Annotated in this window: 48 protein-coding genes, 2 tRNA genes and 2 pseudogenes (1 of these 52 running past the window's edge); 32 read left to right on the forward strand and 20 right to left on the reverse strand. The window is 66.0% G+C overall.

The window, feature by feature from the left end; genetic code table 11:
* Nucleotides 1-233: 233 nt before the first annotated feature.
* From IB278_RS16990 to IB278_RS17015, 7 genes and pseudogenes are all read right to left on the reverse strand, one after another.
* On the reverse strand, nucleotides 234-485 hold the full coding sequence (locus tag IB278_RS16990) for a hypothetical protein (protein ID WP_192324438.1): 252 nt from the start codon (nucleotides 483-485) through the stop codon (nucleotides 234-236).
* Between the two features lie 65 nt (nucleotides 486-550).
* Complete coding sequence (locus tag IB278_RS16995; RefSeq protein ID WP_192324440.1) at nucleotides 551-913, reverse strand: hypothetical protein; 363 nt, start codon at nucleotides 911-913, stop codon at nucleotides 551-553.
* Between the two features lie 168 nt (nucleotides 914-1,081).
* The gene (locus IB278_RS17000) at nucleotides 1,082-1,612 is read right to left on the reverse strand and encodes a hypothetical protein (RefSeq protein WP_192324442.1); all 531 of its coding nucleotides are present in this window, start codon (nucleotides 1,610-1,612) and stop codon (nucleotides 1,082-1,084) included.
* An 87-nt stretch (nucleotides 1,613-1,699) separates the two neighbouring features.
* A complete protein-coding gene (locus tag IB278_RS17005; protein WP_192324444.1) occupies nucleotides 1,700-2,035 on the reverse strand; it encodes an SMI1/KNR4 family protein in 336 nt (111 codons plus the stop codon).
* Between the two features lie 86 nt (nucleotides 2,036-2,121).
* Nucleotides 2,122-2,460, reverse strand: a pseudogene (locus tag IB278_RS17010) (SMI1/KNR4 family protein); the annotation flags it as partial.
* Between the two features lie 15 nt (nucleotides 2,461-2,475).
* The gene (locus IB278_RS34075) at nucleotides 2,476-2,607 is read right to left on the reverse strand and encodes a hypothetical protein (RefSeq protein ID WP_263864256.1); all 132 of its coding nucleotides are present in this window, start codon (nucleotides 2,605-2,607) and stop codon (nucleotides 2,476-2,478) included.
* Between the two features lie 108 nt (nucleotides 2,608-2,715).
* On the reverse strand, nucleotides 2,716-3,480 hold the full coding sequence (locus IB278_RS17015) for a hypothetical protein (protein WP_192324446.1): 765 nt from the start codon (nucleotides 3,478-3,480) through the stop codon (nucleotides 2,716-2,718).
* Between the two features lie 266 nt (nucleotides 3,481-3,746).
* On the opposite strand from IB278_RS17015, the pseudogene IB278_RS17020 reads away from it, so the two are divergent.
* A pseudogene (locus IB278_RS17020) lies at nucleotides 3,747-4,025 on the forward strand (integrase core domain-containing protein); the annotation flags it as partial.
* 28 nt (nucleotides 4,026-4,053) lie between these two features.
* A complete protein-coding gene (locus IB278_RS17025; protein WP_192324713.1) occupies nucleotides 4,054-4,629 on the forward strand; it encodes a hypothetical protein in 576 nt (191 codons plus the stop codon).
* Here IB278_RS17025 and IB278_RS17030 read toward each other — a convergent pair.
* The gene (locus IB278_RS17030; protein ID WP_192324448.1) at nucleotides 4,572-4,937 is read right to left on the reverse strand and encodes a helix-turn-helix domain-containing protein; all 366 of its coding nucleotides are present in this window, start codon (nucleotides 4,935-4,937) and stop codon (nucleotides 4,572-4,574) included. The two genes, IB278_RS17025 and IB278_RS17030, sit on opposite strands and share 58 nt — an antisense overlap.
* A gap of 199 nt (nucleotides 4,938-5,136) precedes the next feature.
* On the opposite strand from IB278_RS17030, the gene IB278_RS17035 reads away from it, so the two are divergent.
* From IB278_RS17035 to IB278_RS33860, 11 genes are all read left to right on the forward strand, one after another.
* Nucleotides 5,137-5,673, forward strand: a complete 537-nt coding sequence (locus IB278_RS17035) for a helix-turn-helix domain-containing protein (protein ID WP_192324698.1) — start codon at nucleotides 5,137-5,139, stop codon at nucleotides 5,671-5,673.
* Nucleotides 5,674-6,203: 530 nt separating this feature from the next.
* Nucleotides 6,204-6,782, forward strand: a complete 579-nt coding sequence (locus IB278_RS33855) for a hypothetical protein (protein ID WP_225612979.1) — start codon at nucleotides 6,204-6,206, stop codon at nucleotides 6,780-6,782.
* A 55-nt stretch (nucleotides 6,783-6,837) separates the two neighbouring features.
* Nucleotides 6,838-7,881 (forward strand): relaxase/mobilization nuclease domain-containing protein, encoded by a 1,044-nt coding sequence (locus IB278_RS17045; RefSeq protein ID WP_192324450.1) that lies wholly within the window; start codon nucleotides 6,838-6,840, stop codon nucleotides 7,879-7,881.
* A 236-nt stretch (nucleotides 7,882-8,117) separates the two neighbouring features.
* Nucleotides 8,118-8,384, forward strand: coding sequence for a helix-turn-helix transcriptional regulator (locus IB278_RS17050; RefSeq protein WP_192324452.1), 267 nt, complete (start codon nucleotides 8,118-8,120; stop codon nucleotides 8,382-8,384).
* A gap of 912 nt (nucleotides 8,385-9,296) precedes the next feature.
* Nucleotides 9,297-17,951, forward strand: coding sequence for a filamentous hemagglutinin N-terminal domain-containing protein (locus IB278_RS17055; RefSeq protein ID WP_192324454.1), 8,655 nt, complete (start codon nucleotides 9,297-9,299; stop codon nucleotides 17,949-17,951).
* An 8-nt stretch (nucleotides 17,952-17,959) separates the two neighbouring features.
* On the forward strand, nucleotides 17,960-18,247 hold the full coding sequence (locus IB278_RS17060; protein ID WP_192324456.1) for a barstar family protein: 288 nt from the start codon (nucleotides 17,960-17,962) through the stop codon (nucleotides 18,245-18,247).
* A gap of 16 nt (nucleotides 18,248-18,263) precedes the next feature.
* Nucleotides 18,264-18,503, forward strand: coding sequence for a hypothetical protein (locus IB278_RS17065; RefSeq protein ID WP_192324458.1), 240 nt, complete (start codon nucleotides 18,264-18,266; stop codon nucleotides 18,501-18,503).
* 2 nt (nucleotides 18,504-18,505) lie between these two features.
* Nucleotides 18,506-18,832 (forward strand): hypothetical protein, encoded by a 327-nt coding sequence (locus IB278_RS17070; RefSeq protein ID WP_192324460.1) that lies wholly within the window; start codon nucleotides 18,506-18,508, stop codon nucleotides 18,830-18,832.
* 305 nt (nucleotides 18,833-19,137) lie between these two features.
* The gene (locus IB278_RS17075) at nucleotides 19,138-20,841 is read left to right on the forward strand and encodes a ShlB/FhaC/HecB family hemolysin secretion/activation protein (protein ID WP_192324703.1); all 1,704 of its coding nucleotides are present in this window, start codon (nucleotides 19,138-19,140) and stop codon (nucleotides 20,839-20,841) included.
* Between the two features lie 44 nt (nucleotides 20,842-20,885).
* Nucleotides 20,886-21,539 carry a CC0125/CC1285 family lipoprotein gene (locus IB278_RS17080; protein ID WP_192324462.1) on the forward strand — a complete coding sequence of 218 codons (654 nt, stop codon included), beginning with the start codon at nucleotides 20,886-20,888 and terminating at the stop codon, nucleotides 21,537-21,539.
* A gap of 114 nt (nucleotides 21,540-21,653) precedes the next feature.
* The gene (locus tag IB278_RS33860) at nucleotides 21,654-21,893 is read left to right on the forward strand and encodes a hypothetical protein (RefSeq protein ID WP_225612980.1); all 240 of its coding nucleotides are present in this window, start codon (nucleotides 21,654-21,656) and stop codon (nucleotides 21,891-21,893) included.
* Between the two features lie 123 nt (nucleotides 21,894-22,016).
* Here the strand turns inward: IB278_RS33860 and IB278_RS17090 are convergent, their stop codons facing one another.
* From IB278_RS17090 to IB278_RS17115, 6 genes are all read right to left on the reverse strand, one after another.
* Entirely contained in the window at nucleotides 22,017-23,255 is a 1,239-nt protein-coding gene (locus IB278_RS17090) for a tyrosine-type recombinase/integrase (protein ID WP_192324464.1), read from the reverse strand.
* A gap of 181 nt (nucleotides 23,256-23,436) precedes the next feature.
* Nucleotides 23,437-23,513 (reverse strand) — tRNA-Arg (locus tag IB278_RS17095).
* Between the two features lie 68 nt (nucleotides 23,514-23,581).
* On the reverse strand, nucleotides 23,582-23,830 hold the full coding sequence (locus tag IB278_RS17100; protein ID WP_192324466.1) for a hypothetical protein: 249 nt from the start codon (nucleotides 23,828-23,830) through the stop codon (nucleotides 23,582-23,584).
* A 141-nt stretch (nucleotides 23,831-23,971) separates the two neighbouring features.
* Nucleotides 23,972-24,048 (reverse strand) — tRNA-Pro (locus IB278_RS17105).
* A gap of 35 nt (nucleotides 24,049-24,083) precedes the next feature.
* Nucleotides 24,084-24,788, reverse strand: coding sequence for a glutathione binding-like protein (locus IB278_RS17110; RefSeq protein ID WP_145743554.1), 705 nt, complete (start codon nucleotides 24,786-24,788; stop codon nucleotides 24,084-24,086).
* Between the two features lie 101 nt (nucleotides 24,789-24,889).
* The gene (locus tag IB278_RS17115) at nucleotides 24,890-26,569 is read right to left on the reverse strand and encodes an FAD-dependent oxidoreductase (protein ID WP_186454173.1); all 1,680 of its coding nucleotides are present in this window, start codon (nucleotides 26,567-26,569) and stop codon (nucleotides 24,890-24,892) included.
* A 144-nt stretch (nucleotides 26,570-26,713) separates the two neighbouring features.
* Here IB278_RS17115 and IB278_RS17120 point away from each other — a divergent pair, with 144 nt between their 5' ends.
* The 5 genes from IB278_RS17120 (at nucleotide 26,714) to IB278_RS17140 (ending at nucleotide 32,319) form a co-directional block, all read left to right on the forward strand.
* Nucleotides 26,714-27,574 carry a GNAT family N-acetyltransferase gene (locus IB278_RS17120; RefSeq protein WP_192324468.1) on the forward strand — a complete coding sequence of 287 codons (861 nt, stop codon included), beginning with the start codon at nucleotides 26,714-26,716 and terminating at the stop codon, nucleotides 27,572-27,574.
* Entirely contained in the window at nucleotides 27,571-29,889 is a 2,319-nt protein-coding gene (ppk1, locus tag IB278_RS17125) for a polyphosphate kinase 1 (RefSeq protein WP_145743560.1), read from the forward strand. Before IB278_RS17120 ends, ppk1 begins: the two co-directional genes overlap by 4 nt.
* 19 nt (nucleotides 29,890-29,908) lie before the next feature.
* On the forward strand, nucleotides 29,909-30,370 hold the full coding sequence (locus IB278_RS17130) for a SixA phosphatase family protein (RefSeq protein WP_018906136.1): 462 nt from the start codon (nucleotides 29,909-29,911) through the stop codon (nucleotides 30,368-30,370).
* 145 nt (nucleotides 30,371-30,515) lie between these two features.
* Complete coding sequence (locus IB278_RS17135) at nucleotides 30,516-31,298, forward strand: hypothetical protein (protein WP_145743562.1); 783 nt, start codon at nucleotides 30,516-30,518, stop codon at nucleotides 31,296-31,298.
* Nucleotides 31,299-31,464: 166 nt separating this feature from the next.
* On the forward strand, nucleotides 31,465-32,319 hold the full coding sequence (locus IB278_RS17140; protein ID WP_192324470.1) for a hypothetical protein: 855 nt from the start codon (nucleotides 31,465-31,467) through the stop codon (nucleotides 32,317-32,319).
* 6 nt (nucleotides 32,320-32,325) lie between these two features.
* On the opposite strand, the gene IB278_RS17145 is transcribed toward IB278_RS17140, so the two are convergent.
* Complete coding sequence (locus IB278_RS17145) at nucleotides 32,326-33,846, reverse strand: Ppx/GppA phosphatase family protein (protein ID WP_145743566.1); 1,521 nt, start codon at nucleotides 33,844-33,846, stop codon at nucleotides 32,326-32,328.
* Between the two features lie 255 nt (nucleotides 33,847-34,101).
* Here IB278_RS17145 and pstS point away from each other — a divergent pair, with 255 nt between their 5' ends.
* From pstS to phoR, 7 genes are read left to right on the forward strand one after another with little or no spacing between them, the layout of a single operon-like run.
* On the forward strand, nucleotides 34,102-35,139 hold the full coding sequence (gene pstS, locus IB278_RS17150; protein ID WP_192324472.1) for a phosphate ABC transporter substrate-binding protein PstS: 1,038 nt from the start codon (nucleotides 34,102-34,104) through the stop codon (nucleotides 35,137-35,139).
* A 31-nt stretch (nucleotides 35,140-35,170) separates the two neighbouring features.
* Nucleotides 35,171-36,250 carry a phosphate ABC transporter permease subunit PstC gene (pstC, locus tag IB278_RS17155; protein ID WP_192324474.1) on the forward strand — a complete coding sequence of 360 codons (1,080 nt, stop codon included), beginning with the start codon at nucleotides 35,171-35,173 and terminating at the stop codon, nucleotides 36,248-36,250.
* Nucleotides 36,247-37,131 (forward strand): phosphate ABC transporter permease PstA, encoded by an 885-nt coding sequence (pstA, locus tag IB278_RS17160; protein ID WP_192324476.1) that lies wholly within the window; start codon nucleotides 36,247-36,249, stop codon nucleotides 37,129-37,131. The genes pstC and pstA overlap by 4 nt, the downstream gene beginning before the upstream one ends.
* Before the next feature lie 20 nt (nucleotides 37,132-37,151).
* Complete coding sequence (pstB, locus tag IB278_RS17165) at nucleotides 37,152-37,931, forward strand: phosphate ABC transporter ATP-binding protein PstB (protein WP_021007056.1); 780 nt, start codon at nucleotides 37,152-37,154, stop codon at nucleotides 37,929-37,931.
* 16 nt (nucleotides 37,932-37,947) lie between these two features.
* Nucleotides 37,948-38,649 (forward strand): phosphate signaling complex protein PhoU, encoded by a 702-nt coding sequence (gene phoU, locus IB278_RS17170; protein WP_012747426.1) that lies wholly within the window; start codon nucleotides 37,948-37,950, stop codon nucleotides 38,647-38,649.
* Nucleotides 38,650-38,678: 29 nt separating this feature from the next.
* Entirely contained in the window at nucleotides 38,679-39,371 is a 693-nt protein-coding gene (gene phoB / locus IB278_RS17175; protein ID WP_012747427.1) for a phosphate regulon transcriptional regulator PhoB, read from the forward strand.
* Nucleotides 39,372-39,415: 44 nt separating this feature from the next.
* Nucleotides 39,416-40,753 carry a phosphate regulon sensor histidine kinase PhoR gene (gene phoR / locus IB278_RS17180; protein WP_025569352.1) on the forward strand — a complete coding sequence of 446 codons (1,338 nt, stop codon included), beginning with the start codon at nucleotides 39,416-39,418 and terminating at the stop codon, nucleotides 40,751-40,753.
* Here the strand turns inward: phoR and IB278_RS17185 are convergent.
* From IB278_RS17185 to IB278_RS17195, 3 genes are all read right to left on the reverse strand, one after another.
* Nucleotides 40,742-42,085 (reverse strand): MATE family efflux transporter, encoded by a 1,344-nt coding sequence (locus IB278_RS17185; protein WP_192324478.1) that lies wholly within the window; start codon nucleotides 42,083-42,085, stop codon nucleotides 40,742-40,744. The two genes, phoR and IB278_RS17185, sit on opposite strands and share 12 nt — an antisense overlap.
* 3 nt (nucleotides 42,086-42,088) lie before the next feature.
* The gene (locus IB278_RS17190; RefSeq protein ID WP_025569354.1) at nucleotides 42,089-43,816 is read right to left on the reverse strand and encodes a hypothetical protein; all 1,728 of its coding nucleotides are present in this window, start codon (nucleotides 43,814-43,816) and stop codon (nucleotides 42,089-42,091) included.
* An 84-nt stretch (nucleotides 43,817-43,900) separates the two neighbouring features.
* A complete protein-coding gene (locus IB278_RS17195) occupies nucleotides 43,901-44,170 on the reverse strand; it encodes a type B 50S ribosomal protein L31 (protein ID WP_007836661.1) in 270 nt (89 codons plus the stop codon).
* A 158-nt stretch (nucleotides 44,171-44,328) separates the two neighbouring features.
* Between IB278_RS17195 and IB278_RS17200 the strand changes: the two genes are divergently transcribed.
* The gene (locus IB278_RS17200) at nucleotides 44,329-45,402 is read left to right on the forward strand and encodes an oxidoreductase (protein WP_192324480.1); all 1,074 of its coding nucleotides are present in this window, start codon (nucleotides 44,329-44,331) and stop codon (nucleotides 45,400-45,402) included.
* 54 nt (nucleotides 45,403-45,456) lie between these two features.
* Here IB278_RS17200 and rho read toward each other — a convergent pair whose 3' ends face one another.
* Together rho and trxA are read right to left on the reverse strand one after the other, a co-directional pair.
* A complete protein-coding gene (gene rho / locus IB278_RS17205) occupies nucleotides 45,457-46,722 on the reverse strand; it encodes a transcription termination factor Rho (RefSeq protein ID WP_021007063.1) in 1,266 nt (421 codons plus the stop codon).
* Nucleotides 46,723-46,904: 182 nt separating this feature from the next.
* Nucleotides 46,905-47,237 (reverse strand): thioredoxin TrxA, encoded by a 333-nt coding sequence (trxA, locus tag IB278_RS17210; RefSeq protein ID WP_012747433.1) that lies wholly within the window; start codon nucleotides 47,235-47,237, stop codon nucleotides 46,905-46,907.
* 158 nt (nucleotides 47,238-47,395) lie between these two features.
* Here trxA and IB278_RS17215 point away from each other — a divergent pair, with 158 nt between their 5' ends.
* From IB278_RS17215 to IB278_RS17240, 6 genes are all read left to right on the forward strand, one after another.
* On the forward strand, nucleotides 47,396-49,990 hold the full coding sequence (locus tag IB278_RS17215; RefSeq protein ID WP_192324482.1) for a PD-(D/E)XK nuclease family protein: 2,595 nt from the start codon (nucleotides 47,396-47,398) through the stop codon (nucleotides 49,988-49,990).
* A complete protein-coding gene (locus IB278_RS17220; RefSeq protein ID WP_192324484.1) occupies nucleotides 49,987-53,250 on the forward strand; it encodes a UvrD-helicase domain-containing protein in 3,264 nt (1,087 codons plus the stop codon). The genes IB278_RS17215 and IB278_RS17220 overlap by 4 nt, the downstream gene beginning before the upstream one ends.
* Nucleotides 53,247-54,485: a TIGR03862 family flavoprotein gene (locus tag IB278_RS17225; protein WP_145743582.1), complete on the forward strand. Its 1,239-nt coding sequence runs from the start codon at nucleotides 53,247-53,249 to the stop codon at nucleotides 54,483-54,485. Before IB278_RS17220 ends, IB278_RS17225 begins: the two co-directional genes overlap by 4 nt.
* Before the next feature lie 81 nt (nucleotides 54,486-54,566).
* Complete coding sequence (locus IB278_RS17230; protein ID WP_192324486.1) at nucleotides 54,567-56,480, forward strand: galactose oxidase-like domain-containing protein; 1,914 nt, start codon at nucleotides 54,567-54,569, stop codon at nucleotides 56,478-56,480.
* 6 nt (nucleotides 56,481-56,486) lie between these two features.
* Nucleotides 56,487-56,960, forward strand: a complete 474-nt coding sequence (locus IB278_RS17235; RefSeq protein ID WP_261380292.1) for a hypothetical protein — start codon at nucleotides 56,487-56,489, stop codon at nucleotides 56,958-56,960.
* Nucleotides 56,957-57,170 carry the start of an SCO family protein gene (locus tag IB278_RS17240; protein ID WP_145743586.1) on the forward strand. 386 nt of this gene lie beyond the right edge of the window, so 214 of the gene's 600 nt are visible here — the first part of the coding sequence; it begins with the start codon at nucleotides 56,957-56,959; the stop codon falls past the right edge of the window. The genes IB278_RS17235 and IB278_RS17240 overlap by 4 nt, the downstream gene beginning before the upstream one ends.

Genomic DNA, 57,170 nt, shown 5'->3' on the forward strand with positions numbered 1-57,170 from the left:
GCCCAATAAACATCCTCAAGGTTCTCGTGTGTTCGGTCGAAGTCGTAGACGACTTGCATGTCCCGCACCTCCAACACTTCGACAACCTCGTCGTCTTTCAACTGACGCCCAAGCAGCGACTCGAAATCCATAGCACTTCCCTTGCTAGAAACAGGAAACCTTGCTCGTTAACCTAGGGCCCCACGGGACCGGATTTGACCGCGCGGTGAAGGACCGGTTCTGGCCGACAAGAGTCAAGTGTCCCCTGTAGCATCACGCAAATCGGCTAAGAGTTCCTCAAATATGTCTTCGGTCACACCCCGAACTTCTTCGGGCAGAAGATGCATGCTCATGGCATCGAGATGCGCAATGAGGGCCTCAGAAATTCCTTCCTGAAGCTTGCGCTCTGACCACGCCCGATAGCTTGGCAAGCTCACAAGTGGAAAATCCTTCGCGCGAGCTTGGAAGTCGAGGGCGCGCCTCGCAATATCAGCGTCTGTGGTCATGCCCAAATCTCTCTGTGGTGTGGCTTGTTGCCGAACGTCGGGTTTTGGCCGAGGCCGTGCCCCGCCTACGAGGCCGGACTGAAGTCTTCGCCAATCGTAGCCAGGGTCGCGCCGTCCTCGTCATAGACGTCGAAACGAGCGCGAAACCCCGCCTCATGCAAGACGTTGTACAGCTCCCTTGTGAACTGGCATGTGGATTCAGCCTCTCCGGCCACCGATCCATTGAAGAGAAACTCGCTATCGAGGCTCTTGTACGCATGGAATGACGAACCGGGGGTGTCCATGCGAATGCTCTGCGCTCCGTCGAACTCGGAGATCTTTAGCCGAACCTCAGCGCCACGAATGCGCTGCAAGGCCGCGGCGAACTCCTTCATGCGGCCGCCGCAATCGATGAGCCCATACACATTGTTGGATTCAGGAATCTCCATGCCGAGAAACTTTCCGAGCGTCCGCTTACGGGTGAATCTGTGGTCGTTGACGACCGTCTGGTCTTAGCCGATTGTTGCCGGACCCGAGGTCAGTGCGCACGCGCTTCGAATGCAGTGGTCAACCGCTTCCTTGTGGCCGCCGACAGCCGACGGTAGCCCTTGGCCGTTTTAGTGCCGCGGAGCGGCCTGCGCCGCGGCTATCCGCGCCTTCGCGAGCTCGAAGCTGTCGCCTTCCCAGACATCTACGCGGCTGCCGTCTGCCACAAATTGCTGGTGAAAGTCCCTGGCAAAGCTCCACGGGTGGTAGAGCCAGCCTTCTGCGCTTGCCTCCGCGCTCTTACCAAACCAGAGGTCAAGAATCGCAATGTCGATGGTCACGGACAACTGAAGCGCCTTCCTGGTCCCTGTCCGCCAGTCACCTCTAGTGTCGGCAAAGAAGACCGGATGCTTGACTACGAGTGCGTCGATTGATTCCTGAGTCGCAGCCGGGAGCTGACCAATCACGTCGAGAACAAGGAACTCGAAAAACAGGTCCATCCAACGCTTTTCGCGGTGGTAGGGTGCCATGGTCGCATACAGGGCGTCCAGCGAGAGCGGGAGGCTCGGTTCTGACGGATTTGCTGGAGCAACGGTGTCGGTCTGCTGGGAAGGTGCAGCAGCAGGGCGAAACAGGTTTAGGCCGCGCTTGAACATAAGCAATGGTGATACTCCGGGCGCGTAGCGCCGCGAATCCTGAGTTGAGTTCGAAGGACTGCTGTTGGCCGACTGCCGCCGGTGGGGCAAGCGTCAGGTGCCGAGGGCAGCCTCACGCTGGAAGCCTCGGGCAAGCCCGGGAAAGTCATCAGCTACTTTGATGGCAACGTCTGGTGCCATTCCAATCATAGGCAGCATGAAGACGGCGCCGGCCTCGTCAAAGGCGTAGATATCACCACCACCGTTCCCGGCGAACGCCACGAAGCCCGGAGCGTATGCGCCAACTTCCATTTCAACGTTGGCCGTAGTCACCTCGTCCTCGCCCCAAAGGATGATGTACTGCTCCTCGTCACCCATGACGACGAAGCCCTCGAACACGCCGTTCGCGTTGATGAATGCTCGGTAGGCAGTAGGCAGGTGACTGGTCATCGTGGGTGTCTGGTCTTGGCCGACTGTAGCCGGTTGGGAGGGCGCTTCGGCGCCGCTCCAAGGTCGCCGAGTCCGGCGCATCGCGGTCACTCGGCGGCCACGGACGAGAGTGCTGCGCAGAAGTCGTCGAACGAATCCGCTACATGCTCGTATGACGGCTCGTCTTCTACGGACCGCTCGTTGCTCCAGAGGACGACCGGCGACTCGCCCGAGCCGCAGTCGAAGCAAAGCGCATCGTTGTTTGCCAGCACGGCAAACGGCAGAAGCGTCCCGAGACGATTTTCCAGAGCGGACCAGAAGACATTGGCGTTTAAGAATCCGAGCTGATGGTCCTTAAGGTCATGACCGGCCGTGTAGTGGAGGAAGCGTTCTATCGGTGGAGCAAGCTGACCATTGCGCGTGTGAAAGTATCTCGTTGAGGGCCTGCCACCGTTGAACTCCTAGACGACCTGCAGGTAGGCAGGGTCGAACTCGAAGGAAGGAGAATCGGCGCGAACCATTTCCCTCATCTCATCGAGCTCGCGCTTCGAGGTGGGGCAGACCAGGGATGCGTCGAAGAACTGAAGTGGCATCGGTACTTTTGGGGAGAGGGGCGAACGACTGCAAATCGGCAAATTGTGGTGCTCGCCGAATGACGGGTCTTGGCCGATTGCGTAGGTTGCTGGGATGCTCACTGAACGCTAGCGTTCGCTGAACATGAACGCCTTCTTGGCCTCATCGTCGACGAATACATAGGCCGTACCGCCTCCGAAATTCGCCCACTCGAAGAACCATTCACCGGTCTCCCGCACCAAAACTTGCGATGGCCTTCCGGGAAGGTCCACCTGACCTCTTGACCATGCGCCGTAGTGGCGTCTCTCGTTCGGCGGTGCCTCTGCCCTCATGTGGTCCTGACCGAACTCCCCGCCCCAGTAGTGCAGATGCTCTGCCCCTGTTTCGACGGGGGATGGAGGAGGTCCCTCGGGCGCCACCGTTCCGACCAACTGAACCAAGAATCGACCAGGTGGTTCCGAACCTTCTTGGTGATTCGGCCCATACGAAGGCAGGGCGCCCAGGTAAGAGTCCCACGGCGAGGGCTCAGTAGCATCCCACCCAACAATGATGGCTTCGGGCTCCACTTCTGCGCCCTCCGGCGATGGCGCGCTGACGTCGGTCTGCTCATCCCTATTCAGGATCACCGCCGCGTTCGCGCCAGAAAGATAGTCCCAATCCCCGCACAAAGCCCCGTCCGGACATTGGAATAGGTAGAGCGCGCGCCCCTCCTGACCCATATTGAGAACATCCGAGTGGTGAAATTGGCCTATGAAGTTTTGCGGACGACCGCATACGAAACATGTGGGCCAACGCTCGGCAGGGAAACCGAAAGCCAGTCCGCCGAGCTTGTCCTCGCGGCCATTTCGGACTTTGTAGAACAGGCCGAGCTGGAATTTGGGCTTGAGATTCATAGGCCAGGTTTCCCCTCGCGACATGATGATTTAAAAGCCAGATGAAGGGCCTCGCCGCCCTCGCCCGAAAGCAGCTTCTGCACGATTGTTGAGGGACCCTCCGTTAGTACGCACGCGCTCACAAGGAATACAGATTGCGACCGTTGTGCGGCAGCGACGAAGTTCCGGTATTGGCCGAACTGTGCCATAGCTGTGTGAGTACGCCGCGCTGCTATTCGCCGTCGAGTCGCAAGAGCTTCTCGTCGAACCAGATGTCTTCGTAGGCCCACGGCATCCGTCACATCCTGATCGAGCCGGGACGGCCCATGCAGAACGGCTACATCGAGAGCTTCAACGGCAAGTTCAGGGACGAGTGCCTGAACGAACAGTGGTTCGAGACGCTGCAGCAGGCCCGATCGGCCATCACGCTCTGGCGCCAGGACTACAACGAGGTCAGGCCGCACAGCAGTTGCCAGCGAATGCCTCCGTCGAAGTTCGCCGAGCTGCATCGCCAGCGCGCTGGCGATGCAGCTCGATCCAGCTCAACAACCACCGAGATCAATTAATCTTGCAACCCGGACTTCCTCGTTATGAATGGCACGGCAGAAGGGGCAGGTCAGTCACCTGCTCCTACTTCGCGATGCTGGCTTCGTCCAGGGCGTTCACTTCGACTCCCTCGGTGGGCCTGGCATTGCATCTCCCGAGTTGACTTGGGATGCACGAGCCTCTGGACATCCTTCGATCCAGGACGGTCTGGACCAAGGTCAAGTCGATGTGGGATCAGTTCGCGGGTGCCCGGAATCTGTCCTGCCCGTCCTAGCAGGGGCGCTCGGCCAACCGGCCGACGGCTGCCGAGAAAGTCTCATCCATGCGCATCTGCTATGCAATCCCGCCGATAACCTGGTCCAGCGCCACCTTGCCCGGGGCCTTAACGGCATCGAACGACAACTCCAGCCCCTTGTCCTTGGCCACGAGAGCTATCGGCTGGTCTATGAGGTGCGGGCCAACGCCCACCGCAATGCGCGTGCGATTAAAGCCAGGCATACCTCAAAGGATGGTTTTGATACGCGTCGCCCCCAAATCGATCGCCAACTTGCCCATCGAGAGAACCGTCAACGCAGCTGCGAACGCCTGCTGCCGATGGCGAGTTTTGACTCGTGGGAGGCCTGATTCACTCGACGCTTTCTGCTTTGCTCACCCATGGATGGCTCAACGACATACGTATTGCCTTGCAATAGATCCGGGACTGTCGTTCTTAACGCGAATGCCAGTGTGCCAAGAGTCCACAGCGATGGATTCGCTAGTCCTCGCTCGATGAGCGATATGTAGGTCCGATCAAGTTCGCAGTCGAAGGCGAGTTCGGTCTGAGATCTATCTGCTTTTATCCGAAGTTCTTTGAGACGTTTGCCGAGTGCGATCGAAATGGGCTCTCTGTGCGTTGGAGCCTGCAGGTTCGATCTCTTGGCGGCAATGGGCATACATGCTGACGATCTTTCTTTGCAGCCCTAGAATCGACGGCATATACACTGCATAGAAAAACCGGTCATGGCTATCTATCAAGCGTCACCGTTGCCAACCGCGCGACCAGTACGAATCCCCACGTCCGCATTGCCCGCAAAGGCGCGCCGATCGACGCATGCGGCGCGCAGCCCGTCGGCGACGCGCATTGGGGCGCAGGTGAGGGCGCTGCGCATGGCCGCCGAGGTGTCTGGCGGCGAACTGGCCAAGACCTCGGGGATTTCTGCCTCGATGCTCTCGCGCATCGAGCGCGGTCTGGTCTCGCCTTCGGTGGAGACCTTGGAGCGCCTCGCGCAGGGGCTGCATGTGCCGACCTCCCGCTTCTTCAGTGATCAGGCGCGGCGCACGGACTTTTGCCATGTGCGTGCAGGACAGGGTGTCTTGGTCGATCGCATCGGCGCCGTGGCGGACTACCGCTACGAGCTGCTGGGTCACCTGCTGTCGGGCAACCTGTTCGTCGAGCCGTACCTGGTCACGCTGCTGCCCGGCGCCGATCCCTACGTGACCTTCCAGCACCCGGGTCTCAAGTTCCTGTACTTCCTGTCCGGGGAGGTCAGCTACCGTTACGGCGGCAGGACTGCGGAGGTGAGGGCGGGGGACTCGCTGCTGTTCGATGCGACCGCACTGCATGGGATCGAGGCCATTCGGACCCAGCCGGTCTCTTACCTGTCGGTGGTGTTCACGCTGCGAGAGTAGGCTGGCCGCGGCAGCCCTGCCGCGCTACGCGGGCAACGCGAATACCCATTCGATGGTTCCCCCCGAATTCGCTGCGTGTCGAATTCACCCTTCCGTCTGGTTCTGTTTCTCGGTGTTCGGCATGCCGAACACCGAGAAAGTCTCGAACGGTAGCAACAGCTGAGGTCTTCCGCTTGATGGAGCCGTGAGGAAATTTATGCAGCGGCCGGGCGGGCTTGCTCCGCGAGCGGAACAAATTTTCGGTTTCGGTAGCCTGGACGCAGCGGACGCAGCGGACGCAGGACGACGTCGAAACTTCGAAGGCAACGTCTTTGTGCGGCTACGAGGGCGGGATCGTTCCGTCTACCTCCGCAATGTTCGGCATGCCGAACATCGATGGACGGCTCCGAACTGCCGATCGACCGCAACGCGCCGGGAGCGGTGAAACGGCGAGGGGAGTTCGACGCTGGAATTCCGAGGGCAAAGTCCTTGTGCGGCCATGAGGGCAGGATAGACTGCCGTCAGACATTGTTAACAGCCATGGCGTTGCAATGACCCAGTCCTCTCGACCTAGCCGCGTGATTGGAACCCGGGTGTCGCCCGAGACGAGGGCGCGCTTCGTCGCGCTGGCCGCGCGGCATCACCTCAGTGCGTCGAGCCTGCTTGCGAAGATGGTCGACGAGGTCCTCAAGACCAACGGCGACATCTCGCTGGGCTCTGGCGCACAGCGACCCCTGTGCGAATCCGAAAACGACTCTGGCGTGGTGGATCGCATCACGCTGCGGCTTCGCAGGGGCGATCGCGCACTGGCGGCCGGACGAGCCCGTGTCCGTGGAATGAAGACAGCCAGCTACCTCGCCCTGCTGATCCACAACCATGTGCGTGACGCGGCCGTGCTGCCGCCGAACGAACTGGACCAGATCAAAGCGACCAGCGCCCAACTGGCCGCGCTGGGGCGGCAGCTCCGAATGTTCGGCATGCCGAACACTCTGTCTCAGCCTGCATCGGACCTGAGTGAAACGATCGCGCGGGTCCGGCGGGAAGTCGACGAGGCCCGCGAAGCCACGGCCGCCATCGTGCGCCGCAACCTGGTCAGCTGGGAGACCGGCGCCGGGAGTGCCCGTGCCTGAACAGACGGGGCGCTTGGGCCGAAGCGGCCGCGGCGCGGCCGATGCGCCGCGCGACATGACGCTCGACATCGTGAGCTACGGCCGGCGGGGACCGGGCGGCACGCTGCGCTTCGGCGCCGACCAGATCGCCCAGATCCAGCGCACGGTGGGGCGCACGCCCGAGGTGATGGTGAAAGTCTCCGGCGGCGGACGGGACATCGGCGGCGTCGAGGCCCATCTGCGCTACATCGGCCGGCACGGCAAGCTGCAGCTGGAAACCGACGAGGGACTGGCGCCGCAGGGCCGGGGTGCCGCCAAGGAGATCACGGCCGACTGGCAGCTGGCGCTTTGCAGAAGCCAGTACAAGCCGAAACCCGCGCCGGGGCAGAAAGACACGCGTGCGAAGCTGGTGCACAACATCGTCTTGTCCATGCCTGCCGGCACGCCACCGGACAAGATACGGGCTGCCGCCCGCGTCTTTGCGCGCGAGAACTTCGCGCTGCAATATCGCTACGCCATGGTGCTGCATACGGACCAGCCGCACCCGCATGTGCACCTGGTCGTCAAGTGCGAGCACGAGTTCGAGCCTGGCAAGCGCCTCTACATCCGAAAGGACACGCTGCGCCAGTGGCGCGAGCAGTTCGCCGCACTGATGCGGGAGCAAGGTGTGGCGGCCAATGCCACACCGCGCCAGGTGCGAGGGCAGACCCGCAAGCCGTACAGGGATGCGATTCATCACCGGCTGCGCGCGCTTCGGGCATTCGGGCAACTGCCGCCGAGCGACCGGTCCAGGCATCGACCGCCAAAGACCTCGACCTTCATGCGCGCCAAGCTGGCGAGCCTGCTCCAGGTCCTCCGCTCGGGGCCGGGCGCGTTGGATGCTGGCCAGGAGGCGATGCGGAGCACCCGGCGGGAGGTGGTGGTGGACTGGCGCGCAACGGCGGATGCACTTCGAAGACAGGGGGAAGGTGATCTGGCCGCACAGGCGGAGCGCTTCGTCGCGCGCATGCCAGGTGTACAGACCGATGCGCAGAGGATCGCCGATCGCTGGCGAGGGACCGAGAAGCGCCGTGCGCCGGAGCACGCGCCCACCGGGCCGCCTCCGCCGCGTGTCCGGTGATCGGCCGTCCCGCACCCCTGTCAGAAGTGACAGTTGACCGCCCGCGGGCTTGATTGCACGCTCGCCGAACTCCCTGCCTGAAACCCCACCCGCGGGACGGGAGGGCAGGGGACTTCTGGTGACGTGTGGCGGGCTGGTGCTGCTGCGCTGCCCTCTCTGTCCGAGTTCTCCAAGGAAGGCATTCCTCTTCCAACGCAAGCCGCCTTGAAGGCCGGGCTCCATTTCGAGGATTTGTCATGCATATCGAACACCATGCCAACCGCGGCGATGTTGACTTTCAGTCGGCGGCCGGCCCTGCGTTCTTTCGCATGGCCGATGTGATCCGGATCACCGCGCTGAGTCGTACCACCGTGTATCGACGGATCGCCGACGGCAAGTTCCCGCCTCCCGTGCACCTGGGAGGACGCGCCTGCGGATGGCCGCGCGCAGCGATTCAGCGGTGGATCGATGATCCGGACGGCTACTCGAACTTGCCCGTCGCGCACCTGCGCCGAATGAACTGAGTGGAGCGGGGCGTTCCGGGGCCTTCGGGCGGGGTCCGGATGCCTTGCTTTCTCGCCCTGTTGGATTCCCCGACTCCGGCGCCTTCAACAGAGACGCGGCAGGTTGGACTTCAGGGTTGCGTTCGTCGAGATGAGCGTCACAGGACGGCGGTCCGGGATGAAGAGGGGCAACGTCGCTGCGCCCCGCTGGACGGGAGCGCTTCGCCCCGGAAAAACCAGGGGAGCTGACACACGCGGGCCATCCCTTGCGCGCGTCGGCGCTCGCGGCCGCCGCGGATGGCCGCCAGAGGTGCGGCAGCAGCAGGTCGATGTCACCTGATCGTTGCCGACGGGGCCGCGCCGGCTCGTCGGAGTCACGCAGCTGCCACCCAGCGCTTCAGGCTGCAGTCGATGGCCTGGCCATGGCGCGCACCGTCCGGTCGCTCACGAGGGGCACCGGCGCGAACGCGAGCATCTCGGCAGGTGAAGCGCCCGGGGTGCACGGCGGCCGTCCGATCGCGTCGTGCCATCCATCCGGAATGACTTGACTCACGGCTGCCGATGGCAGCTTGCCTCGGCTCGTACGGGCCGTGCGGCTGCTGGGTCGGACAGGCGCTGGTGAATGTCGGTTCCCGAGAACGGCGCCTCCCGCCGCCGGACGGCTGTGCCGGTGGATGGTGTTTTTCCCGAGGCGCCAGGGAATGCGCGTGCCGTTGGCGCCGCTCGTCGAGTTCGGTCCGTTGCACTCATCCAACGCCGGGCACTCAAAAGTAATGCTCACGAATTACACGCGGCGGTGGTGATTCTTAAGTCTGCAGGATTCGTGAACAAGTACCGCACGAACCAGAGGGCCCCCTCCCATAATCGGCCCGCCGAAGCATCCTGTCACAAATAACGATGCCCGGCAGCCAATCCTAGAGGGAGCACCAGAACATGAATCGCCATTTGCACCGCATCGTTTTCAATGCCAAACGTGGGCTGCGCATGGTGGTTCAGGAGACCGCGAAGAGCACCGGCAAGGGATCGTCGAAGGCGACCGCCGTTGCAAGCGGCGCGTTCGCCGGTGCGGCGGCCTTTGCGCCGATGCTCGTGGGAGCCGCCCTTGCAGGCATGCTGATGGCCCCGTCTGCGCATGCCCAGATCGTCGGGGCGCCCAATGTTCCCGGCAACCTGCGCCCCACGGTGCTCGTTGCGCCGAACGGGGTCCCGTTGATCAACGTGCAGACCCCGAGTGCGGCGGGTGTGTCCCGCAACGTCTACAACCAGTTCAACGTGGCCCCGAACGGGGCCATCTTCAACAACAGCCGCGTCAATGCAGCCACACAGCTCGGCGGCATCGTTCAAAGCAATCCCTACCTCGCGGGCGGGCCGGCACGCATCATCCTGAACGAAGTCAACGGCGGGAATCCCAGCCAGCTTCGCGGGTACATGGAAGTGGCGGGACAGCGCGCGGAGATCATCATTGCCAACCCCGCCGGCATCAGCGTCGACGGTGCCGGCTTCATCAACGCCAGCCGTGCCACGCTCACGACCGGGACGCCACAGCTCAATGCGTTCGGTGGCCTCGACAGCTTCCTCGTGCGGGGCGGCACCATCACGATCAACGGTGCAGGCCTGGATGCGAGCAAGACGGATTACGCCGCGATTCTTGCGCGTGCCGTGGAAGCCAATGCAGGCATCTGGGCCAGCGAACTGAAGGTGGTGACCGGCGCGAACACGGTCAGCGCCGACCACGGCCAGGTCACGCCGACGACAGGCACCGGTGCGGCCCCCACCTTTGCCTTGGACGTGGCCGCCCTCGGCGGCATGTATGCCGGAAAAATCGTGCTGGTGGGCACCGAAGCCGGCCTCGGCGTGCGCAATGCCGGCACCATCCAGGCTGCACCGGGCACCAGTGCGTTGGCAGGCGCGGGCCAGCTCGTGGTCACCAGCGCCGGACGCCTGGAGAACATCGGCACGATCCAGGGCACGGCCGATGTGAACCTCGCGGCCGCGAGTCTGGGCAACAGCGGCCGCATCAGCAGCGGCGGCAATCTGAAGATCGCTTCGCAGGGCGACCTGGCGAATTCGCTCGACGGCAAGGGCGGCACGCTCGAAGGCGCGCGGCAGGAACTCGCCAGCACGGCCGGCAACATCGACAACCGCGGCGGCACCCTCCGCCAGACCAGCAGCACGGGGCTGACGATCTCGGCACCGGTGCTGAGCAACACGGCCGGCGGTGTGGTCGGGCCGGAGCCGGCCCCGGACACCCCGTCGCAGCCCGGTGGTGGCACGGGTCCGAGCACAGGTGGCGGTACCGATGGCGGCATCACCCCCCCGAGCGCGCCCACCACAGGTGGAACGGCGGGAACCGGCGGCACCGTCACCCCCGCGCCGTATGTGGCGCCATCGCCCGGGACCGTCACGGCAGCGGGCGTGATTCTCAATGACGGCGGCCGCATCTATGCAGGCGGCCCCATCGACCTGCAAAGCGCCAACATCAATAACAAGGGCGGCACCCTGAGCGTCGCCAGCATGACGGTCAACCAGCCGACCTTCAACAATCAAGGGGGCACGCTGAATGTCAGCAATGGCTTTACGGCCACCGTCGGCCAGTTCGACAATTCGGGCGGCCGGCTGAATGCCGGCTCGCTGAACATCGCCACCAGCGGCGACCTGCTCAACGTCGACGGCGTACTGACGAGCGCGACCGACGCCCACCTCGTGGTCGGCGGCAAGGCGGACAACACGCGTGGATCGATTTCGGGTGCGAACGCGCTGACCGCGAGCGTGGGCGGAGCCACCCTCAACAGCGGCGGCACCCTGGCTTCCAACCAGGCGCTGACGCTGAGCAGCGGCTCGCTGGAGAACACCAGCGGCAGCATCCAGTCGGCCCAGGCCGGCGTGCAGCTCGCAGTGACCAACCAGATGGTGAACGGCAGCGGCGGCAGCATCAACGCGGCCACGGATCTGGGTATCCAGGCCGGCGCATTGAGCAACAGCGGCAGCCTGCGCGGCGCGAACGATATCCATGTCGGGATCGGCGGCGCGATGGTAAATGACGGCAGCGTCACCGCCGGCCGCCACACCACGATCACGGCCGGCAGCCTGCAAGGCGGCAGCACCGGGGTGCAGGGCGCGGGCATCCAGAGCGACGGCACGCTCGGCGGGGCGGGCAACCTGGACGTGACGAGCACCGGCGCATTGGTCGCCCACGGCACCAACCTGGCGGCCGGCAATGCCGCGCTGCAAGGCGCAAGCGTCGATCTGTCGGGCAGCCAGACCAGCGCGGCCAACATCGCGGTCACGGCGACTCAGGGCAACGTGACTACCGACAAGGCCGTGATCACGACACCAGGCACCTTGAATGTCAAGGCCGCCGGGGTGGTGTCCAACGTCGAAGGAACGCTGGCCGGCAATGGCGACACCACGATCGACGCCTCCAGCCTGGACAATTCCGCAGGCACCCTCGCTTCGGTGACCGGCGATCTGCGCGTCACGACCAGCGGCACCACCGTCAACACGGCAGGCCGCATGCTGGCGTCCGGCGCGGTCGCGCTTGCGAACAGTGGCCTCACCAACACCGACGGGACGGCCAGCGGCGCCAGCCTCTCCATCGACACGCGTGGTGGCACTCTCGACAGCACGCGCGGCACGTTGAGCGCTAGCGGCACGATAGGCCTGAACACGGGCGCGCTGGTGAACGACGCTGGCCTGATCCAGTCCGGCGGCGCGATGGCCATCGACACGAACGGCCAGGCACTGACGAACACCAATGCGGAAGGCTACAGCACGGGGCAGGGTGGGATCGTCAGCGCGGATACGCTGACGCTGAACACGGGCGCGGTGAACAACGCGGCAGGCTTCATCGGCGCGGCCAAAGCATTGGTCGCCACGACCCAATTCTTCACCAACACCGATGCAGGCCTGGTGCTCGGCCAGGCCGCGGTGGCGATCAACACCCAGGGCGCAGGCTACGACAACAGCCACGGTCAAACCCTTGCCATGGGCGACCTGGGCGTCAACGCCGGCAGCGTTACGAATGTCGGTGGCCTGATCCGCTCGACCGCCACGACCACCCTGAATGCGGGCGGCATCGACAACCGCCTCACCTCCGGCGCCGAACAAGGCATCGAGGGCCAGAACGTCGCCATCGCCGCCACGACCGTCGAGAACACCGCGGGTGCGATTCGGGCGGATGTGAACACCACCCTCACGAGCAGCGGTCGCATCGACAACGGCACCGGCGGTCTGATCTACGCCGGCGACACGCTGGCCATCGTCGACCCCAATGCGGCCAATCCCGGCGCCAAGACCCTGAGCGCGGCCAACGGCGGCACCTTGCTCGCCGGCAAGGAACTCGTGGTCGATGCGGCTTCGCTCGCCAACGCCGGCCGGCTGCTCTCCCAGCAGGACATGCGCCTGGCCCTGACGCAGGACGCCGTATTCGCCGCAGGCAGCGAGACCATCGCCAACCGCGACCTGAGCATCGCCACCAGCGGCAACATCAGCAACAGCGGCCGGATCGCCGCCGGCAACGCCCTGTCGCTTTCGGCAGCCAACATCGACAACGCCGCCACCGGTGACATCCAGGGCACCATCACGCGGCTCAGTGCCACCGGCACGGTGACCAACCGCGGCGTGATCGATGGCAGTTTGACGCGCATCGATGCCGGTACCCTCAACAACATCGGCACCGGCCGCATCTACGGTGACCAGATCTCCATCGGCGTCGGCACACTCAACAACCTGGCCGAAACCCTCAACGGCACCACCAGCGCCGCGACCATTGCCGCGCGTCGCCGCCTGGACATCGGTGCGGACATCGTCAACAACCGCGACGGGTCGTTGATCTTCAGCGACGGCGACCTCTTCATCGGTGGCCGCCTCGATGCGGCAGGCTACGCCACCGGCTCGGCCGGTACCGTCAACAACCATGCTGCGACCATCGAGGCCACCCGCAACGTCGACATCAAGACGGGCGTGCTCAACAACACCAATGGCGGCGTGAGCTGGACGATGGAGCCGGGATCGAGCCAGCACATCGTCGAATATTCGCTCCCCGGCAGCAGCGTGCGCTATGCAGCGAGCGAGGTGCTCTTCAGCATCGGCGGCTTCCAACAGTTCCCGGACACTGGCTGGAACGGCTGGGCCGCCGTTCCAGCCACCGACCCGCAAGGGCCCGGCAGCAACGCCAACATGCGTCTGCTGATCCCGTCGCCCGACTATCCGCTGGAGCAGTTCCGCGCGTACTACATGCGAAGCCCGGCCAGCAGCCACGATCGGACCATCCAGGAATGCACTGTCGGGGAGGACAGCACCTGCACTGCAGTGACCGTCCCCGGCGCCTGGTACCCGCGCACCGATCCGATCTGGGCGACCTTCGGCGTCGCGCCGCCGGCCGAGGACCTGCCCGCTGACTTCGTCGGCTGGCGCTATCCGGACATCACGGTGGGGCAGACAGGCATCACAAGCTGGGACACCAGCGAGCCTCCGCACGAGGTGTTCACGCCTTTCGACCACCCGGTCACGCAGGCCGAATACGACCGGTGGCAGGCCTATCGCGCGGCACACAAGAAGCTGGACGAGGCCACGCTGAAATTTATCTACACCATGACGGGGCACACGTCGCTCACCAATCCCGACGACTACAAGCCCACGCGCATGTCGTCGATCTACGACGCGTACGACTACACCGTGACCTCGTCCACGCCGGTGCTGCAAAGCTCCAAGCCGGCCAAGATACTCGCGGGCGGCACGATGAACATCAACGTGGCCAGCGGCGTCAACGACATGAGCCAGATCCTCGCCGGTGGCGCGCTGACGGTCACTGGCGGGACCATCGTCAACAAGGGCCTGACGGTCGATGCGCCCACCGTGCAGACCGGCATCGCCATTCACAGCTACATCAACGAGCACGACTCCGGGAGCGACGAGCGGGTCTACCAGTTGGCTCCGTACAACCTCACGACCAACGACAGCGTCACGCTCGCGGCGGCACGCCAGCAAGGCAATGTGGCCGTCACCGGGAGTGGCACGGGTACCGGCATCCTGGCGCCGGGCCAGACCAGCACCGGCGCTCAAGGCACTGGCGGTGTCTCGGCGGGGGCACGCGTCAACCCCATCATTCAGGTTCCAACGGCCACGGGGCCCAATGGAACCGGCGCCGCCTCCGGGACCGCGCCCACCGTCGTTCGCACCAGCGTGCCCAACGCCACGGTACCGACCGCCAGCCTGTTCACCACGCATCCTGGCTCGTCCAGCCGCTACCTGATCGAGACGGACCCGCGCTTTGCCAACTACCGCACCTGGCTGTCCAGCGACTACCTGCTGAGCAACCTCGGGCTGGATCCCAATAACACCCTGAAGCGCCTGGGTGACGGGTTCTACGAGCAACGGCTGGTCCGCGAACAGGTGGCCCAGTTGACGGGCTTCCGCTACCTCGACGGCTTCGAGAGCGACGAGGCGCAGTACACGGCGCTGATGAACGCCGGGGCGACCTTTGCCAAGCAATACGGGTTGCGTCCGGGAATCGCCCTGACAGACGCCCAGATGGCCCAGCTCACCAGCGACATCGTCTGGCTGGTCGAGCAGACCGTCACCTTGCCGGACGGCAGCACCCAACGCGTGTTGGTGCCGCAGGTCTATGTGCGTGTGAAGGAAGGCGACATCGACGGCTCGGGCGCGCTGCTGTCGGGCCGCAGCGTGAACATGCAGTTCACAGGAGACATCACGAACGACGCCGGCACGATTGCCGGACGCAACGCCGTGGTTCTTACGGGCCAGAACATCAACAATCTGGGCGGCCGCATCACCGGCGACGACGTTAGCCTCACGGCCAGGAACGACCTGAACGTCATCGGCGGCATCGTCGACGCCCGCAGCCGCCTGGCCGCGGTGGCCGGACGCGACATCAATGTGGTGACAACCACCCGCGACTCGAGAAACACCGCCGGCGCACTCGCGCGCTCGGACGCCTCGAGCGGCGTCGCCCTGTCCGCTGTCACGCTCGATCGGGTCGCCGGCCTGTACGTGACCAACCCGGGAGGCAGCCTGGTGGCTGTGGCCGGGCGCGACATGAACCTGGTCGGCGCAGAAGTCCGAAGCGCGGGCGATGCCACCCTCGCAGCGGGACGCGACGTCAACCTCGATACGGTCACCACCGGCCGTAGTGAGGACATCCGCTGGAGCAGCAGGAACACGCGCAAGGAAGAGCGCAGCCAGGAAACCGGCACCACCGTCAGCGGTGCGGGCAATGTGAGCATCTCGGCCGGAGGCAACATCACCGGGCGGGCCGCCACCTTGAGCGCGGGCCAGACCCTCAGCCTCGACGCGGGCGACAAGCTCACTCTGTACGCGGGCGAGAACCAGGCGTCGGCCGAAACCACCCATTCCACCCGGAAAGGCATGAGCCACTACAGCCTGGATGCCGACAGCCAGCAAACCACCTTGGCGCGCACCACGCTCGCGGGCAAGGACGTGCAGCTGCGAAGCGGTGGCGACATGACGCTCGGCGCCATCCAGGCCAATGCCGAGAACCTCGATATCCAGTCCGGCGGCAAGCTCAATCTGCTCACACAGAGTACCACCAGTGCCGCCAGCCGCACGGAAAACGGCGGCGATGGCGCGTGGGTTTCGGCCAAGGGCAGCGGTCGCACTGACGAGACCAGCCGGTACAACCTGTTCAATGTGCAGAACCTGCGCATCCAGGCCGCTGGCGGCGTGACGGCGCAAGTGGGCCAGAACGACAGTCTGGCAGCGCTGGGCCAGCAGCCGGGCATGGCCTGGGTGAATCAGCTCACGTCCGACCCCGCCTTCGCGAACAGCGTCGAATGGCAGCGCGTGCAGGAGGAGCACAAGAAGTGGGCCTACAGCCAGACCAGCATGGGGCCTGTGGCCGCCCTTGTCGTCAGCGTGGTGGTCGGTATGGTAGCCGGGCCTGTGGCCGCCCAGGCAGGAACCGCCGCGGGCGGCGCCGCGGCAGGGGCAGGCATGGGCACGACCGTCTCCGCCGGTGTGGGCAGCGCGGTTCAAGCCGGCGTCACCGCCCTGGCCAGCCGGGCCGCGGTGAGCTTCGTCAACAACAACGGTGACATCGGCAAAGTGCTTGAGGAACTGGGCAGCAGTGAAGGCGTGAAGAACATCGCCACGGCCATGGTGACCGCGGGCGTACTTCAGGGGCTGAGCGAAGTGCTGCCGGACCGCCTTGCCCATGCGACGAACGGCTCGGCGCTGTTCACCGACCAATTGCAGCGTCAGTTGATCGACGGGGCGGCCAGCGCGGTGGTGCGCAGTGCGATCAATGGCACCAGCTTGGAAGACGAGCTGCGCTCGGGGTTGACGGATGCGCTTCTGAACACGATCGCTGCGCAGAGCGCCGATGGCATTGGGAAATTGACGTACGACGGGGACATCAACGCCTTCACGCAGAACGTCCTGCACGCCATCGCAGGGTGCGCAGTCGGTGCCGTGCGTGCAGACAGTTCGAGCGGCTGCGGCGCAGGAGCCCTGGGCGCCGTCATCGGCGAACTCACGGCCGGCGCATTCGGCCGGGACGAGTACGGCAATGTGATGCCCGGAGCGGTGGAGATGACGCAAGTGCTTGCCGCGATCGGGGGCGCGGTGGCCGGACTCGATGCCGAGGGCATCTACATCGCCGCGGCCTCCAGTGCGAATGCCGCCACCAACAACGCTTTGAGCTTGCGCGGTTCGGACAAGTTGAAGGGCGACCTTCGCGCGTGCTCAGAGGGGACGGGCAAGAGTTGCAATGTCGACAAGTTGCGGGACGAAATGACGGGCGACAGCGACAGGCAATCTGCGCGTATCAAGAGTGCCTGCGATGGCTCGGGAAGTCTTGCAAACTGCACTGCGCTTGCCAACAGCGCGAACCAGACATTGAACAACCTCGTTGAGGCGTATTTCTATGCCGATACGCCGGAGAAGAGGGCGCTGGTGGACGACCTGCTTAGCCGGCAAGTGACGGATATGACCCAGATGTACGAAGCGCTGGCGACGCAACAGTCCACAGCCGGCTTTGCTGATCTGTTGAAAACTGCAATCACTGGAGCGCTACCAATCGTGGGGACGGGCGTCGGCGCCACGATTGGCACAAGGTTGGGAGCAACCGGAAACGGGTCCAAGGCGCCAAGTGGGACTGCAAGTGCCCCTAACAATACTAATGGGGAAAAGGGGGGAATTTCCGCACAAGGAACAGCAAACGCAACTACTTATGCTGGATTGAAGTTGGATCTAAAGACGACCCAGGCCGCAAACGAGGTAGTCGAAAGTCTCCAGACTACTGGGAAACTGCCGCCGAACTATGTCGATAAAACGCAAGCAGCTCAACAAGGATGGCAACCGGGCAAGGCATTGAACAACTCAGTTCCTGGTGGACAATTGGGTGGTGACGTTTTCAACAATGTTCCGCCAGTCAACGGACTACCGCAGGCTGCAAACAGGACTTGGCAGGAAGTGGATATTGGACTGAGCAACACCATGTCCAGAAGCAATCAACCTGGTACACGGTTGCTTTATTCCAATGATGGTCTTCTGTACATAACAACTGACCACTACAAAACGGTTGCGCCAATCGGTACTTGGAAAAAATAGGGGTGAACATGGAAATACTCATTGATGGTGACTCCATTGAAGCAGCGAGTGATTTTCACCGCGCATTTTCGTCTGCGCTTGGAATAGAAAGTTTTTATGGTGGAAATCTTCATGCGTTATGGGATGTCTTAAGCGCGAGCGTTGAAAGACCTGTGACGCTGATTTGGAAGCGGTCTGGCAAGTCAAAACAAGCGTTGGGGGCTGACTTTGATGCAATTGTTGATGTGCTCCGGCGAGTTGAATTGCAGGATGAGAAATTCGGATGGGCGGATAGGTTTTCTTTTGTTCTTGAATAGTTGGGGCAAATGGGGAATGACCACAATTGATGCGGCGGTACCCGCCGGCTCCCCGATCATCACCCGTTTCATGAACGGCGTGACAGCTGATCTTCAACTAACCTTTGATCGAATTGCTGCCGGCGCAACTGGTAGCCCAACTACTCCTGCTGCACTTCAAGATTGGTTATCCAAATATCCAATTCTAGGCCTTAAAAAGATAATCGCTATCGATAAAACGGGTGCTCTTACTGAGTTCAATTTCGTTCAGGAATAAAGATGGCGATCGATTTGTTTTGTTACTGCTCGCTAGACGCCGACATGGTTCGCGAAGAGCTTGCGTTGCTGGTGGAAGGAAATCCAAACGTGTTCCCGAGCAAATTTTTAATCTCTGTCGTCACTGATTTGACAAACGCCAAGAACCACTACGACCTAGTGGAGATTGAAATTGCCCGGGAGAATGGCCTCGCTGCGCTGAGTTCATTCATAGTTGGCCTTAATGACAAGAAGGCTGTCGATTTGTTGTCGGCGGTTAAAAAAATGATAAAAAAATCACTGGGAGAGGAGAGGGTTCTGATTTTTCTAAATAACGAAGAAAGGCGATAGGTTAAATTTCGCCGCGGAATATTGTCATCGGCCAAGAGAACCGAGTTGCGCTTTTCCAAAATCAGAGCGAGCTTTGTCGCTCGCTTCTCGATTAGGTCCTTGCCTCTTGGCAGCGGCATGGTTTGTGCAGGCTTTTGTATTTTTCCTGAGTGTGTAGATCTGGGCCATTAATGTCCGCTAGGCGAAAGTCCGAGAGAGCGCCTAGTACCGAATACCGTCTCTTTCAAATGAGAGAAGTCGGTAGAACCGTCGCCAAAAAAACAAAGAGGGATTCTGGCTTGAAACGCAACTTGCTCGCGGCCGCCATGGCCGCCGGTCCGCTGCTGGCATTTGGTCAGCAATCGCCCACCACGCCCCAACCCTTCGTCGAACAACAACGCCAGCAGGAACGCGAACGCGCCCTGCGCGAGCAGAACGAGCGCACGGTCGACCAGCGCCTGCAGGCGGCACCGCCTGCACCAGTAGCACGCATCCCCGAATCCGAAGCCCCATGCTTCCGCATCGACCGCGTGCTCCTGGTCGGCGAGCAATCCGAGGCATTCCAGTGGGCGGTCTCTGATCTTTCAGGTCCTGAAGGCAACAATTCACCCCTCGGCCGGTGCCTGGGCACCGCCGGCGTGAACGTGGTGCTCGCCCGCGCCCAGCAGGCGGCCATCGCGCGCGGCTTCGTCACCACCCGCGTGCTGGCCGCGCCGCAGGACCTGTCCACCGGCACCCTGACCCTCTCGCTGGTGCCCGGCCGCATCGCGGCCATCCGCCTGACGCCGGATTCTTCCTCCACGCTGTTCGGCAGTTCCGCCTTGCTGGCTACCGCCATTCCCGCGCGGGTCGGCGACCTGCTGAACCTGCGCGACATCGAGCAGGGCCTGGAGAACCTCAAGCGCGCGCCCACGGCCGAGGCTGACATCCAGATCGAGCCCTCGACCGCACCCGATGCCAAGCCCGGCGACAGCGACTTGGTGGTCAAGTACGTCCAAGCCAAGAAATGGCGCGTCACCCTGAGCCTGGACGACAGCGGCACCGAGGCCACGGGCCGCTACCAGGCCGGCGCCACGGTGTCGGTGGACAACCCCTTCGGGCTGAACGACCTGTTCTACGTCAGCGCCAACCACAACCTCAACGGCCATGTGTTCAGCGACCCGGCCAAGGGCACCGAAGGCCAGACGGTGCACTACTCGCTGCCGTATGGCTACTGGATGCTGGGCTTCACGGCCTCCAACAGCCAGTACCACCAGCGCGTGGCCGGGCTGAACCAGGACTATGTGTATGCCGGCAAGACGAACAGCGCCGAGGTCAAGCTCTCGCGCCTGATCTACCGCGACCAGCGCCGCAAGACCACGCTGGCGCTGAAGGGCTTCCGGCGCGAATCGCGCAGCTTTGTAGACGACACCGAGGTCGAGGTGCAGCACCGGGTGGTGGGCGGCTGGGAGCTGGGCCTGAACCACAAGGAATTCATCGGCGAAGCGACGCTGGAGGGCACGCTCGCCTACAAGCACGGCACGGGCGGCTTCGGCGCCATCGCGGCGCCGGAGGAGGCGTTCGGCGAGGGCACCTCGCGCATGCGGCTGTACACGGCGGACATCAGCCTGAACGCGCCGTTCAAGCTCGGCGAGCAGAAGCTGCGCTATTCGGGCCTGATCCGCGCGCAGTGGAACCGCACGCCGCTCACGCCGCAGGACCGCTTCGCCATCGGCGGGCGCTACACAGTGCGCGGCTTCGATGGCGAGACCAGCCTGATGGGCGAGCGCGGCTGGCTGATCCGCAACGACATCGGCTGGGCCATGGGGCAGAGCGGGGCGGAGCTGTATGTCGGCGCCGACTACGGGCATGTCGGCGGGCGCTCGACCGCGGACCTGCTGGGCCGCAGCCTGGCGGGCGCGGTCATCGGGGTGCGGGGGCAGTGGAGCAAGCTGAGCTATGACTTCTTCATGGGGGCGCCGATCCGCAAGCCGGAGGGGTATCGGACCGCACGGGTCACGCTGGGGCTCAACCTGAATGCGAGTTTCTGACCAGCACACCCCCATCAGCAATTCGCTTTCCAGGGAGGATATTCATGTCGATCAAGACAATCGCAACGCTGATCGCAGCGACCGCGCTGACGGCCTGCGTGGGCCCGACGCCGTACCGAGCGGCGGGTGCCGAAGGCAACAACTTCGGTTATTCAAGCAGCAAGCTTTCCGATCAACTCTATCGCGTGCGCTTCGTGGGATCAAAAGCGACACCGCAGCGCTGGGTCGAAGCATTCATGCTCTACCGTAGCGCACAAGTCGCGAAGGAAGCCGGCGCACCTGCGTTCAAGATCGTCGAGGGCAACGTCGACACTACCGTGCTCACGGGCGACGACGTTTTTGGGCAAGGGAGACCACTCGCGGATGTGGGGGTAAGCCAGATGGGTCAAGAGCCGCAGATCGATGGCGACCGCATTGTCAGCGCCCGTGTGCCTTTCATGCAGCGAACCGCAGGTGCCATGCCTGTCTTTCGGGCTCCTCCCGCGCCGAGAATCAGCCAACCGCCGTTGTTCATCTACACGCCTGTTCCGTCTTCGCCGATCGTGCGAGGCGCGACGATCCTGATCGAGCTGCGCCCCGATTTCCAGAGCATGGACGAGCGGACCTTCGTCGCCGATGACGTGATCGCCCGAATCGGACCGCGCGTCAAGCTGGCGCAGCCATCTCCGGACAGGCCCCGTCCCGCTACAACCATTTGATCCAAGGCTTGCGCGATCAACGTTCGAGTCCACATCCCGCGCAAGGCCAAGGTCCAACCATCACAAGCAAACATTCATGACCTTAAGGACTCCATCTCTACGGACATGATGTGCATGATCAGCTTGATGCACACCATTCCGGCGCGCATGCTCACTCGAGCATGCCTGCCGTCGACCGTCTATGAAAGATGGGTGGTGAGAACGCGCTTACAGATCAGATCCCGTTGCCGGGAGATCTCGGTGAGCACCTGGCTTGATGAGGGGGATCGGCGCTATAACGACCTGCGGTGGTTGTCGGTCGAGATCCTGCCGGTACCGAGGCAGGAGCCGCGCTTCGCGCTCAAGGCGGCATGACCGTTGATCCTGCGAGCATGACCTTCCGCGGTCGTTGGTAGGCATCGACTTGGCTTGGCTGCCCGTGCACGACTTCGCTGAGAATACGAAGCTGGTCGCAGAGGCGCTTGGGCGCGGAACTGGCTATGCCACCCGGAGCGTCGGGACTTGTGCGCTTCTGGCGAGTTGATACAGATAGTCCGCCCAGCGCTGCATCATGTCCTTGCGCATGTCCATGAATTGCGCACGATCGTAGGCTGCGCCCAGCGGCCCGCTCTTGCCATGTGCAAGTTGTGCCTCGATGACATCGGGCGAAATGCCGTGCAGCTGCTCTGCCATGACTGTGCGGGCCATCGCGCGGAATCCGTGGGCGGTCATTTCGTCGTTGGTATAGCCGAGCCTTCGCAATGCCGCGTTCACGGTGTTCTCGCTCATGGGGCGCTCGCCGGTGCGGATACTTGGAAAGACATACCGGCCGTGCCCGGTCAATGGCTGAATATCTTCAAGTGCCTGCTTCGCCTGCCTTGCCAGCGGCACGAAGTGAGGGCGGCCGTTGAGCTTTTCATGCAGCCTTCGCTTCATGTCCTGCGCCGGGATGGTGAGCATCGAGTTGTCGAGATCGATCCATGCCCATTCCATCGCGCGGATGTTGCCGGGGCGCTGGAAGAGCAGGGCGGACAGGAGGAGGGCAGCGCGGGTGAGCGGCTGCCCGCTGTAGCCGTAGATGGCGCGCATCAGTTCTCCGACCTTCTGCGGCTCCAGAACGGCGGCCATGCTCTTGGTGAGCACCGGCCGGAGCGCCCCGTGCAGGTCGGGCGCCGGATTGCTCGCGCACCGGCCTGTCTGAACCCCGTAGCGGAACACCTGTCCGGCGCACTGGCGCAGGGTGTGGGCCGTCTCGATGACGCCTCGGCTCTCGGTGCGCTTGAGCGCGTGCAGAAGGTCCTTGGCCTGGATCGTGGCGATCGGCAGCTTGCCGATGTAGGGGAACAGGTCCTTATCCATGATGCGCAGCCAGCGCTCCGAATAGGATGCGCTCCAACTGCTGGCCTTGGTGGCGTGGAATTCCCGCGCCAACGCCTCGAAGGTGTTGGCTGCTTCCACTGCCCGGGACAGCTTCTCTGCGCGCTTCGCGAGGCCGGGGTCGACGTTGTCGGCAAGCAGTTCGCGGGCCTTGTCGCGCCGCTGCCGCGCCTTCGCGAGCGAGACCGCGGGGTAGACGCCCAAGGCCAGCGTCTTCGCCTTGCCGTTGAACCGGTAGTCCATGCGCCAGTACTTGCCCGCGGCTTTGACGCGCAGGTACATGCCGCCGCCGTCCGCGTAGCGCTCGCCGATCTCACTGCCCTTGTGCTTCACTTGCCTCACGAAAGTGTCCGTCAGCATTGGGTTTTTCTCCTTGCTGTCGGTACCTGGCTTTGGCGGCCGGGCAGATACCTGCAGAAGTACCGACAAAGTACCGACAAGACATGCTATGCCCCGATCCGTCTCGGAGCAAAGAAAAACCCGCTTCTCCTCGAAGGAGAGCGGGTTTCAGGATGGTTCTGAGCTAATTGAAACTGGAAATTGGCCTGCCCGGAGGGGATCGAACCCCCGACAACCTGCTTAGAAGGCAGGTGCTCTATCCAACTGAGCTACGGGCAGATTCCGGGCCGAACGGAGCCCCGGATTCTACCCACATCCACCTTGGAGTCCGGGGCGCCGGAGAGCACTCAGATCTGGACGAAATCGCCGACCGGCTCGAAGTTCTCTGTGGCCCAGGCGCGCAGCAGATCGAGCGTCTGCGCTTCCGAGGGCCCGTAAGTCTGGTGCTGCGCCAGCGGCGTGGAATTGATCTCTTCCGTGGCGCGCAAGGGGCGGCGGCGGGGCATCCAGTACAGGGTGGCGGTGTGGGAGACGAGGTCCTGCGTGACCTGGACCAGGCCTGTCTGGTTGCCAATCTTCAGTTCGTAGTAGGACACGGCCAACCCCGGTCAGTGATGATGTGAATTCGACTGTACGCGAGGAATTCACCGTGGGGATTGTTTTTGGCGCGCTGCCATGGGCCCGAAAAACAAGATGCCTGCAACAACGTGAGTCATTGCAGGCATTCGTATTTTTCTTGGTCGGGGCGAAAGGATTCGAACCTTCGACCCTCTGGTCCCAAACCAGATGCGCTACCAGGCTGCGCTACACCCCGACAAGCCTTCTATTCTAGCCCGGATATCGGGGCTCTCAGCGTTTCTCGTATTGGGTCTTGCCGAAAAGGATCTCGCGCTCCTTGTCGCCGGTGATCGGCTGGCGCAGGTCGGCCAGCACTTTCACGCCGCGCTGCACGGCGGGGCGGGCGGCAATGCCGTCGAACCAGGCCTTCAGGTGCGGGTAGTCGGTGAGGGTGATGCCCTGGTTTTCCCAGCTGCGCAGCCACGGGAAGATCGCGATGTCGGCAATCGAATAGGTCTTGCCGGCAATGAATTTGTTCTTCGACAGCTGCTTGTCGATCACGCCATAGAGGCGCTTGGCTTCGTTGCTGTAGCGCTCGATGGCGTAGCCGATCTTTTCAGGGGCATACATGCGGAAATGATGCGCCTGGCCGAGCATGGGACCGACGCTGCCCATCTGGAACATGAGCCACTGCAGGACGTCGTAGCGTTCGCGGTCGGTGCTGGGCAACAGTTTGCCGGTCTTGCCGGCTAGGTAGACGAGGATGGCGCCCGATTCGAACAGCGAGATCGGCTTGCCGTCCGGACCATCGGGGTCGGTGATGGCGGGGATCTTGTTGTTGGGGCTGATCTGCAGGAACTCGGGCGCGAACTGGTCGCCCTTGCCGATGTTGATCGGACGGGCGTTGTACGGCAGGCCGCACTCCTCCAGCATGATGTGAATCTTGTGGCCGTTGGGCGTGGGCCAGGAATAGACCTCGATGGGCGATGCAGGCATGTCGCGGGCTCCGGTGTTGGGGTTGGTTGTGATGCGAGGCAGGCAGCATATACGCGGCCATCCGCACGTGTGCAGCGCCGGGAATTACGGGCGGAGCACGCTCAGGCAACGGCCGAGTTGGACGACAGGTGCTGGTGGATCAGCGCGACCACGGCCGCGCCTTCGCCGATGGCCCCGCCCACGCGCTTGACCGAACCCGAGCGCACGTCGCCCACGGCGAAGACGCCCTGCACGCTGGATTCGAGCGCAGTGGAGGGCCGCGCCGGAAAGCCGCTGCTGGCGGCATCGCCCGTCAGCACGAAGCCATGCTTGTCGACCGAGACGCCGCAGCCGTCGAGCCAACTTGTCTCGGGCTCGGCGCCAACGAAGAGGAAGATGTTGCGCGCGTCGCAGTCGTGCTCGTTGCCCGTGGTCTGGCAGCGCCAGGTTGCACCCGTCAGTCCTTCGCCGGAACCGCCGTTGAGCTTCACCAGCTGGGTGTGGGGGTGCAGTTCGATGTTGGGCGTGGCCTCGATGCGATCGATCAGGTAGCGCGACATGCTGGCCGCGAGCGAGGGGCCGCGCACCAGCACATTGACCTTGGCCGCGTGGCGCGACAGGAACACCGCGGCCTGTCCGGCCGAATTGCCGCCGCCGACCAGCGCAACCTCCTGCTGCGCGCAGAGCTTGGCCTCGATGGCCGAAGCCCAATACCAGATGCCGCGGCCCTCGAACTCCGACAGCCTCGGCACGTCAGGCCGCCGGTAGCGTGCGCCGCTTGCAATCACCACCGTGCGCGCATGGATGGCACGGCCGTCGGCCAGCGTGATGCGCAGGGCGTCCATGGGGTTGTCGCGCGAGCAGTCCAGCGACGTCACCTTGGCAGGAATCAGCATTTCCACACCGAACTTCTGGGCCTGCACGAAGGCCCGGCCCGCGAGCGCCTGGCCCGAGATGCCGGTGGGAAAACCAAGGTAGTTCTCGATGCGCGCACTCGCCCCGGCCTGGCCGCCGAAGGCGCGGCAGTCGAGCACGATCACGCGCAGCCCTTCGGAGGCCGCATACACCGCGGTCGCAAGGCCGGCGGGGCCCGCCCCGACCACCGCCACGTCGAACAGTTCGTTGTGCTCCGCGGTGTCGACCATGCCCAGGCAGCGGGCCAGCGCCTCTTCGGCGGGGTTGACCAGCACCGAGCCGTCGGGGCACACGGCAAGCAGCTTGCAGGTGCCGTACTGCTCCAGCAGCGCGGCGGCGCCGGGATCTTCGGCCGCGTCGACCAGGTGGTAGGGATGCCCGTTGCGGCGCAGGAAATTCTCCAGGCGCGCCATGTCGGGCGACTCCGGCCGGCCGATCAGCACCGGCCCGCTGGCGCCGGATTCGATCAGCGCCACGCGCCGCAGGATCAGCGCGCGGGTGATGCGCTCGCCCAGGTCGGCTTCTGCCACCAGCAACGCGCGCAGTTGCGCGGGCGGCACGATCAGCGCTTCCACCTCTTCCTCGGCATGGCCGTCGACCAGGGCAGGGCGGCCGCTCAGCTGGCCGACTTCGGCAAGGAACTCGCCGGGGCCCTGGCGCACGATCGGCACCACGTGCCCGAGCCCGTCGCGCTGCGTGACCGCCACCACGCCCTTGAGCAGGACGAACATGCCGGGGCCGGTTTCGCCGGCGGTGAACAGCCGTTCCCCGCGGGCGAAGCGCTGCACGGTTCCGAAGTGCGCGATGCGCGCGATTTCGGTATCGCTCAGGACAGGAAAGGTCTGGTGAAGGCGGTTGTCGAAATTGCTGCTTGCGGCTGTGGCCATTGAGAAAACTCCATGTCGCGGACCCACCGCATTAGACATCCAGGAAGCCCCAAAACACGCGGTAACACCGTCATGCAACTGCAATGGCGCTGACATACCCGTTTCACTGCGGGTGCCGAGACTCCTTCAGCAGAAAGGGTCCCCATGAAAGAACTGCCCAACCCGACGTTCCCGCTGTCGCAGCTCGGACTGCGCGCCGCCCTGTGGCCCGTCCCTGCAGCCGCGCCCGCGTCGGTGCCCGCTGCCGTTGCGGTGCCGCCGGTCGTCATCGACGCCAGGCAAGGCATCACCGTGGGCTGGGCCCGCCACCTGGACGACGTGCGCGCCGCGCAGCGCCTGCGCCATGAGGTGTTCGTCGGCGAAATGGGCGCCCGCGTGAGCACGCCGCTGGCCGGCCACGACATCGATTTGTTCGACGACTTCTGCGAGCACCTGCTGGTGCGCGAAGAACGCACCGGGCAGGTGATCGGCACCTACCGCGTGCTCACGCCGGCCCAGGCCCGGCGCGTGGGCAGCACCTACAGCGACACCGAGTTCGACCTGACCCGCCTGCGCGACCTGCGCGAGCGCATGGTCGAGCTGGGCCGCAGCTGCGTGCATCCCGACCACCGGCAGGGCGGCGTGATCCTCGCGCTGTGGGGTGCGCTCGCTGGCTTCATGCACCGCAACAAGCTCGACACCATGATCGGCTGCGCGAGCATTCCGATGTCGCACAACGGCGTGACCAGCGGCGACGCGGCCGCCAGCATCTGGCGGCAGCTGTCGGCCAGCCACATGGCGCCGATCCAGTACCAGGTGCAGCCGCGCCTGCCGCTGCCGGTGGAGCGGCTCGACGGTGCGCTCGACGTCGAGCCTCCCGCGCTCATCAAGGGCTACCTGCGCCTGGGTGCCAAGGTGCTGGGCGCGCCGGCCTGGGACCCGGACTTCAACACGGCGGACCTGCCGATGCTGATGCGCATCGACGACCTGCCGCCGCGCTACCGCAAGCACTTTCTGGGCGCATGAAGCCAGCGGCCGCCCGGCCCGGTGCCGGGCCGTCCGCCCCTTCGCCCGGCACGGGGCTGCCCAAGGGCGGCCCGCAGGCGTCACACGGCGGTCACGAAAACGTCACAAACGAGGGTGACACTGTCATATTTCAGCCTACATGTGCTCCCGTGCCGCTTGCTCCAGAATCAGTGCCCATGCAACCTGCTCCCGCTGACCGCACGCCCGCGGTCGCGGCAACGGCCCTCACGCTGCTCGACCGCGATCACAGCATCCTGTCGTTCAACGAGCGCGTGCTCGACTGGGCCCGCAGGCCTGAAGTGCCGCTGGTCGAGCGCCTTCGCTACCTTTGCATCGTTTCATCGAATCTCGACGAATTCTTCGAAGTGCGCGCCGCGCCGCACCTGATTGCCAGCAGCGCCGGCGACCAGAAGGGCGCCTACACGATCGAATCGTTCGAGCGCCTTGCCGAGGCCGCCCATGCGCTGGTGGCGCGCCAGTACGCGCTCTACAACGACGATCTGATGCCGACCTTCGCCAAGCACGGCATCCACATCATTTCGCACGGCGAACGCAATCCGGCGCAGCGCAAGTGGGTCAGCGAATATTTCGAGCGCGAAGTGCGCCCGCTGCTGATCCCGGTCGGGCTGGACCCGGCGCACCCGTTTCCGCAGGTGGCCAACAAGTCGCTCAACTTCATCGTGCGGCTCGGCGGCAAGGACGCCTTCGGGCGGGAGAACCCGATCCAGATCGTGAAGGTGCCGCGCGTGCTGCCGCGCGTGATCCGCATGCCGGCCAAGGTGTCGGACGGCAAGACGCTGTTCGTGGCGCTGTCGAGCGTGGTGCGCGCCCATCTTTCGAGCATGTTCCCGGGGCGCGAGGTGGGCGATTTCTCGCAGTTCCGCGTCACGCGGCATTCCGACCTGGCAGTGGACGAGGAAGACGTCAAGAACCTGCGCACCGCATTGCGCCAGGGGCTGCAGCACCGGCACTACGGACAGGCCGTGCGGCTCGAGGTGTCGGCCAGTTGCGCGGAGTCGCTCGCGAGTTTCCTGCTGGCGCAATTCAACCTGCCGGCGCAGGCGCTCTACCGGGTGCACGGCCCCGTCAACCTGGCCCGCCTGACCCAGCTGATCGATCTGCTGGAGGAGCCGCAGCTGCTGTTTCCGCCGTACTCGGCCTCCTACCCGGTCACGCTGTCGCCGGCGCAGTCGTTCTTCGAGCGGCTGCAGCATGGCGACGTGCTGATCCACCAGCCCTTCGAGAGCTTCGACGGCGTGCTCGCATTCCTGCGCGAGGCCGTGCAGGATCCGCAGGTGCTGGCCATCAAGCAGACCATCTACCGCACGGGCACCGATTCGGAGCTGATGGACCTGCTGCGCGAAGCCGTGCGCCGCGGCAAGGAAGTGACGGTGGTGGTGGAGCTCAAGGCCCGCTTCGACGAAGAGGCCAACATCAACTGGGCCGAAATGCTCGAGTCGATCGGCGCGCAGGTGGTGTATGGCGTGGTGGGCCTGAAGACGCACGCCAAGATGCTGCTGGTGACGCGCCGCGAGGGCAAGCAGATGCGCCGCTACGGCCACCTGTCCACCGGCAACTACAACCCGCGCACCGCCAGGCTCTACACCGACATCAGCCACCTGACGGCCGACCCGCTGCTCACGGCGGACATGGAAGCCGTGTTCGTGCACCTGGCAAGCCAGAGCCGCCTGCCCAAGCTCAACCGCATGTGGCTCGCGCCGTTCGACCTGCACCGGAACCTCATCGCGCAGATCGACGCGCTGAGCCTGGCCGCTGCCACCGGCGAGCCGACCCGCATCGTTGCCAAGATGAATGCGCTGACCGACGATGCCCTGGTGGCCGCGCTGATGCGCGCCGGCCAGAATGGCGTGAAGATCGACCTCATCGTGCGCGGCGCCTGCACGCTGCCCGCGCAGGTGCCGGGGCTCACCGACAACATCCGCGTGCGCTCGGTGATCGGGCGTTTTCTCGAGCACTCGCGCGTCTTCTACTTTCGCAATGGCGAGGACGAGTCGCTCTACCTGTCGAGCGCCGACTGGATGAACCGCAACATGATGCGGCGCATCGAGCTGGCCTGGCCGGTGACCGACCCCAGCCTTCGCCAGCGCCTGATCGACGAATGCCTGGTCGCCTACCTGCACGACGGCCGCGACGCCTGGGACCTGGGCGGCGACGGCATCTACACGCGCGTCGACCACGACACCCATGCCGGCGAGGCGGGCGCGTCGCGCGCCATCGAGGCGCACGGTGCCCAGGCTGCACTCATGAACCGGTATGCATCGCGAGGCCATCACCCCGATGCACCCAGCAACTGACGACCGAAAGACGACAACCATGGACTTGATCTTCTGGCGCCATGCCGAAGCCGAGGACTGGACCGAAGGCTGCGACGACCTGCAGCGTTCCCTGACCGCGCGCGGCGAAAAGCAGGCCAAGCGCATGGCCAGCTGGCTCGACCGGCAGTTGCCGGATGGCACGCGCATCATCTGCAGCCCCGCGCGGCGCTGCGAGCAGACCGCGCTCGCGCTCGGCCGCAAATACAAGCTGCGCGCCGAACTCGCCCCCGACACCACCGCCGAGGCCATGCTGGCTGCGGCCGGCTGGCCCAACGGCAAGTCGGTGGTGCTGATGGTCGGGCACCAGCCTTCGGTGGGGCAGGCCATCTCGCTGCTTCTCGGCCTGAAGCAGGACAGCTGTCCGGTGCGCAAGGGTTCGCTCTGGTGGATCCGCACGCGCGAACGCGACGGCGACGTGCAGACCGTCGTGGTGACTGTGCAGTCGCCCGAGCTGCTCTGACGGGCGATCCGCAGGCTGAAAATCTGCCCGGATCTGTAAACTAATTGACGAAATCCGATGGGGTGCGATAGCGGTCTGTAGGCACAATAGTTGCATCTGATGCATTTAGATGCAAATTGAAACTATGGCTTACGTTTACGCCTCCGTGAGGACGCTTGTATCGCTGCTGATCTCTGCGGCCCTGCTGGCCGGCTGCGCGACGGGCGCGCCCGAGCCGGCGCCGCAAGTTCGCCACGATGCGACCCGGTCGATCACGAAGATCGAACTCGTCTACAACGAGCCGGACCAGCTGTCCGTGATGGATGGCGGTGGGTCCGCGATCATGGGCTGGGCCGGGGTTTTCGGCCCTGTCGGCACGCTGGTGGCCCTTGGCGTCGAGGTCGGTACCCGGATGACGCTGGCCAGCCGCATCGAGCGGCGCAGCAAGGAGTTCACGGCCGTCGTGAAAAGCAGCGGCGCGATGCCTCTCAACAGGCAGTTCGCGGAGCAACTGGCGGCGCGCCTGCGGGCCGGCGGCCGCGAAGTGAAGCTGACACCCGCCGCGCGCATGGACGGCGAGCTCGCCCAGATGAAGGCGCCTGGATTCGAACCCACCCCGGGCTACAGCACCTTGCTCGTGCGGGTCACCACGACCTACGGGGCACCCGACATGACGTCGAGCTTCAAGCCCTTCGTGGCAATCGAGCAGTCGCTGCGGGACGAGCAGCAGGCCGTTCTCCATCAGACCACCCATACCTCCGACCTGGAGGAGCCGGCCTACCTGGCGTACGACGGCCTGCTGCAGGACCCGGCCAGGGCGCAGGACGGCCTGCGGCAAGGCCTTGCCCGGATCGTCCAGCCTGCCTATGCCGGCATGTTCGGCGAAGACGGGCCGCCGCGCCTCGCCGGTTCGGAAACCACCCGGACCGCCAGCTTCCACGCCAGGTGAAACGGCTCGGATAGCCGCATCCGGGGCCGGCGCAGGCGCTTTGTCATGGCCGCGGGCAGAGGTGGCGGGGCGCTTGTCTCCCCGGAGAAAGTGCGCACCGCTCATGTGCGCGGGCGGCGCGATTCCTACAGTGGCTTCACATCGGCCATACCACTGGGGAATACGCATGAAACTGCTCAACCCGCTGCCAAGAAGCTTCATGGATCTGCTGCGCCTGGACGCGGGCATGTCGTTGCAGAAGCTGACGTCCCTGCTCGTCGCCACCGCCCTCCTGGCGGGGTGCGCGGCCGAAGCGTCCAAACCCGCGCTGCAGGCGCGCCAGGATGCCGCCACCCGTTCGGCCGCGAAGGTCGAGCTCATCTACAACGAGGAAGACCAGCTGATCGTCACCGATGGCGGCGGTTCGGGACTCACGGGCTTTGCCGGGCTGCTCCTGGGACCCATCGGCGCACTGCTGGCCCTGAGCATCGACACCAACAGCCGCATGACCATGGCCGCCCGGACCGATCAGCGCAGCAAGGAATTCACGGCCGCGGTGAAGAACAGTGGCGCGGCCATGACGCTCAACCGGCAGTTCGCGGAGCAGCTGGCGGCGCGCCTGCGCGAGAGCGGCCGCGAAGTGAAGCTGACGCCTTTCATGCGCGCCACCGGACCGGCCAGCGAGATGAAGGTGCCGGAGCTCCAGCCCACGCCCGGCTACAGCACATTGATCCTGCGGATCACCACGGCGTACGGCGCGGCCGACGCGACCTCGAGCTTCAAGCCCTTCATTTCGGTGGAGCAGCTGCTCAGGGACGAGCGGCAGTCCGTCGTGCACCAGACGGCCCATACCGCCGACGTGAGCGAGCCCACCTATTTCAGCTATGACGGCCTGCTCAAGGACACCGCGGTGGCCCATGGGGGGCTGAAGCAGGGGCTGGACCGGGTCGTGCAGCCCGCCTATGCCGGCATGTTCGGGGGCGACCAGCCGCGCGTGCTGTCTGCGGAAAGCACCCGCACCGCCGGCCTCGACGCGAAGTGAGGCGGCTCAGGCCCCGCTGAGCTCCACGCGCCAGCTGCTGGTCTTCTGCCAGGCCAGCACTTCCTCGCGCAGCAGGTGCGCGGACTGCGGATAGGCCTCGGCCCAGTCGGGCGCGCAGGCGATCGTGAAGGCCCTGGCGCCCAGTGCCGCAAGGTGCAGCGCCCGCGGATCGGGATCGCGGCGCGCATGGCACAGGATCACCGACAGGCGCAGCGACAGCAGCTGCATCACGAAGGTCTCGTCCTCGAGCGCGGCGTCGAGCTTGCGCAGCTTTCCGCGCTGGCCCAGCACCAGCTGGCCGAGCGCATGCAGTTCATTGACGGCAAAGCCGGGGGCGTCGGTGTTGTCGAGGATGTAGGCGCCGTGCTTGTGATAGTCGCTGTGCGAGACCAGCGTGCCGATCTCGTGCAGCTGCGCTGCCCAGCCGAGCTTGCGCAGCGCCCGCCCGGCACGGCTGCCGGGGCTGCCGCCGCGCGCCGCCGGAGTGAGCTGCACGAACAGGGCGGCCGCGGTTTCGCCCACCCGCCTGGCCTGCGCCGCATCGACCGCGAACCGGCTCGCCAGCCGCGCCACGGTGGCGGTGCGCATGTCGGCCACGCTTTCGTCGCGCTCCAGCAGCTCATAGAGCACGCCGTGGCGCAGCGCACCCTGGGCCACCCTCATTTCCTCGATGTCCAGCAGGTCGAACACCGCGCGCAGCACGCTCACGCCGCCACCGATGACAGGCTTGCGGTCTTCGCGCATGCCGTCGACGCGCAGCTTGTCGGTGCTGCCGGCCTTCAGGAGGCGGTCGACCAGCCAGTCGAGGCCGTCGCGGGTGATGAGCCCCGGCTCGCCGCCCGCCGCGGCCAGCACGTCGCCGACGGCACCGATGGTGCCGGAGGCGCCATAGGCCACGTCCCACTGGTCGCGGGTGTAGCTGGACAGTGCGTCGTCGAGCACCGCCTTGGCGGCCACCTCGGCGGCGCGGAAGGCGCTCTGGGTGAAAAGGCCTTCCCCAAAGTGCTTCATCGACCAGGCGACGCTGCCGACGCGGTAGGACTCCATCAGTTCGGCGTCGAGCGCGCGGCCGATGATCATTTCGGTGGAGCGCCCGCCGATGTCCACCACCAGGCGGCGCTCGCGGTCGGAGGCGTCGGTGTGGGGCAGCATGTGCGCCACGCCCTGGTAGATGAGGCGGGCTTCTTCCCGGCCCGGGATCACGTCGATGCCGAAGCCCAGGATGGTGCGCGCGCGCAGCAGGAATTCCTCGCGGTTGCGTGCCTCGCGCAGTGTCTGGGTGGCGACGGCGCGCACCTGCGAGCGCTTGAAACCGGCCAGCCGCTCGCCAAAGCGGGCAAGCGCGTCCCAACCCCGCTGCATGGCCTCGGCCGTGAGGTTGCGGGCGCTGTCCAGGCCGTTGCCCTGGCGCACCGTTTCCTTCAGGTACTCGGTGCGGTGGATCTGGCCGTGGTCGACCTGTCCGATTTCGAGCCTGAAGCTGTTCGAGCCGAGATCGACGGCGGCGAGGCGGGTGCCGTTTTGCATGTAGTTGTCGTGGAAGAAGGCGGGTGGCTTCGATCGTAGCGCCGTGGCGGGCGCGCGGCCTTCCAAATCGCCGGTGGCGAGGTTCGCAAGGCTAGGTGCGGCGCATGACGGTTGTGTGACAGCGTCACACGATCCGAAGGGGAAAGAGCGGCATTTTCCCTCGACAGCGGGGTGTCACACCGATGTCACACAAGCTTTCTAGAGTCCGTTCCAAGCCCGAAAGGGACTACTTCTTACTTCTAAAAGGAAGCCTCCATGAAAACGACTTTCAAATTTGCAGCTGCCGGCCTCGTGGCCGCGGTCTTCGCCCAGGTTCCCGCCTTCGCACAAGACGTGACCGGCGCCGGCGCCAGCTTCCCGGCACCGCTGTATGCCAAGTGGGCCTCCGATTTCAACAAGGCCACCGGCGTCAAGATCAACTACCAGTCGGTCGGCTCGGGCGCCGGCCTCAAGCAGATCGAAGCCAAGACGGTCGATTTCGGCGCTTCCGATGCGCCCCTCAAGGACGACGAGCTCCAGGCCAAGGGCCTGATGCAGTTCCCCACCGTCATCGGCGGCGTGATTCCCGTGGTGAACATCCCCGGCATCAAGCCCGGCGAGCTGAAGCTCAACGGCCAGGTCCTGGGCGACATCTACCTAGGCAAGATCACCAAGTGGAACGACCCCGCCATCAAGGCGCTCAATGGTTCGCTGGCCCTGCCTGACGCCGCCATTGCACCGGTTCGCCGCGCCGACGGCTCGGGCACCAGCTTCCTGTTCACCAACTACCTGAGCAAGGTCAACGCCGAGTGGAAGACCAAGGTCGGCGAAGGCACGGCCGTGAACTGGCCCACCGGCGCGGGCGGCAAGGGCAACGAAGGCGTCGCCGCTTTCGTGAACCGCCTGCCCAACTCGATCGGCTACGTCGAGTACGCCTACGTCAAGCAGAACAAAATGACCTACGCCCAGCTGCAGAACGCGGCCGGCAACTTCGTCTCGCCGGACGACAGCGCCTTCAAGGCCGCCGCTGCCGCCGCCGACTGGAACAAGAGCTTCTACCAGGTGCTGACCAACCAGGCCGACAAGGGCGCGTGGCCCATCACCGGTGCCACCTTCATCCTGATGCACAAGATGCAGGACAAGCCCGCCAACGCCACGACCGTGCTCAAGTTCTTCGACTGGGCCTACAAGGGCGGCGACAAGACGGCCGATGAGCTCGACTACGTGCCGATGCCCGACGGCGTGAAGGCCACGATCGCCAAGGCATGGGGCGAAGTCAAGGACGCATCGGGCAAGCCGGTCGCGTTCAAGTAAGCAACCCCCTCAAGCCCAGGACGGCGCAGCCATGAGCAGCACTTCGCTCGAGGATGCGCCGCTTTCGTCATTGCCGGAGCGACCCGTGTCATCCACCTATCCTGCCTCCGCATCCTCGCTCGACCTCGCGGCCGAACGCGGCCGCGTCACCGCACCACCGCCCGCCAAGGCGCCGCGTTCGGGCCCGATGGCCGACCGCCTGTTCGGCTGGGCCGCCAAGGGCGCCGCGCTGCTCACGCTCGCGATGCTGATCGGCATCCTGCTGTCGCTGATTGCCGGCGCATGGCCCGCCATCTCGAAGTACGGCCTCGGCTTTCTGACCAGCAGCGTCTGGGACCCGGTGCAGAACGAGTACGGCGGCCTGGTCATGATCTACGGCACGCTGGCCACCTCGATCATCGCGCTGGTGATCGCGGTGCCGGTGAGCTTCGGCATTGCGCTGTTCCTGACCGAGCTCTCGCCCAGCTGGCTCAAGCGCCCGCTGGGCACGGCCATCGAACTGCTCGCCGCCGTGCCGTCGATCGTGTACGGCATGTGGGGCCTGCTGGTGTTCGGCCCGATCCTTTCCACCTGGGTGCAGCAGCCGCTGCAGAAGCTGCTGGCCGGCGTGCCGTACCTTGGCGCGCTGGTATCGGGCCCGCCCGTGGGCATCGGCATTCTCTCGGCCGGCATCATTCTCGCGATCATGATCATTCCGTTCATCGCCTCGGTGATGCGCGACGTGTTCGAAGTGACGCCGCCGCTGCTCAAGGAGTCGGCCTACGGCCTGGGCTCCACCACCTGGGAAGTGGTGTCGAAGGTCGTGCTGCCCTACACCAAGGCCGGCGTGATCGGCGGCATCATGCTCGGCCTGGGCCGTGCGCTGGGCGAGACGATGGCGGTCACCTTCGTGATCGGCAACATGAACCAGCTCAACTCGCTTTCCGTGTTCGAGGCGGCCAACAGCATCACTTCGGCACTTGCCAACGAATTCGCCGAAGCCGGCGCGGGCCTACACCAGGCTGCGCTGATGTATCTCGGCCTGGTGCTGTTCTTCATCACCTTCGTCGTGCTGACGCTGTCGAAGGTGCTGCTGGCCCAGATGAAGAAGAGCGAAGGAACCAAGTCATGAGTACGGCTCAAAACCTGCTGAATGCGAAGGCGCTCGCCGAAACGCGCCAGGCCAAGTTTGCCGCGCGCAACCGCGTCAACAAGATCGCGCTCACGCTGTCGCTCGCGGCGATGGTGTTCGGCGTGTTCTGGCTTATCTGGATCCTGTGGGAAACCCTGCGCCTGGGCCTGGGCGGCCTGGCGCTCGCCACCTTCACCGAGATGACGCCGCCGCCGAACGAGGCGGGTGGTATCGCCAACGCGATCTTTGGTTCGTTCGTGATGGTGATGCTCGCGACCTTCGTGGGCACGCCGATCGGCATCATGGCCGGCATCTACCTGGCGGAGTACAACCCCAAGGGCTGGCTGTCGTCGGTGACGCGCTTCGTCAACGACATCCTGCTGTCGGCGCCGTCGATCGTGATCGGCCTGTTCGTCTATGCCGTGGTGGTGGCGTACTTCAAGACCTTCTCGGGCCTGGCGGGTGCGCTGTCGCTTGCGCTGATCGTGATTCCGGTGGTCATCCGCACCACCGAGAACATGCTGCAGCTGGTGCCGCCGGGGCTGCGCGAAGCGGCCTATGCGCTCGGCACGCCGAAGTGGAAGGTCATTTTGAGCATCACGCTGCGCGCCGCGCGCGCCGGGGTGGTCACAGGCGTGCTGCTGGCCGTGGCGCGCATCGCGGGCGAAACCGCGCCGCTGCTCTTCACCGCGCTCAACAACCAGTTCTGGACCGCCGACATCAGCCAGCCGATGGCCAGCCTGCCGGTGACGATCTTCAAGTTCGCGATGAGCCCGTACGAGAACTGGCAACAGCTGGCCTGGGCCGGCGTGTTCCTGATCACCGTGGCCGTGCTTGCCCTCAACATCCTGGCGCGGGTCCTCACGCGCAACAAACTCTGATTCAAGAAGAAGTAGCAACCATGCCAAACACCGTCGCACAACCGTCGCGCTCGAAGATCTCGGTCAAGGACCTGAACTTCTACTATGGCAAGTTCCATGCGCTCAAGGGCATCAACCTCGAGATCCCCGAGAACAAGGTGACGGCCTTCATCGGCCCGTCGGGCTGCGGCAAGTCGACCCTGCTGCGCACCTTCAACCGCATGTTCGAGCTCTACCCCGAGCAGCGCGCCGAGGGCACCATCGCCCTGGACGGCGAGAACCTGCTCACCTCCAAGCAGGATGTGGCACTGATCCGCGCCAAGGTCGGCATGGTGTTCCAGAAGCCCACGCCGTTCCCGATGTCGATCTACGACAACATCGCCTTCGGCGTGAAGCTGTTCGAAAATCTCAGTGCGAGCGAGATGGACGACCGCGTCGAGTGGGCGCTCAAGAAGGCGGCGCTCTGGACCGAAGTGCGCGACAAGCTGCAGCAAAGCGGCTCGGGCCTTTCGGGCGGCCAGCAGCAGCGCCTGTGCATCGCACGCGGCATTGCCATCAAGCCTGAAGTGCTGCTGCTCGACGAACCCTGCTCTGCGCTCGACCCGATCTCGACCGCAAAGATCGAAGAGTTGATCGCCGAGCTCAAAAACGAGTACACCGTGGTCATCGTGACGCACAACATGCAGCAGGCTGCACGCTGCAGCGACTACACCGCCTACATGTACCTGGGCGACCTGATCGAGTTCGGCGCGACGGAACAGATGTTCTTCAAGCCGCAGCGCAAGGAGACCGAGGACTACATTACCGGCCGTTTCGGCTGATGCCAAGGAGGCACACATGACTGAAAAACATCTCTCCAGCCAGTTCGACAGCGAACTCAACGGCGTCTCGTCGCGCGTGATGGAACTCGGCGGCATGGTCGAGGCGCAGATCCACCAGGCGGTGTACGCACTGCTGCAGTTCGATCCCGACGCTGCCGACCGCGTGATGGAAACCGAGACGCGCGTCAACGCCATGGAGATCGAGATCGACCGCGAGCTGTCGTCGATCATCGCGCGGCGCCAGCCGACCGCGCGCGACCTGCGCCTCCTGATCGCCATCTCCAAGACCACGGCCAACCTGGAGCGCGTGGGCGACGAGGCCAACAAGATCGCGCGCATGGTCAAGTCGATCATCGAGAGCGGCTCGGCCCGCGCGCTGCCCTCGAACGAGCTGCGCATCGCGGCCGACCTGGCCTCGGGCCTGCTGCGCACCGCGCTCGACGCGTTCGCGCGCCTGGACACGGCCGCGGCGCTGTCGATCCTGAAGGACGACGACCTGATCGACAAGGAGTTCGACGGTTTCGTGCGCAAGCTGGTCACCTACATGATGGAAGACCCGCGCACGATCTCGGCCAGCCTCGACCTGCTGTTCCTGGCCAAGGCCATCGAACGCATCGGCGACCACGCCAAGAACATCGCCGAATTCATCATCTACATCGTCAAGGGCGCCGATGTGCGGCACACTTCGATGCAAGAGATCGAATCGGCGCTGCAGTAACAGAGCGAGCCCAAGTCTCCCAAGAAAGCATGAAGAAACCCCGAGTCCTGATCGTCGAAGACGAGTCCTCGATCGCCGAGCTGATCGCCGTCAACCTGCGCCACAACGGCTTCGAGCCGATCTGGTCGGAAGACGGCGCGGCGGCGCAACGCGAGATCGACGCCTTCCTGCCGGACCTGATCCTGCTCGACTGGATGCTGCCCGGACAGAGCGGCCTGCAGCTCGCGCGCCAATGGCGCAAGGACCCGCGCACCAAGGCCATCCCGATCCTGATGCTCACCGCGCGCGGCGACGAGCCCGACAAGGTGGCCGGCCTCGACGCAGGTGCCGACGACTACATCACCAAGCCGTTCTCGACGCAGGAAATGCTCGCGCGCATCCGCGCCGTGCTGCGCCGCCGGGCGCCTGAAGTGGTGACCGAACGCGTGGAGATCGGCGAGCTCGCACTCGACACCGCCACGCACCGCGTCACCTGGCAGGGCAATGCGCTCAAGGTGGGGCCGACCGAATTCAAACTGCTGGCCTACCTGATGCAGCATGCCGAGCGCGTGCACAGCCGTGCGCAACTGCTCGACAAGGTCTGGGGCGACCACGTCTACATCGAGGAGCGTACGGTCGACGTGCACGTCAAGCGCCTGCGCGAATCGCTGGGCGCCGCCTCGCCCATGGTCGAGACGGTGCGCGGCGCCGGCTATCGCCTGACGGCCCAAGTCACGGTTTGAGCTCCGCTGCTTTCACGGGCCGCGGGCGCGGATAATCGCCCGCCATGCCTTTCCGTATCGCTACATTTCTAATAGCGTCTCTCCTAATGGGAGCGGGCGCTGCAGCCATTTTTGGCTGGAAATTCGGATGGCTGGGCGCCTGGCTGGGCGCGGTGCTGTGGCTCGCGCTCGACGCGTGGCGCGCCGAGCGCCTGCTCAAGGTGCTGCGCAACAACGCGGCGGGCCTGCCGACCCGCGGCGCCGGTGTCTGGGGCGAACTTTCTGAACGCATTCGCAAGCTGCTGCGCGACCGCGAACAGCAGACCCGCCAGGCCGAGGACCGCCTGCAGGAATTCCTGGCCGCCATCCAGGCGTCGCCCAACGGCGTGATCCTGCTCGACGAACAGGGCCGCATCGAATGGTGCAACCAGACGGCGGCCAGCCAGTTCGGCATCGATGCCGAGCGGGATCTGCTGCAGCATCTTGCGAACCTGGTCCGCGACCCCGCCTTCGTGGCCTACCTGGCCTCGTGGAACTACAGCCGCGATGTGGTCATCGATGCTTCCGGCCCGGGGCAGGGGCACCAGCGCAGCCATCCGGTGCGCCTGTCGGTGCAGGTGCATCCCTATGCGGGCAACCGCCGCATGCTGCTGACGCGCGACATCACGGCGGTTGAGCAGGCCGAAGCCATGCGGCGCGACTTCGTCGCCAACGTTTCGCACGAGATCCGTACGCCGCTCACCGTGCTGGCGGGCTTCGTGGAGACCCTGCAGAACCTGCCGCTCGATGCGGACGAGCGCGCGCGCTATCTCTCGCTCATGAGCCAGCAGTCGCACCGCATGGAAACCCTGGTCAACGACCTGCTGACGCTCTCGCGGCTCGAGGGCAGCGCGGCGCCCTCGGGCAACCAGTGGATCCGCATCCGTGCGCTGCTCGCGCAGTGCGAAGACGAGGGACGGGGCCTGTCGGGCCGGCTCACGCCGCAGGGCCACCGCCTTTCCTTCACGATCGAGGCTGAATCCGAGATTTCGGGCGCGCCGACCGAACTGCAAAGCGCCATGTCGAACCTGCTGAGCAACGCCATCCGCTATACGCCCGGCGGCGGCGAGGTGGCGGTGAGCTGGCGGCTGCTGCCCGACGGGCGCGGCGAATACGCGGTGCGCGACACCGGCCCCGGCATTGCCGCCGAGCACATTCCACGCTTGACCGAACGCTTTTATCGCATCGATCGCAGCCGCTCCCGCGAAACCGGCGGCACCGGCCTGGGCCTGGCCATCGTGAAGCACATCGCGCAGCGGCATGGCGCTGAACTGCGGATCCAGAGCACGGTGGGCAAGGGCTCGCGTTTCGCGCTGGTGTTCCCGGCAACCCGTGTGCGGGAAGCGCGGCTGCTAGCGAAGTGAGCGGCGCATCGTCCAACGCAGCAGCGCGCCGAACAGCAGGGCCGTGACTGCGAGCGCTCCGGCGCTCATGATCCAGAAGGCGAGCGGCGACTGCATCGCAGGCCAGGGCCCCAGCCCGCGGTAGGCCAGCAGGTAGCTGCCACCCAGGCCCACTCCCCAGAGCAGCGTGCAATAGACGACCAGCGGCACCAGCGTGACGCGGTAGCTGCGCAGCACGAACACGCACAGCGTCTGCAGCGCATCGGCAAAGTGATAAGCCGCCACCACCAGCAGCAGCGCCGCGGCCACTGCGATGACGGCCGGGTTGTCGGAATACACGTGGGCCAGCCTGAAGCGCAGCGCCACCATGGCGCCCGCGAAGAACAGCGCGCAAAGGGCGGTGAGTTCGAAGCCCATGCGGCAGGCGCGGCGAGCCTTGGCGGCCTTTCCGGCGCCGAGCCAGAAGCTCACGCGCGCGCTGGTGGCAATGGCCAGCGAGAGCGGCACCATGTAGGCCACCGCCAGCAGGTTCGAGGCGATCTGGTGCGCGGCCGCCGCGGCCGTGCCCAGGCGCGCAATGAACAGCGCCATCAGGGTGAACGAAGTCACTTCCACCAGCACGGCCAGGCCGCCGGGAATGCCCAGGCTCGCGAACTGGCGGATCTGGCGCCAGTCGGGCGCTTCGATGCGTTCCCAGAGCCGGTAGTCGCGGTAGAAGGTGCTGCTGCGCAGCAGCCACACGGCGCAGGCCAGCATGGCCCAGTTCACGCACAGCGTGGCCCAGGCGCAGCCCACCAGGCCCATGGCCGGCAGGCCCGCGCCGCCGAAGGCGAACCAGATCGACAGTGGCAGTTTCACGCACAGCGAGCCCAGCTGGAGCCAGGTCACGACCTGCGGCTTGCCCAGGCTCTGGTTCAGGGTGCTGAACAGGCGGAACAGCAGGGCCGGTGGCAATGCGAAGGCGAGCACCCCAAGATAGGTTTCCACCTCGCCGCGCATCGCGGGCGGCACCTGGGTCCAGCGCAGCACCGCACCGGGCAGCAGCAGCACGGCCATGCCGACGGCAATGGCGATGGCAGCCAGGTAGAGCGACTGCCGCACCGAGCGGCCGACTTCGCTTCTACGGTCCGCGCCGTGCAGTTCCGCCCAGACCGGCAGCAGCGCCTGCAGCACGCCCATCAGCGAGACGAACACGCTGATGAAGACGGCCGCGCCCACAGAGAGCGCGGCGAGCGCGTTCTCCGAATAGCGGCCGGCCACGATGGTGTCGGTCACGCCGAACGCCATCACGGCCAGCTGGCCCACCAGCACCGTGCCGGCGTGCCGCGCAATCAGGCCTCGTTCGCCGCTCACTTGCTAGGGCGCGATCTTCTGGTAGAGCAGCAGGTCGTCGGTCGCGCTGCTGGGCCGGCGCAGCGTGCCGCTGAAACGCCAGTGCTCCAGGCGAATGATGGTGTGCAGCCGCTCGATGGTTTCGGGGCTGACCAGCAGCCAGGGGCAATCGGTGCCGAGCAGCAGCGGTTGCAGGTTGAACTGGCCGTGGTGCCGCAGCGCCGCGATGTGCGCGCGGCTCAGCGCAAGCTCGGCAATGCAGCTCGGCTGCCCGACGCGCTCGGCCACCGCCCGCACCTGGGGGGCATAGCTGCGCGCATAGTCGATGGGAGGCAGCCACAACGTCATCAGCAGCATCCAGCACAGCGCGGTGCCGCCGGCCGGCAGCACCAGCGTTTTCCAGAGCGCCGCGCGGTGGCGCCCGGTGCGCCAGCGCACCACCCAGCACCAGGTGATGGTGGCGGCCAGCGCCAGGACGAACGGGATGGCCGAGAACTCCGGCACGAACCCCGGCACCAGCCGCGCCACGCTGGCCGCCGGCTTGGGCGGCACGCCGGTCTGCATCGCGATCCAGTAGATCCATCCCAGCACGGCCAGTCCGCTGAAGAACAGCACGTTGAACCAGTCGATCAGCGCCGCCGCGCTGCGCCGGAAGGTGGGCAGGGCGAAGGCGGCCAGCGTGGCGAGTGCGGGCAGCGCCAGCAGCAGCGAACGGTCGGAATAGTCGGTGGTCCAGGTCGCGGCCAGCGGCACCAGTGCAAACCAGAACGGCAGCGCCACATGGCGCGCCGTGAGCTGGCGGCGCCAGCGCCACAGCGTCCAGATCGCGAGCGGCCAGACCGGCCAGGTGAACCACACCAGCAGCTTGGCCTGGCTGCGCACGTCGCTCAGCGCCGAGGTGCTGCTCGGATGATGGCCCGGCAACTGGATCTTCCATTGCAAAAGGCCCAGCCCGAGCGCCAGTGCGGCGGCCGCCAGCGCGGCCGCGATCATCGTGGCCAGCGCGCCCCGGGTATAGCCGGGGCTTTCGTCGGAGGCGGCGCCGGCGGTGCGCCGCTCGTAGGCGATGAACAGCGCGCTGCCCACCGCCAGCGCCAGGCCGACCGTGGGACCGCCACTCAAGGTCATGCCGATGGTGCCGACCAGCAATGCGATGACCGGGCCGACGCGGCGGTAGGGCAGTGCCGCCACGCCGTAGAACAGATGCGACGCGAAATACAGCTGCGCCAGCGCCGGCGTGGTTTCATGGCCCAGCTGGGCCAGGCCCAGGCAGGCGATCAGCGCCAGCAGTCCGCCATCGGCAATGGCGCGGGCGTAGTCGGTGGGCCGTGCTTCGCCTCCGAAGGCGAAGGCCACCGGCTGGGCCCGCGAAGTGCGCGCGAGGTAGTAGACGGCGTACCAGGTGGCGGTGAAGGTGCCCCAGAGCAGCAGCGCGAAGGCGATGCGCACCGCCAGGTCGGGGTTCACCCAGGATGGCGCGATCTTGATGGCCCAGGCGCCGATCCAGTAGGGAAGCAGCGCCGGCGTTTCAGGGCGCAGGCCCAGCAGCAGGGGATCGAACCAGCGGGCGATGCCTTCGGTGTTGCGCGCCAGTTCGGCCATGTAGCCGAAGGAGGTGATGTCGGCGCTCTTCCAGGGGCCGCGCCCCAACAGGCCCGGCAGGAGATAGGCGGCACACAGCAGCAGCAGTGCCAGGCGCGGCAGCCGGCGCACGGCGCTCTGGGCAACGATCGCGGGAGTGGGCTGATTCACAGGGTGGAAACGAACGTCGGTCTTGGGAAAGAAAAAAAGGGCAGCGCGGTAAACCGGGCTGCCCTCGATGCGAAAGCGCGTGCTTTACTTGGAAGCAGCGCCGGTGGTCTTGCCGAAGCGGTTGCGGAACTTCTCGACGCGACCGCCCATGTTGTCGACCGACTTTTGCGTGCCCGTGTAGAACGGATGCGATTCGCTCGTGGTGTCGAGCTTGAACAGCGGCAGCTCGCGGCCGTCGTCGGTCTTGCCCATTTCCTTGGTGTTCGCGCACGAACGGGTCACGAACTTGAAGCCGTTCGACATGTCGACGAACAGGATTTCGCGGTAGTTCGGGTGGATGCCTTCTTTTGCCATGGTCTTTCCTTTGGGGTCGATGCGAGAGCCACAAGCGCGCCCAAGGGGACACGCCGTTCCGGGGAGGGAAATCGCAGGGCAAGACGCCCGGCTGCACTTTTCGCGGAGCCGCCGATTATCGCATACTGTCCCGATTTGAGCGAAGGACGGCCCTCCAGATGACCTCCAGAACCCTGCGCGCCGGCCTCGTCGGCTATGGCTTTGCCGGCCAGACCTTCCATGCGCCGGTGCTTTCGGCCGTGCCGGGGCTCGAACTGGCGGCCGTGGCGAGCTCCCGCCCGCACAAGGTCCACGCCGACTGGCCCGGCGTGGCCGTGGTGCCCGATGCGGCCGCGCTCGTGGGCCGGCCGGACATCGACCTGGTGGTGGTGGCGACCCCCAACGCCCAGCACCATCCGGTGGCCAAGGCCGCCCTGGAGGCCGGCAAGCACGTGGTGGTGGACAAGCCGTTCACGCTCGACGTGGCCGAGGCCAGAGAGCTCGAATTGTTGGCTCGGCGCAACAATCGCCTGCTGGCGGTCTATCAGAACCGGCGCTTCGATGCCGATTTCCTCACGCTCAAGGACGTGCTGGCGAGCGGAGAACTCGGCCGGCTCGTGTACCTGGAATCGCACTTCGACCGCTTCCGCCCCGAGGTGCGCGACCGCTGGCGCGAACAGAAGGTGCCGGGCGCGGGCCTCTGGGTCGACCTGGGCTCCCATCTGGCCGACCAGGCGGTCCAACTGTTCGGAACGCCCGACACGCTGCAGCTCGACACCGCGGCCTTGCGCGAGGGCGCGCAGGTCGAGGACTATTTCCACGCCGTGCTGCGCTACGAAAGCGGCCCGCATGCGCCGCTGCGCGTGGTGCTGCACGCCACCACGCTCGCGGCCCATGCCGCGCCGCGCTACATCGTGCACGGCACGCGCGGCAGCTACATCAAGCATGGCGTCGATCCGCAGGAAGACGCGCTGCGCGCCGGCCAGCGGCCCCCGATGGCGGGGTGGGGCGCCGATCCGAAGGACGGCGAACTCGTGGTGCCCGCCAGCGACGGCGGCGAGCCGCAGCGCCGGACCTGGCCCACGCGGGCCGGCAACTACGTCGAGTACTACGCCGCAGTGCGCGATGCGATCCTCGGCAACGGCCCGAACCCGGTGCCGCCCGAGCAGGCCGTCGCACTGATGGAACTGCTCGACATCGGCCAGCAGAGCGCGGCCGAGGGCCGGGCGATCCGCCTCATCGGTCGCCCATGAAAAAAGCGCGTTGGCCAGGGGGCCAACGCGCTTTTTTTGCGGCGAGCGTGGTGCTCAGCCGCCGCGACGCATCATGTCGAAAAATTCGACATTGGTCTTGGTCGCCTTCATGTTCTTGAGCATGAGCTCCATCGACTCGATCTCGTCCATGTTGTACATGAGCTGGCGCAGGATCCGGGTCTTCTGCAGGATCTCGGGTGCCAGCAGCAGCTCTTCGCGGCGGGTGCCGCTGCGGTTGAGCTGGATCGAGGGGAACACGCGCTTTTCGTAGAGGCGGCGGTCCAGGTGGATTTCGGAGTTGCCGGTGCCCTTGAACTCTTCGAAGATCACTTCGTCCATGCGGCTGCCGGTGTCGATCAGCGCGGTGCCGATGATGGTCAGCGAGCCGCCTTCTTCCACGTTGCGCGCCGCGCCCAGGAAGCGCTTGGGACGCTGCAGCGCGTTGGAGTCGACACCGCCGGTCAGCACCTTGCCCGACGAGGGTACGACGTTGTTGTAGGCGCGGGCGAGGCGGGTGATCGAGTCGAGCAGGATCACCACGTCCTTCTTGAGCTCGACCAGGCGCTTGGCGCGCTCGATCACCATCTCGGCCACGTGCACGTGGCGCGCCGCGGGTTCGTCGAAGGTCGAGGCAATGACCTCGCCCTTCACGGTGCGCTGCATTTCGGTCACTTCTTCAGGCCGCTCGTCCACCAGCAGCACCATCATGTGCACTTCGGGGTAGTTGGCGCTGATGGCGTGGGCAATGTGCTGCATCATCACCGTCTTGCCGCTCTTGGGCGGCGCCACCAGCAGGGCGCGCTGGCCCTTGCCGATGGGGGCGATGATGTCGATGATCCGGCCCGTGATGTTCTCGTCGCTCTTGACGCCGTCGCGTTCCAGCTTCATCTGTTCCTTGGGGAACAGCGGCGTCAGGTTCTCGAACATCACCTTGTGCTTGTTCTGCTCGGGCGGACCGTCGTTGACCTTGTCGAGCTTGGTCAGCGCGAAGTAGCGCTCGCCGTCCTTGGGCGTGCGCACTTCGCCTTCGATCATGTCGCCGGTGTGCAGGTTGAAGCGGCGCACCTGGCTCGGCGAGATGTAGATGTCGTCCGTGCTGGCCGTGAAGCTGGTGTCGGGGCTGCGCAGGAAGCCGAAGCCGTCGGGCAGGATTTCGAGCACGCCGTCGGCAAAGACCTGTTCGCCGGCCTTGGCGCGCTTCTTGATGATCGCGAACATCAGCTCCTGCTTGCGCATGCGGCCGACGTTTTCGATCTCAAGCGCTTCAGCCTGCTTGAGGACTTCAGACACGTGGAGTGCCTTGAGTTCGTTTAAGTGCATGGAATGACCCCTTGCGGGGCAATCGATCGGAAAAACGGGGGGAGGTTTGATGTGAGGCGAGAGCTGCCTCACAAACCGGGGAACTCGAACCGGTTACCTCGAAGGGGCCGGTGATCTGTGGGAGATTATGACAGCAAAAATCCGTCCGGCCAACGCATTGCGCGCTGGCCGGGTGAAATGCCTTACGCGAGCTGCTGGTCGATGAAGGCCGTGAGCTGCGCCTTGCTCATGGCGCCGACCTTGGTGGCGGCCAGCTGGCCGTCCTTGAACAGCATGAGCGTGGGGATGCCGCGGATGCCGAACTTGGCCGGGATGTCGCGGTTCTCGTCGACGTTGAGCTTGGCGATCTGCAGCTTGCCTTCGTAGGCGGTCGACACTTCATCGAGGATGGGGGCGATCATCTTGCAGGGGCCGCACCATTCGGCCCAGTAGTCGACCAGCACGGGCTGGCTGGACTTGAGCACGTCGGCTTCGAAGGAAGAATCGGAGATGTGTTTAATCAGGTCGCTGGCCATGTGATGTGTCCTTGTGCGCAGAGAGTTTCGGTGCAGCTAAAGTGCTGGTCATTGTGACAGAAACCAAGGGGTGGGGTGCCATGCGGGAACGCTATGGCGCCGATAGCAAAAGCCCTTTGCGCGTTGCGCCTCCACGCCCTCCAACCCCTCGATAGAACATGAACGAAGGCCACCCCGTCCAGGCCCTGTGGTGCGACCCCGCCGGCGGCGTCGTCGCGCGCATCGCTGGCGCCATTGCGCAGCACGGGCTGCATGCGGCGCGCACCGTGGTGCTGGTGCCGTATGCGCAATTGATGGGTGTGGCCCACGGCATGTGGTCGCGCTGCGGCGGCCCCGGCTTCGCGCCGCGCTTCGAGACCACGCGCAACTGGGCGCGCAGCGCGGGCGGCTTCCTGCCCACGGGCTACGACATTGCTTTCGACATGGCGCGCGACCTGGTCACGGCCCAGGCGCTGCTGTCGCAGGCCGGCTTTGCCGCCGAACGCTTCGCGCTGGCCGGGCGTGTGGTCGAGTTGGCCTACCAGCTGGCGCCCCTGGCGGCGGCCGCGCTGCCCGGGGGACGCGGCAGCGAATGGGCGCAGCGCGCGGCCCAGGTGGCCGATGCGGGCAGCGAGTCGGAATGGTTCCGCATCGAGAGCGCGCTGATCCGCGTCGCGGTGGCCTGGGCCGCCAATTCGGGCTATGCCACCGACGTGCTGCTGCGCGACACGGTGCGTGCGCAGGTCGATGCGCTGATCGTGCTCGAAGGCTTCCAGGCCGATCCACTCACGCAGACGCTCTGCAGCCTGTGGGGTGATCGCGCCATCCATCTCTCGCTGGTGCCCACAAGTCCTGCGGCCGCCACGGCAGCCGCGCATGTCGCCGCCGATCCGGAAGACGAAGCCGAACTGGCGGCCGCCTGCGTGCTGCGGCACCTGGCCGAAGGCCGCGCGCCGGTGGCACTGATTGCGACCGACCGGGCCCTCACGCGGCGCATCGGCGCGCAGCTCCAGGCGAAGGGTGTCACGGCGCACGACGAAACCGGCTGGAAGCTTTCCACCACGCGCGCCGCCGCCACCGTGATGAGCGCGCTGCGCGCCTGCGCGCACGACGCCGGCAGCGACCAGGTGCTCGAATGGCTCAAGAGCGGTGCCGACGGCGATGCGCTCGCCGTCCAGGCGCTCGAATCCCGGCTGCGGCGCGAAGGCGTGCGCGAGTGGTCCGCCTGGTGCGGCCAGGCCGCGCGCAGCGAGAAGCCGCAGGACATCGCACTGCTGCCTTTCACCGAGGCTGTCGAAGGCCGCCGCATGGACATGGCCCGCTCGCGGCCCCTGGCCGACTGGCTGCGCGCCCTGCGCCAACTGCTGGAGGCCGGGGAGCAATGGGAGCCGCTCGCAGCCGACATGGCCGGCGCCAAGGTGATCGGCGCCTTGTGGCTCGATGCCGATGCCCATGGCGAAGACGACGAATTTCCCGGCGGACGCCACACGCTGGCCGAGTTCACGGCCTGGGCGCGCGACGTGCTGGAAGACGCGAGCTTCGTGCCGCCCGCCGGCAGCGAGGCGCCACAGGTGGTGGTGCTGCCGCTGCATCAATTGCTGGGCCGCGCATTCGGCGCCGTGGTCATTCCCGGTTGCGACGACCGGCGCCTGCCCGCATCGCCCGAGCCGCCCGGCAACTGGAGCGCCGCGCAGCGCGCCGAACTGGGCCTGCCCGCGCGCGAGACGCTCGAGGCCGCGCAACGCTCTGCATGGGCCGCGGCCCTGTGCAATCCGAATTGCGAAGTGCTGTGGCGCCAGTCCGATGCGAGCGGCGAGCCGGTCCGCCCCAGCCCGCTGGTGCAGGCGCTGCAGCTCGACCACGCCCTGCAAATGATGGCGGACCCGCGCACGCCGCGCGAGGTGGCGCTGCAGCCGACCGCCTACCCGACGCCGTCGGGGGCGCTGCTGCCATTGCGCAACATCTCCACCAGCGTCTACGAAGACCTGCGCCGCTGCCCCTACCGCTTCTTCGCGCTGCGGCAACTGGGCCTGCGCAGCGCCGACGAGCTCGATGCCGAGGTCGACAAGCGCGACTTCGGCAACTGGCTGCATGCCGTGCTGGGCCATTTCCATGAGGCGCTGAAAGAGAAGCCAACCAGCGATGCCGCTGAGCGTGCGGCGTACATCAGCGTGGCGGCCGAGCGCGCCACGCGCGAGTTCGGACTGTCCGATGCCGAGTTCCTGCCCTTCGCGGCGGCGTGGCCCGCAGTGCGCGACGGCTACCTTCAATGGCTTGCCGGACACGAGGCGAGTGGCGCCGTGTTCGCTGAATCCGAACCCTGGATGGAACAGCCGCTGGGCAACCTGCAACTGGTCGGCCGGCTCGACCGCATCGACCGCATGCCGGACGGCCAGGCCTTCGTGATCGACTACAAGACCGAATCGGCCGCAGTGACCAAGGAGCGCGTGAAGGATCCGACCGAGGACACGCAGCTCGCCTTCTATGCCGCGCTGGTGGCCGACGACACCTTGCGCGCGGCCTACGTCAACGTCGGCGAGAAGTCGTCCGGCACGCAGACCGTCGAGCAGCCCGTGGTGGTGGAGGCGCGCGATGCGCTGGTGGCGGGCATCCTCGACGACTTCACCCGCATTGCCCAGGGCGCGGCGCTGCCGCCGCTGGGGGAGGGCGCAGTCTGCGACTACTGCGCGGCACGCGGGCTTTGCAGAAAAGATTTCTGGGAGATCGAACAGCCTGTACTTTCGTCTCCGACCGAGGGAGGGCCTGCGAAATGAACGGCGCCGCCTACGAACACAACGGCCGGCACGTCACGCGCGAGGCCTTCTACACCGTCGCCTGCGATCCGCGGCGCTCGGTAGCCGTCGAAGCCTGCGCCGGCGCGGGCAAGACCTGGATGCTGGTGTCGCGCATCCTGCGCGCGCTGCTCGAGGAAGGCGAATCCGCCTGCGAGCCGCACGAGATCCTGGCCATCACCTTCACCAAAAAAGCCGCCGGCGAAATGCGCGAGCGGCTCGACCAATGGCTCGAGCAGTTCGCCGAGCGCAGCCCCGAGGAACTGGTGCGCGAACTCGTGATCCGCGGTGTCGAACCCGCCGCCGCGCTCGCTGCCGTACCGCGCCTGCAAGGCCTCTACAGGCGCTTGCTCGAAGGCGGCCGGCCGGTTCAGTTCCGCACCTTCCACGCCTGGTTCGCCGGCCTGCTGCGCAATGCGCCGCTGGCGGTGCTGCGCGAACTCGGCCTGCCCGCGAACTACGAGCTGCTCGAAGACGATGCCGAGGCGCGCTCGCGGACATGGCGCCCCTTCTTCGAAGCGGTGACGGCCGACAAGGAGGCGCTGGCCGACTACTACGCCGTGGTCGCCACCTATGGCCGGTCGCAGACCGCCAAGGCCCTGGGCGAAGCGCTTACGCGCCGGGTCGAGTTCTCGCTGTCCGACCCGGCGTCGGCGGTGCAGCATTTCAGCGCCATGCATCCGTCGCTCGAAGGCCTGGACGAACCGACCGAAGCACTGCGCGGCGAGCAGGTCCGCCACCGCTGGCTGGACCGCGCCGCCGCACTCGGCCGCGAAGCCAACAAGACGCCGCAGAAAGCGGCCGAGGCGATCATCGACGTGTTCGGCACTGGCGAACCGCCGCAGGAGTCGCTCCCTGCCGCGCTCGCGCACCTGCGCAAGAACTTCTTCGTCGCCACCGAAGACCGGCTCAACAAGAACCTGCAGAAATACCCCGCCGCACAAGAAGCCGAGGCCGAGCTCCAGACCCTGTGCGCTGCGCAGGCGCAGCATGCGGCGTGGCTCTACCAACAGCGCATGACGCGCCTCACGCGCCTTCTGATCTCCGCCTTCGCCGAGGTCAAGCGCGCCCACGGCTGGGTCGACATGAACGACGTGGAACAGGCCGCGCAATTGCTGCTGGGCCAGTCGGCGCTGTCGGGCTGGGTGCAGGAGCGGCTCGATGCGCGCATCGCGCACCTGCTGATCGACGAGTTCCAGGACACCAATCCGCTGCAGTGGCAGGCGCTCTACGGCTGGCTCAGCGCCTACACCGGCGCGGGCGGCAAGGCGCCGCGCGTCTTCATCGTGGGCGACCCGAAGCAGAGCATCTACCGCTTCCGCCGCGCGGAGCCGCAGGTCTTCATCGCCGCGAAGAGATTCGTGCGCGAAGGGCTGGGCGGCGAGCTGCTCAATTGCGACCACACCCACCGCAACGCGCGCGCGGTGGTCGGCCTGGTCAACCAGTCCATGCTGGCCGCGCAGGACGCCGGCGAGTTCGACGGCTACCGCGCGCACACCACCGAGCGCAGCGACGCGGGCGATCTGCTCAAGCTCCCGCCCATCGACCGCGGCGCCCTCGATACCACAGCCGAGGCCGCGCCCGCGGACGACGGCATGCTGCACTGGCGCGACAGCCTCGTCACGCCGCGGGTGCTGCCCGAAGAGCAGTTGCTGCAAAAGGAATGCGAGCAGGCCGCGCGCTGGGTCGCGCAGCGCATTGCCGATGGCACGCCGCCGCGCCAGATCATGGTGCTGGCGCGCCGCCGCAACCGGCTGTCCGCCATGCAGGACGCGCTGCGCCAGCGCCACATTCCCGTGCAGCAGCCCGAGAAGAACGAACTGCACGACGCCCCCGAAGTGCAGGACGTGGTGGCGTTGATCGATGCGCTGGTGTCGCCCGCGCACGACCTTTCTCTGGCGCGCGCGCTCAAGTCGCCGCTCTTCGGCATCAGCGACGAGGCGCTGGTGCAGCTGGCGCTGCGCCAGCGCGAGCACTCCTCTTCAAGCTGGTTCGCGCTGATCCAGAAAGGCGAGGGCCTGCCGGCGGAACTGGCCGAGGCCGGCGCCAGGCTCAGGCAGTGGCAGCGCTGGCTCGCCGCATTGCCGCCGCACGATGCGCTCAGTGCGATCTTTCACGATGGCGACGTGCTGGCCAGGTTCGGCGCCGCCATGCCTTCGGCCATGCGCCAGAGCGCGCTGGCCAATCTGCGCGGGTTGCTGGCGGCTTCGCTCGAGATCGAGGGCGCGCGCTTTGCCACGCCCTATGCGCTGGTGCGTGCGCTGCGCGCCGGCGGCGTCAGGGCGCCTTCCGTCGCCGTGCCCGATGCGGTGCAACTGCTCACCGTGCACGGTGCCAAGGGCCTGGAAGCCGACACCGTGCTCATGCTCGACTGCGACGCGCCGCCGCCGCGCGCCCAGACCATGGGCGTGCTGGTCGAATGGAAGGGCAGCGACAGCGCGCCCACGCGCTTCGTGTTCCTGGCAAGCGAAAAAACGCCGCCGGGTTGCGCGGCCACCCTGCTCGAGGAAGAACAGCGCGCGCGCCATCGCGAGGAGCTCAACGGCCTCTACGTCGCGACCACGCGGGCGCGCGAGCGCCTCGTGCTGTCGTCGGTGCAGCCGACCCGGGCCAACGAGGGCAGCTGGTGGTCGCGGCTCGAATCGATGTGCGAGCCCGTTGAAGCCGACGAGCCGCTGCTCGCGCTGCCCGTGGAGACCGGGGCCGGAAGTTTCTCAATGAAGAAGATGCCCGTCCTCGCATCTGCGGCCAAGGAAGCACCGGCCACCAGGAAAGCCGCAGGCGCTACCGTCGATGCGCGGGCTGCGGCCTTCGGCCAGGCGATGCACCGGCTGCTCGAATGGGCCCGGCAGGGCGAGGCGCTGCCGCCTGCGCACGTGCGTGCCGCGGCCCGCGAATTCATGCTCGATGCGCAGCAGGCGCGCGGTGCCGCGGTGCTGGCCGAGCGCATCCGCGCGGGCGCCGGCGCCTGGGCGTGGGATGAGCGCATGATCGACTGGCACGGCAACGAAGTGACGCTGGTCCACGAAGGCGAGACGCTGCGCATCGACCGCCTGGTGCGCGAGCGCGCCAGCGGTGCCTGGTGGATCCTCGACTACAAATCCGCTGCGCGCCCCGAACGGGACGCGGAATTGATCGCACAGATGCAGCGCTACCGTGCGGCCGTGCAACATGCCTATCCCGGTGCCTTGGTGCGCGCCGCGTTCCTGACCGGGCAGGGCGAACTGGTAACTCTCGAATGACTCTTTCCCAAACCGTCGCCGTGATCGGCGGCGGACCGGCCGGCCTGATGGCGGCCGAAGTCCTGAGCGCGTCCGGCGTGCAGGTGCACGTCTACGACGCCATGCCCTCGGTGGGCCGCAAGTTCCTGCTGGCCGGGCGCGGCGGGCTGAACCTCACGCATTCGGAGCCCTTCGACGTGTTCATGAGCCGGTTCGGCGAGCGCCGCGCGCAGCTCGAACCGATGCTCGCCCGCTTCGGTCCGCAGCAGGTGCGCGATTGGGCGGCCGGCCTCGGCATCGAGACCTTCGTCGGCACCTCGGGCCGCGTGTTTCCGACCGACATGAAGGCCGCGCCGCTGCTGCGCGCCTGGCTGCACCGGTTGCGTGCGGCGGGCGTGCAGTTCCATATGCGCCACCGCTGGCTCGGTGACGCATCACTGGCCACGGCCTCATTGCGCTTTGCCACACCGACGGGCGAGGCCATCGCGAAGGCCGATGCGGTGGTGCTCGCCCTGGGTGGTGCGAGCTGGGCGCGGCTGGGCTCCGATGGCGCATGGGCGCCGTGGCTGCAGGCGCGCGGGATCGACATCGCGCCGCTACTGCCTGCCAACTGTGGTTTCGACGGGGCAGGGTGGAGCGAACATTTCGCGAGCCGTTTCGCAGGCCAGCCCTTCAAGTCGGTTGCGATTGCGTTCACCGACAGCCAGGGGCGCCGCTTTGCGCGCAAGGGCGAGTTCGTTGCAACCGCGACCGGCATCGAAGGCAGCCTGATCTATGCGGCATCGGCATTGCTGCGCGACGAGATCGCCGTGCACGGCAGCGCGACGCTGCTGCTCGATCTGCTGCCCGACCGCAGTGCCGAGCAGGTGCTGGCGGCCGTGAAGCATCCACGCGGCGCCCGCTCGCTCAGCAGCCATCTGAAGAGCCGGCTCGGACTGGAAGGCATCAAGGCCGGCGTGCTGCACGAGGCGCTCAGCCGCGAAGCCATGCAGGATCCCGTGCAACTGGCGGCGACGATCAAGGCCGTGCCGCTGCGGCTGGTCGCGACCCGGCCCATCGACGAAGCCATCAGCACCGCAGGCGGCGTGCGCTTCGAGGCGCTCGACGAACGGCTCATGGTCAGCGCGGCGCCGGGCGTGTTCGTGGCAGGAGAAATGCTCGACTGGGAGGCGCCGACCGGCGGCTACCTGCTGACGGCGTCCATGGCCAGTGGGGCGGCCGCGGCGCGCGGAGCGATCAAGCAGCTGGGCCTCTGAGGGCATGACTGAATACTTTTGTATTGTTTATTGCACGCGCAAGGATTAAGCTGCGACCAGACAAAAAATAAAGGAGCAGCGATGACCAGCGTTCCATCGCCGCGCGCCGCGCGCGGGCTTGCTTATGCATCCCTGGTGTTCCTGGTTTGGTCCGGCGGTGACGCAGGAGGCGGCGCCCGCGCGCAGGGCGCAAATCCGACGCTGGCGGGCGCGTCCGCATCGGCAAGCAAGCCGGTGCCGCCAGACGGACAGCCGGCGTCCCTCACCAGTCCGTCCCCCGGCACCAAGTTCGCCAGCCGCAGCGCGACCTTCGTCTGGACCAACACGGGTGCCAACCAGTACGGCTTGACGATCCTGTCGGCCTCTTCGGCGACACCCGTTGTGGACACATCGACCAGCGCGACAACGCTGACGGTGACAAACCTTCCCATAGACGGTGCGGGGCTCGTGGTCCGGCTGCGCTCCCGATTCAAGGGGAAGTGGCTGCCGGCCAACGAGTACCTGTTCACGGCAGCCGGCTACACCGCGGCGCAATCGACCGCCGCGGTGAAGCCCTGGTCCGACCCGATCGCGTTGCCACTCGTGCCCGCGTCGGCCGCGAACCTGCCGGACGGCAAGCTGCTGCTGTGGGCAGCCCGCTCGCCCAACAGCTTCAGCACGAGCAGCAGCGAGGCCTACACCTACACCACGGTGTTCGACCCCGTCACGCGAAGCGCCAGCCCGTTGTCGATCACGGCGACCGGCCACCAGATGTTCTGCCCCGGCCTGAGCATGCTGGCCGATGGCAGCGTGCTGGTCAGCGGCGGCAGCGATGCGACGAAGACCTCGATCTACGACCCGGCGCTGGGCGGCTGGGTGACGGGTGCGCAACTCGGCATTGCACGCGCCTACCAGGCGAGCACGACGATGTCCGACGGCTCCGTGTTCACAGTCGGCGGGTCGTGGAACGGCGGGCAGGGCGGCAAGTACGGCGAGGTGTGGTCGGCCGCCACCAGGACCTGGCGCACGCTGTCCGGCGTACCGGCCAACATGCCCGATGCGAGCAATGTCTCGAACCCGCCGCTGGCCGGCCCGGACGCGGCCGGGGTCTACCGGGGCGACAACCACATGTGGCTGTTCGGCGCCGCCGACGGCTGGGTACTCCACGCCGGTCCCGCGGCGGCAATGCATTGGATCGACACACGCGGCAGCGGCGCGATCCTGCAGGCCGGTCCACGCAGCGACGACCCCTATGCCATGACGGCCAGCGCCGTGATGTACGACATCGGCAAGATCCTCAAGCTCGGCGGCGCGCCCAACCACGACAGCGGCGACGCCTTCAAGACCGCCTACATCATCGACATCAGCGCGGGCGCGCCGATGGCACCCACGGTGCGCAAGCTCTCGCCGATGGCTTATGGCCGAACCTTCGTGAACAGCGTGGTGCTGCCCAACGGCGATGTGTTCGTGATAGGCGGGCAGACGCAGCCCGTTCCGTTCTCCGACTCCTACAGCGTGCTGGCGGCCGAGTTGTGGAGCCCGGAGCTCGAGACCTTCATCACCGTGCCGCCGATGCAGAAACCGCGCAACTATCACAGCATGGCCTTGCTGCTGATGGACGGACGCGTGCTGTCGGGCGGCGGTGGGCTGTGCGACTGTGCGGGCGACCACCCGGATGCAGAGATCTACACGCCGCCGTACCTGCTGGCGAGCGACGGTTCGCCGGCGCCCCGCCCGGCCATCACGGCCGCGCCGGCCAGCGCCACATGGGGAAGCCAGATCGCCGTGACGACCGATCGCGCGGCGGCCCGCTTTGCGCTGGTGCGCATGGCATCGGCCACTCACTCGGTCAACACCGATCAGCGCCGCATCCCGCTGTCATTCACGGGCACGGCAGGCAACTACCAGTTGGGCATTCCGGCCGACCGCGGGACGGTGCTGCCGGGCAACTACATGCTGTTTGCGCTCGACAGCAGTGGCGTGCCAAGCGTGGCGCGCACCATCAACATCCGGTAGCGGCCGGTGCGCTTCGCGAAGCCGAGGCCTTCGATGATGATGCTGGCGCTGGCCTTCGGAACCGCACTGGCTGTTGGCCCGGCGTGGTCCGAAGAGCCTGAAGCGGCCGTGCCTTCCTCGGTGGCGCGCGGCGTGCGCCTGTTCGATGGCGCCGAGCCGCTGGCCGGCACACTGTCCGGCCACAACGCGCCGCTGCCGAGTGCAGCGACGCGCTGCATCCAATGCCATGCGGGGCCCGGCAGGTCCGCCGCCGCGGTCCCCGGATTCGCGCCGCCGCTCGACCGGCGCCAGTTGCGCGAAACCCTCCCGCGGCGCGGCGGCCCGCCCGTCGCGTACGAGCGCGCATCCTTCTGCCGCACGCTGCGCACCGGCGTCGACCCGGCCCACGTCACGCTGCCCCGAGCCATGCCGCGCTTCGATGCCGACGATGGCCAGTGCGCGGCGTTGTGGGACTATCTGACGCAGGCTCCCTCCGAATGAACGCGCCTAGCCGCTTCCTAACCTGCAGGGCTGCATCCCTCGGGCGCCGGCGCCTGCTTGCCGCGAGCGCGCTGGCGTGGCTGGGTGTGCCTCCGGCCCGCGCGAACGACAGCACCGGCCCGGTGATGCCGGCGGTGGCGGCCCCGGCCTTGCCGCTGCGGCGCCATGATGGCGCCGCGCCAATGCTCGCGGCGCAGCTCCGAGGCAGCC

It is taken from the genome of Variovorax sp. VRV01 (assembly GCF_014852545.1).
In the GTDB taxonomy this organism is placed as follows: Bacteria; Pseudomonadota; Gammaproteobacteria; order Burkholderiales; family Burkholderiaceae_C; genus Variovorax; species Variovorax beijingensis_A.

Excerpts from the sequence above, each read along its gene's own strand:
- IB278_RS16990 (WP_192324438.1), bottom strand. The coding sequence starts at position 485 with ATGACCACAGACGCTGATATTGCGAGGCGCGCCCTCGACTTCCAAGCT.
- IB278_RS16995 (WP_192324440.1), bottom strand. The coding sequence starts at position 913 with ATGGAGATTCCTGAATCCAACAATGTGTATGGGCTCATCGATTGCGGC.
- IB278_RS17005 (WP_192324444.1), bottom strand. The coding sequence starts at position 2,035 with ATGACCAGTCACCTGCCTACTGCCTACCGAGCATTCATCAACGCGAAC.
- IB278_RS34075 (WP_263864256.1), bottom strand. The coding sequence starts at position 2,607 with ATGCCACTTCAGTTCTTCGACGCATCCCTGGTCTGCCCCACCTCGAAG.
- IB278_RS17015 (WP_192324446.1), bottom strand. The coding sequence starts at position 3,480 with ATGAATCTCAAGCCCAAATTCCAGCTCGGCCTGTTCTACAAAGTCCGA.
- IB278_RS17025 (WP_192324713.1), top strand. The coding sequence starts at position 4,054 with ATGGCACGGCAGAAGGGGCAGGTCAGTCACCTGCTCCTACTTCGCGAT.
- IB278_RS17030 (WP_192324448.1), bottom strand. The coding sequence starts at position 4,937 with ATGCCCATTGCCGCCAAGAGATCGAACCTGCAGGCTCCAACGCACAGA.
- IB278_RS33855 (WP_225612979.1), top strand. The coding sequence starts at position 6,204 with ATGACCCAGTCCTCTCGACCTAGCCGCGTGATTGGAACCCGGGTGTCG.
- IB278_RS17045 (WP_192324450.1), top strand. The coding sequence starts at position 6,838 with ATGACGCTCGACATCGTGAGCTACGGCCGGCGGGGACCGGGCGGCACG.
- IB278_RS17050 (WP_192324452.1), top strand. The coding sequence starts at position 8,118 with ATGCATATCGAACACCATGCCAACCGCGGCGATGTTGACTTTCAGTCG.
- IB278_RS17055 (WP_192324454.1), top strand. The coding sequence starts at position 9,297 with ATGAATCGCCATTTGCACCGCATCGTTTTCAATGCCAAACGTGGGCTG.
- IB278_RS17060 (WP_192324456.1), top strand. The coding sequence starts at position 17,960 with ATGGAAATACTCATTGATGGTGACTCCATTGAAGCAGCGAGTGATTTT.
- IB278_RS17065 (WP_192324458.1), top strand. The coding sequence starts at position 18,264 with ATGACCACAATTGATGCGGCGGTACCCGCCGGCTCCCCGATCATCACC.
- IB278_RS17070 (WP_192324460.1), top strand. The coding sequence starts at position 18,506 with ATGGCGATCGATTTGTTTTGTTACTGCTCGCTAGACGCCGACATGGTT.
- IB278_RS17075 (WP_192324703.1), top strand. The coding sequence starts at position 19,138 with ATGGCCGCCGGTCCGCTGCTGGCATTTGGTCAGCAATCGCCCACCACG.
- IB278_RS17080 (WP_192324462.1), top strand. The coding sequence starts at position 20,886 with ATGTCGATCAAGACAATCGCAACGCTGATCGCAGCGACCGCGCTGACG.
- IB278_RS33860 (WP_225612980.1), top strand. The coding sequence starts at position 21,654 with ATGATCAGCTTGATGCACACCATTCCGGCGCGCATGCTCACTCGAGCA.
- IB278_RS17090 (WP_192324464.1), bottom strand. The coding sequence starts at position 23,255 with ATGCTGACGGACACTTTCGTGAGGCAAGTGAAGCACAAGGGCAGTGAG.
- IB278_RS17110 (WP_145743554.1), bottom strand. The coding sequence starts at position 24,788 with ATGCCTGCATCGCCCATCGAGGTCTATTCCTGGCCCACGCCCAACGGC.
- IB278_RS17115 (WP_186454173.1), bottom strand. The coding sequence starts at position 26,569 with ATGGCCACAGCCGCAAGCAGCAATTTCGACAACCGCCTTCACCAGACC.
- IB278_RS17120 (WP_192324468.1), top strand. The coding sequence starts at position 26,714 with ATGAAAGAACTGCCCAACCCGACGTTCCCGCTGTCGCAGCTCGGACTG.
- ppk1 (WP_145743560.1), top strand. The coding sequence starts at position 27,571 with ATGAAGCCAGCGGCCGCCCGGCCCGGTGCCGGGCCGTCCGCCCCTTCG.
- IB278_RS17130 (WP_018906136.1), top strand. The coding sequence starts at position 29,909 with ATGGACTTGATCTTCTGGCGCCATGCCGAAGCCGAGGACTGGACCGAA.
- IB278_RS17140 (WP_192324470.1), top strand. The coding sequence starts at position 31,465 with ATGAAACTGCTCAACCCGCTGCCAAGAAGCTTCATGGATCTGCTGCGC.
- IB278_RS17145 (WP_145743566.1), bottom strand. The coding sequence starts at position 33,846 with ATGCAAAACGGCACCCGCCTCGCCGCCGTCGATCTCGGCTCGAACAGC.
- pstS (WP_192324472.1), top strand. The coding sequence starts at position 34,102 with ATGAAAACGACTTTCAAATTTGCAGCTGCCGGCCTCGTGGCCGCGGTC.
- pstC (WP_192324474.1), top strand. The coding sequence starts at position 35,171 with ATGAGCAGCACTTCGCTCGAGGATGCGCCGCTTTCGTCATTGCCGGAG.
- pstA (WP_192324476.1), top strand. The coding sequence starts at position 36,247 with ATGAGTACGGCTCAAAACCTGCTGAATGCGAAGGCGCTCGCCGAAACG.
- pstB (WP_021007056.1), top strand. The coding sequence starts at position 37,152 with ATGCCAAACACCGTCGCACAACCGTCGCGCTCGAAGATCTCGGTCAAG.
- phoU (WP_012747426.1), top strand. The coding sequence starts at position 37,948 with ATGACTGAAAAACATCTCTCCAGCCAGTTCGACAGCGAACTCAACGGC.
- phoB (WP_012747427.1), top strand. The coding sequence starts at position 38,679 with ATGAAGAAACCCCGAGTCCTGATCGTCGAAGACGAGTCCTCGATCGCC.
- phoR (WP_025569352.1), top strand. The coding sequence starts at position 39,416 with ATGCCTTTCCGTATCGCTACATTTCTAATAGCGTCTCTCCTAATGGGA.
- IB278_RS17195 (WP_007836661.1), bottom strand. The coding sequence starts at position 44,170 with ATGGCAAAAGAAGGCATCCACCCGAACTACCGCGAAATCCTGTTCGTC.
- IB278_RS17200 (WP_192324480.1), top strand. The coding sequence starts at position 44,329 with ATGACCTCCAGAACCCTGCGCGCCGGCCTCGTCGGCTATGGCTTTGCC.
- rho (WP_021007063.1), bottom strand. The coding sequence starts at position 46,722 with ATGCACTTAAACGAACTCAAGGCACTCCACGTGTCTGAAGTCCTCAAG.
- trxA (WP_012747433.1), bottom strand. The coding sequence starts at position 47,237 with ATGGCCAGCGACCTGATTAAACACATCTCCGATTCTTCCTTCGAAGCC.
- IB278_RS17215 (WP_192324482.1), top strand. The coding sequence starts at position 47,396 with ATGAACGAAGGCCACCCCGTCCAGGCCCTGTGGTGCGACCCCGCCGGC.
- IB278_RS17220 (WP_192324484.1), top strand. The coding sequence starts at position 49,987 with ATGAACGGCGCCGCCTACGAACACAACGGCCGGCACGTCACGCGCGAG.
- IB278_RS17225 (WP_145743582.1), top strand. The coding sequence starts at position 53,247 with ATGACTCTTTCCCAAACCGTCGCCGTGATCGGCGGCGGACCGGCCGGC.
- IB278_RS17230 (WP_192324486.1), top strand. The coding sequence starts at position 54,567 with ATGACCAGCGTTCCATCGCCGCGCGCCGCGCGCGGGCTTGCTTATGCA.